Consider the following 57,671-nt stretch of genomic DNA (forward strand, 5'->3'; position numbering starts at 1 on the left):
CTTCTAAGGGAGATGGTTTTTCGTATGCACATTATTCAGGTAAGGCAGCTAGCCGGTTCCTTCTTCGGCGTCCATGTCCAAAGCAAAGGTGTCCTTGAACCCCGTCCGCCCCTTCGCCGTCAACTTGACGGCCCGGCTCAGCGGACTTCGCTCTACCCACCCCAGTTCCATCAGCCGCTCTAGCAGCGCGTTGCCAAGCGCCCCGGCCAAATGAGGTTGGCGCTCGCTCCAATCGAGGCATTTATGAGAAAAAGAACGGCGTTTGCCCTTGGCCCGGGCGATGTCGACTCCGAATCGACCCAAAAAAGCTTCGCCCTCCGCGGTCATTTCAAAGGCTCCGTCTCCTTCGACGAGAATGCCTGTGCGCACCAAGCTTTGCGTCAGGCGAACCCCGAGACTCCCCGCTAAGTGGTCATAGCAGGTTCGGGCCTGCCGCAGCGCCCGGTCCTCCGTCGCCTGCCGCAACGACCGGATCGGCGCCGACGGCGCGATCGACAGCAAGGACTCCAGCACCCGGGCGACTTCCGGGCTTGCGATCCCGTAGTAGCGGTGACGGCCTTGTTTTTCGACGGCAACCAAACCGGCCTCCGTCAGCTTGGCCAGGTGAAAGCTGGCGGTTTGTGCCTGAATCCCGGCCATCCGCGCCAGCTCACCGGCGGCATGATATCTCCCGTCCAGCATGGCCGTCAGCATCGCCGACCGGCTGGGATCGCTGACAAGCGAAGCGATGACTGCCGCTTGCGTATGCGTTGGTGCGGCTCTCATGCGAATGGTTCCCCCCTTTTGAGGATGTCATCCATATTTCGATCCCCATGGTATTGTTGCCATTATACAATGAGCGGGAAACACTGAAAACCGGGGAGGTTATTCCTATGCAAACTTCGAAAACGGCAAACCCATCAGCCGACGACACTCTGCTGATTCAGCCAAAAATCTTGTATTACGGTACGCCCGTCGTCCTGCTCACGACTCTTAATGAAGACGGAAGCACCAATATTAGCCCGATCTCGTCTTCTTGGGCGCTCGGTAACCATATTGTTCTTGGCATCGGGCTGGGCGGAAAAGCTGCCGAAAACCTGCAGCGCTGCCCGGAATGCGTCATCAACCTACCCGATCCATCCATGTGGGAACAAGTCGAGCGGTTAGCCTCCGTCACCGGAAAAAGCCCCGTGCCGCATGAAAAAGCAACACAGGGCTTCACCTATCAAAAAGACAAATTCTCGGTCGGCGGCCTTACCCCGCAGCCGTCCCAGCAAGTGCAACCCGCCCGCATCCGCGAATGCCCGCTGCAAATCGAAGCGGTCGTGGAGGACTTCCGAGCGCCAGCCTATGCCCCCTTCTTCGCGATCGTCGAGACCCGGGCCGTGGCTGTCCACGCCCGCCGCGACCTCGTCATTGGCGAACGTCACATCGACCCTCGCCAATGGAGCCCGCTGATATACAACTTCCGCCATTACTTCGGCCTCGGCGAACCGTTAGGGAGGACGTTTCGGGCGGAGGTGTGAGCGTAGGAACGAATCACTCGGCCCTTTCGCTGCAATACTCTAATTATACAGCAAAGAAGGTACTGCTCTCTCAATGATATTGAGGAACGGTACCTTCTTTAGTTAGGAGGCATTTCAGTGGTCTCCCGCGCGTAAGGACTCCTGGCATTCCTACCAAGAATTGATTTCGCAGTGACTATGCCTGCTCCCCGCCTTCGTCTTCCCAGCGGGCAATTTCCTCGCGGACTCGCGGCGCCACCTCGGTGCCCAGCAGCTCAATCGACCGCATGACATCCTCATGCGGCATCGTCCCGAGCGGGCAGTGCAGCATAAAGCGGGTGATGCCGACATTTTTGCGCAGATAGATAATTTTGTTCGCCACCGTCTCCGGATCGCCGACGTACAGCGCGCCTTCCAGGCTGCGGGCGGCATCGTAGCTGGCCCGGCCGTAGTGGCCCCAGCCGCGTTCCCGTCCGATCACGTTCATGGCCGCCTGCGTCGAAGGGAAGAACTTCTCCACCGCCACATCATTGCGGTCGCCAACGAAGCCATGCGAATGAGAAGCGACCGTCAGCTTTGAGACGTCATGCCCTGCCTGGGCAGCAGCCTGCTTGTAGATCTTCACGAGCGGCGCAAATTGAGTCGGCCGGCCGCCAATGATCGCCAGCACCAGCGGCAAACCGAGCACACCGGCACGAATGACGGATTCGGTGTTGCCGCCGCTCCCGATCCAGACCGGCAAAGGGTTCTGCACGGGACGCGGATAGACGCCCAGATTGTTGATGGCTGGACGGTGCTTGCCTTGCCAGGTTACTTTTTCCGATTCGCGCAGCTTCAGCAGCAGATCCAGCTTCTCCTCGAACAGTTCCTCATAATCGTTCAAATCGTATCCGAACAGCGGGAAGGACTCGATAAAAGATCCGCGTCCAGCCATGATCTCCGCGCGCCCGTTCGATAGGCCGTCCAGCGTCGCGAAATCCTGGAACACCCGAACCGGATCATCGGAAGACAACACGGTAACGGCGCTGGTCAGCCGGATCCGCGTCGTCTGCGGGGCTGCTGCCGCCAACACCAATGTCGGCGACGAAGCGGCATAATCCTTGCGGTGATGCTCCCCTACGCCGAACACGTCGAGCCCGACTTTATCGGCTAGGACGATCTCCTCTACCACCTCGCGCAGCCGCTGCGCATGACTGATCAATTCGCCGGTGACGACGTCCGGCGTCGTTTCCACGAACGTGCTGATTCCGATTTCCATGTTGAGTTCCTCCGCTTCATTTATTAACTATATTTTTGTATTTTACTATACTTTTCTCATATGAGCAAAAGAAATACTTGCCCTTCTGCGTGCCCTTTCGTCCATAAGCTGTGCGCATTATCGTTCACCTATACGTGAGGCCTGCGGGGCAGGCGGGTGGGCGCGGCTAGGGTTGTGCGGCCGGGCGCATGGGCAAGGCTAGGGGCGCTATTTGTGCACGCGGCGGCGGTAGGGCGGCGGCCGGGGCACACGCCATTGAGCCCGGCGTGGCACCAAGGACACCCCCAAATGTTGCATTTTGTGCAACATTTCGGGGCGGTATCCGGGCCGGGGGAGCGAAATGTTGCATAAAGTGCAACATTTATCGCCGGGGCGGCCCGCGGCGGGCTTAAATGTTGCAGTTTTTGCAACATTATGCCCCGCAGGGGCAAAAAAAAGGGAGAAATGTTGTAGAAAATACAACATTTCTCCCTTTGGCCGCGCCCGGGCGGGCGCGGGCGGCGCGCAAGCCCGGGCCGGCGGTGACGCCGCGCTAGGGCGCAAGGCGCGGGATGCACCCGCCGGCTCCGCTACGCAACGGCGCCCTCGGCGCTGCCCGGGCCATGCCGCCCGCCGCGCCGCGGCGCACGCCCGCGCGCTCAGCCCAGCCGCAGCAGGCGGCCGATGCTCTCGCAGGCGCGCTCCACGTTGCGCGGCCCGTCGGCGAGCAACTGCGGCAGGGCGGCCGGCCCGGGGGCGATGCCGAAGATCGCGTCAATCCCTTCGGCGTACAACGCGTCCGCGCCGTCGCCAAGGCCGCCGGCGATCGCGATCACGCGCTTGCCGGCGGCCTTGGCGACCTGGGCGACGCCGTGGGGCGTCTTCCCGAACTTCGTCTGGAAGTCGATGCCGCCCTCGCCGGTGAGCACCACGTCCGCCGCCGCCACCTTCTCCCGCAGGCCCGTATAGTCAATCACGATCTCGACGCCCCTGCGCAGTTCGGCCTGCGTGAAGAGCAGCAGCCCGGCGCCTAGCCCGCCGGCCGCCCCCGCGCCCGGGACGTCCCGCACGTCCCGGCCCAACTGACGCCGCGCCGTCTCGGCGTAATGCGCAAGCGCGGCGTCCAGCTGCTCCGCCATCGCGGCGGTGGCCCCCTTCTGCGGCCCGAACACGCGGGACGCGCCACGCTCGCCGCAGAGCGGGTTGTCGACGTCGCAGGCGACGACCAGGCGCGCCTGCTGCAGCCGGGGATCCAGCCCGGACACGTCGATCCGCGCCAGCTCCCCGAGCGAGCCCCCGCCGCGCGGCAACGGCTGGCCTGCCGCGTCCAGGAACCGCGCGCCCAGCGCCTCGGCCATGCCGGCACCGCCGTCGTTCGTCGCGCTGCCGCCAATGCCGACGATGATCCGGCGCACGCCTCGATCCAGGCAGGCGCGGATCAGCTCGCCGGTGCCGTACGTCGTGGCTCGCAGCGGGTTGCGCCGATCCGGCGGCACCTGCTGGAGCCCGCTGGCCGAGGCCATTTCGATCGCCGCCGTCTCCCCGTCGCCCAGCAGCCCGTACTGCGCCGTGACCGGTTCCCCCAGCGGACCCGTTACCTCCAGCGCGCACAGCCTTCCGCCCGTGGCGTCGACCAGGGCTTGAACGGTTCCTTCCCCGCCATCGGCCATCGGAACATGGACATAACGCGCATCGGGAAACGCTTTGCGCAGCCCTTTTTCCATCGCCAGGCACACTTCCTTGGCCGTCATGCTCTCCTTGAACGAATCCGGCGCCAACACGAACGTGGGATGCCGTGCCATGCGCATCAGAGCCACCCGCCTATTCCTTCATCAGCTTCGCGGCCGCTTCCATCGCCCCGACAACCCGATCGCACCAAACGTCGAATTCCGGGTCCGCCACTTGAAGCTCCGGGTGGGCCAGGATATGCTCCACCGTCCGCCGGATGCCTTGATCGACGCGAACCGTGGCCGTAAATCCAGGCACGAGCCGCTTTAGCTTGGCATTGTCGAAAACGACGGTGTTCGCCTTGTCGCCCAGCAATCCGCCGCGGAAGTCATAAGGACCGCACTCCGCCAAGAAATCGGAAGCGACGTGCACCGCACGCAGCTTCACGCCCAGGGCATCCGCGATGATTTCGTAGATTTGGTTCCAGGTTACGCTTTCGTCCGACGTGATATGGACCGACTCGCCGATGGCATGAATGTTGCCCATTAGCCCGATAAAGCCTTTGGCAAAATCGCTGTTATGCGTCAACGTCCAAAGCGACGAACCGTCGCCGTGGATCAGAACCGGCTTGTTCTCCAGCATCCGCTGGGCCACTTGCCAAGACCCGTTGTTGCCATGAACGCCCAGCGGGATCGACCGCTCGTCGTAAGTGTGGCTCGGCCGCACGATCGTGATCGGGAATCCTTGCTCGCGATACTCCTTCATCAAATATTCCTCGCAAGCGATTTTGTTGCGGGAGTAGGCCCAATAAGGGTTGGACAGAGGCGTCCCTTCGGTAATTCGATAATCCGACAAAGGGGTTTGATACGCCGAAGCCGAGCTGATGAACATAAACTGCTTCGTCTTTCCGGCAAACAGCCGAACATCCCGTTCCAACTGCGCCGGCTCAAAAGCGATGAAATCCGCCACCACGTCGAAGGTATGACCTTCAAGCTTCGCGGCCACCTCGGCTTCCTGATGAATATCGGCCTCAATGACCTTTACGCCGGGCGGCAACTCCTTGCTGCGAGTCCCCCGGTTCAGCAGATACAACTCCCAGGAGCTATCCTCCGCCAATTGTCTGGTAATCGCGGAACTGATCGTCCCCGTGCCTCCGATAAATAGCGCTTTCAACAAAATCCCCTCCCAAGTCAAATTCGCCCAATCCCCTCCATGGTAACACCTCCCACCGCATTTTCCAAATGGCCTACCCTGGTGCCGAACTTCGCCAACACGGGATGCGTTAACGCATTGACATCGTTCTTCCGAAAATGGTATCTTCAACCCTACCCGCCCCGATAGCCGGGGTTGCTCGGTTGCTTTAGCCTTGTTACGAAATGTCCGATAATAAGGATAAAGCGTTTTCTCACTATATAGAAAAGAAAGTGATGTCTATTGAAGCCGATTTTCGCGCGTCTGCAAAATAACGCCTTCCTGGAAAAGCATCTGTCCGGCGAGTCCATGGACTACCGGCAGATCTTCGCTTTGTTTCTGCCGATCCTGATCGATCAGGCCTTCATCATCGGCCTTAATCTGGTCAATACCGCCATGATCAGCTCGTCCGGCGTGGCCGCCGTCAGCGCGGTCAACATCGTCGACTCGCTGAACATCTTCCTGGTCAGCGTATTTGTCGCCGTCGCCACCGGGGGTACGGTGGTGGTCGCCCAATATAAAGGCAGCCGCAACGACCGTAACGTCTCCCGCGCTTCTGCGGCGACGGTCACGGCGGTGTCCCTGCTTGCCGTCGGGATTGCGCTGCTTCTGATCGGCTTTCACAATCCGATTCTGAAGCTGCTGTTCGGCGCCGCGTCCGACGATGTACTGGACAACGCCCGCGTCTACCTGATCGGCAGCAGCATCTCCTACACCGGACTGGCCGTGGTCCAAGCGGTTTGCGCCGCGCTGCGAGGCATCGGCAAAACCCGTGCTTCCTTGTTTCTGTCACTCATCCTGAATCTGATGTACGTGCTTCTGAACATCTTGCTGATTACCCTTCTGGATATGGGCGTCCTCGGCATGACGCTGGCGATCAATATCGCCCGGTTCTTGGGAGCCGTCTGCGCGCTCTATTATCTGTTCAAAATGGAAGCGTCCCTGCACCTGCATTTGCGCGACCTGTTCCACTTCCCGCTGGAGATGCTGCGGAAAATCATGTTCATCGGAATTCCGTTTGCGGCCGAGCAGCTGTTCTTTAACGGCGGCAAGCTGCTGACCCAGGTGTTTATCGTCAGCTTGGGCACTTACGCGATCGCCACGAATGCTATCGGCGGCTCGCTGGCCGGGGTGTTCCAAATTCCCGCCAGCGCCTTGTCGTTAACCATTGTCACCGTCGTCGGTCAATGCATCGGCAGCGGCAACGTTGGCGACGCGCGGAAGTTCATCAAGTCCTTCCTCTGGCTCGGCTCGGGCTCGCTGGCCTTGATCAGCCTGATCCTGCTGCCGTTGTTCCGGCCGCTTGTGAGTATTTTCTCGCCGCCGTCCGATATCGTCGGCGATATCTTCCTCGTGCTTCTAGTAAGCTCCATCGCCCAGATCCCGCTTTGGCCGATCAGCTTTATCCTGCCGTCCGCCTTGCGGGCGGCAGGCGACTCGCGCTTCACCTCGATCACCTCGATGCTGACGATGTGGCTCTTCCGGGTCATCCTCGGCTATATTCTCGGCATCGTGTTGGGCCTTGGCATCCTGGGCGTCTGGCTGGCGATGTGCAGCGAATGGGGCGTGCGCGGGGCCATCTTCCTCTGGCGCTTCCGCGGGAAGAAGTGGGTTGCGCATAAGCTGATTTGACGTTCCCGCCAATATGCAAAAGGCCGCCCCATTCAAGGGGCGGCCTTTTGCATGACTCGCTTTCCTACCACTGCGCTCAGCCGTTCGAATGAATCCGCCGCGCAAAGTCCACGAAGCGGAACTTGTCCGGCCGGTGCCGGGATTCCGTATACTGGAACAAGCTGGCGTCCTCCAGATAGACATAGTTGCGGATGACGACCATGTTGTGGAAGCCTTCGAGGTCGAGCAGCTGTTTGTCCTCTTCCGTAGGTTCCTCCACGACGATTTCTTTTTTGGCGAAGCTGATCTTCAGCCCCAGTTCATGCTCCAAATACTCGTAAATCGAGTTCTGGCAAATTTCTCGGGTCAAGGAAGGGACGAACCGTGCGTTCAAATAATCCTTGTCGAGCAGCACCTTTCCCCCGCCAAACTCCCGGATGCGCACGACCTTCCACACCTCATCCTTGCCGGATAGGTTTAACTGCTGCTTTACGTAGGCATCCGGCTTCGCCAGAGATAGCTCATGCACCAAGGTCCGGGGTTTCTCGCCCATCCTGCCGGCCAACTCCTTAAAGCTCACCAGCCCGGACACGGGAAAATCCACCTTGCTGCTGCGGATCACGATCGAGCCCTTCCCCTGCACCTTCTGGATATACCCGTTCTGCGCCAACAGGGTCAAGGCTTTGCGGATCGTCTCCCGCGACGTGTCGTAACGCTCCTTCAGTTCATGCTCGGAAGGCAACAGCGAATGGGGCGTGATGTCCCCCGCTTCGATCTGCCGCACAATGTCATTGTGAATCGCCAAATACTTGTTTGTCATGCTTTTGACCCCAACTTTTTTACGTTCTTTGAAGATAATATACCACAGATTCGTAGGGTCTCAGCCGAATAAGTTGCGGGGCCGCCGGGGAATCCGCATAGTTGGACAGCAATAGCCGGCTTTCGTACACACTCCAACCGTCCCCGTCGGGCAGCCGGAATTCCGCTTCCTCGGCAAAAAAGTTGTTCACGACGAGCAGCTTCTCCGCCCCGCCGTCGCGCACATAAGCAAACACCGCCAGATCGTCTTCGGCCAGCAGCTCGAACCGCCCGGTCGTAATCAGGTCGTATTCCTTCCGTAGCTGGATCAACTTCCGGTAATGGTGAAAAATCGAGTCCGGGTCCGCCGCCGCTTGCTCCGCATTGATCTCCTTGTAGTTGTCCGCCGGGCGAATCCACGGCGTGCCGGTCGTAAACCCTGCGTTCGGCCCGTCATTCCACTGCACCGGGGTTCGCCCGTTGTCGCGCGACTTCTGGGCCAGAATCTTCAGGATTTCCGCCTCGTCCATGCCACGCTCCTTCAGGATGCGGTACATGTTCAGCGATTCCACGTCGCGGTAGTCTTCGATCCGGTCGAAGCCCGGATTCGTCATCCCGAATTCTTCCCCTTGGAAAATGTACGGCGTCCCCTGCAGCATATGCATCGAGGTCGCCAGCATTTTCGCCGATTCGCGGTGATATTCCCCGTCGTCCCCAAACCGCGACACGACGCGGGGCTGATCGTGATTGCACCAGAACAGCGCGTTCCACCCGCCGCCTTCGTACATCCCGGTTTGCCACTCGGCCAAAATCCGTTTCAACCGCAGGAAGTCGAGCTCGCCGATCGCCCATTTTTCCCCGTTCGGATAATCCACCTTCAAATGATGGAAGCTGAAGGTCATGTCCAATTCCTTGCGTTCCGGATGCGTATAGCGTACACAATGCTCCAGCGAAGTCGACGACATCTCCCCGACGGTCATCATCTCGTAGCCGGCAAATACCGCGCGGTTCATCTCCTGAAGATAATCATGGATTTTCGGCCCGTCGGTGTAATATTTCCGGCCGTCCCCGGGAGCCGCCGACCCGTCGTCGTCCAGAAAACGCGGGTCCTTGGAAAGGAGATTGATGACGTCCAGCCGGAAGCCGTCCACGCCTTTATCCAGCCAAAATTTCATCATCCCGTAAATCTCTTCGCGCAGCCGGGCATTCTCCCAGTTCAAGTCGGCTTGGGTCACATCGAAGAGATGAAGGTAATATTGGTCCGTTGCTTCGTCGTACTGCCAAGCGTTCCCGCCGAATTTCGAGACCCAATTGTTCGGAGGGCCGTCTTCCTTGCCGTCCCGCCAAACGTAATAATCCCGGTAAGGGTTGTCCTTGGATGACCTGGCGGCGACGAACCACGGATGCTCGGTCGAGGTATGGTTCACGACAATGTCCATCAGGATCCGGAGTCCGCAGCGGTGGGCTTCCTCCAGCAGCTGGTCGAAGTCCTCCATTGTGCCGTAAGGCTCATAAATCCGGTAATAATCGCGGATATCATACCCGTTATCCCGTTGCGGCGAGTCATACACCGGCGTCAGCCAGATCACGTCCACGCCCAACTCCGCGAGGTAATCCAGCTTGCGGATGATCCCCTGCAGATCGCCGACTCCATTGCCTGTCGTGTCGTTGAAGCTCTTGGGATAGATTTGATAAACGACCGCCTTCTTCCACCAAGGTTCCGTCATGTCCAACACCTGTCCTTTCCTGAAAAAATCGCAAAGGAGGAACAATTCTGTTCCTCCGCGTAAGGTTTAATTTTTCTTGAACGATACTTTGCCGATATTCGCTTTCGCGAAGACCATCGTGAGGAGGAACGGGATGACGATCGCCACGGCCATTGCCAAAGCAAAGGTTACCATGTGCTGCGGCTGGATGGACAAGATGCCCGGCAAACCGCCAACGCCGATGGAATTGGCCATGACGCCCGAACCGACCGAGATGACGGCCGCCACAAGCGATCCGATCATCGCGGCGAGGAACGGGTACCCGTATTTCAGGTTGATCCCGAACATCGCCGGCTCCGTGACGCCCAGGTAACAGGAAATGGTCGCCGGAATGGAGACCTGCTTCTCCTCTTCGTTCTTCCGATTGATAAAGATCATGGCCAATACGGCCGAGCCTTGCGCAATATTCGAGAGCGCGATCATCGGCCACAGGTTCGTCCCGCCGAGCTCGCTCATTAATTGAAGGTCAATGGCATTGGTCATGTGATGCAGTCCGGTGATCACCAACGGCGCATAGGCAAATCCAAAGATCGCGGCGAACAACCAGCCAAACGAAGAGGTTAAGCCGGTATAAACGACGTCAGAGATGACCGACCCGATTTTCCAGCCAACCGGGCCAAGCACGGTGTGCGCCAGCAGGACGGTGGGTACGAGCGCGAAGAACGGGACAACGATCATGGAGATCGATTGCGGCACGATTTTGCGCAGCTTCAGCTCCAGGAAGGACAACACCAGCCCCGCCAGGATCGCCGGAATGACCTGGGCTTGATAACCGATCATTTGTACCTTGGCAAACCCGAAGTCCCAATACGGAATGTCCGTTGCACCGGCAACACCATAAGCATTAAGGAGTTGCGGCGAGACAAGCGTGATCCCCAGCACGATGCCGAGAATCGGCGTGGCGCCCATCTTGCGCGCGACGGCCCAAGTGATGCCGACCGGCAGGAAGTGGAAGATCGCTTCGCCGATCAGCCACAGGAACGCATGGGTTCCGGCCCAGAACTGCGATACCTCCACCAGCGTTTTCGTGCCGCCCTCCAGCATTTTGATGTCCCCGATAATGTTGCGGAAGCCCAGGATCAGACCCCCTACCACGATCGCCGGAATCAGCGGGGTGAAAATATCCGCCAGATGCGCGATCATCCGCTGCAGGAAATTCATGTTTTTCTTGGCCGCTTGCTTGGCTTCTTCTTTCGAGGTGTCGCTGACGCCGGCGATTTTGATGAACTCGTTATAAAATGAGGCCACTTCGTTGCCGATGATGACCTGAAACTGGCCGGCTTGCGTAAACGTGCCTTTGACCAATTTGATAGCCTGGATCTGTTCGACGTCCGCCTTCTGCGGATCGTTTAAGACGAATCTCATGCGGGTCGCGCAGTGAGTCACGACCGAAATATTGTCGCGGCCGCCGACATGCTTCAGCAAATCGTTTGCCGGTTGGGTGTAGTTGCTCATGGATGGTTCCCCCTTCGTGATGTGAGCCGAATGAACAGTTTATTTTGCAGCAAACGCTAGAAAACGATGCCAATCCAGCTTTCGTCTACTTGTATATACATGTGTTGTTTGCGTTTTCATTTTAACTTGTATATACAAATCCGTCAATCCCTATTTTTCGACAACAATAAAAGAGTGCCCCGCAACCTTTGATAAGGTCTGGGACACTCTTGCTAAGGCTTAAGAACTTGAGGTTTACAGCCCGTCTGTCGACGACGGGGCGGTTGGCGCTTGATCCGCAGGTGCTGTCGCTTGGTCCGTCGGGCGTTCGCCTTGCGGTCCCATGCCCCGCCCGCCTCTTCCGCCACCGCCAGGCCCGAATCCGGCATTGCCGGTCGTCACGCCGGATTCGTTCAGCCACGTCGTGATGCTGTCGGTGATTTCAAAACTAACCACCTTCGTGCCGCCCGTGTACTGCCCGTCCGTATACATGCCGTCCGTCGCGCTGCCCGCGGAGGATCCACCGGTGTACAGGACATAGGAGCCTTTCTTCAGGTCCGGGGAGCTGATCACGATCGATTGGTAGTTTTTCGTCGGAGCAAAGGTCAGGATTTCGTTGCCTGCGTTATCCTCTAAATGTACCAACGTGCCTGCTTGCTGCGTCTCCGGGAAGGTCATCGCAACCGAGTATTGGCTGGAGGTATCAGATGGGGCTTGCGCCATCCCCGAGCTTCCCGCCGCGACCAAGATACCGCCGGTCATCTCGTAACTTCCGTTATAATCCAGCGGACCGTTGCCGCTATTTGTCGGCCCGTTCACGAGGGCCGTGCCGCCGGTCATCACGATCGACCCGTTGGAATCCAGTCCGTCGCCGGCCGCATCAACGTAAAGATATCCGCCGCTGATCGTTAAGATGTTGCCGGCTGATGCGGCAAACTCGTCTTGGCTGCCGCTTGCATCATTGCCGCCCGAGACGTTGACGCCGTCGTCCGTTGCGATCAGGCGGGTTTCACCACCCGACACCGTAATGGCTCCGCCTTCGATGCCTTCGTAACTCTTCGTGATGTCGATCGTCCCGCCGGCGATCGCCAGCGTTGCGTCGGCATGGAACCCGTCATCGCCCGATGCGACTTTGAACTTGCCGTCTTTTACGCTGACATTGGTATTGCCGTGAACGGCATCGTCCGCGGAATCGAGCGTGAAGCTGCCGTTATTGAGGACGATCTCGCCGCTTGCTTTAAGCCCTTTTTTGCTATCCGATTCCGTATCCGTAGATTCGGCTTCCGTATTGGCTGACCCATCCGCAGCCACATTCATAGCCGCACTCGTCTGTGCCGGTTCTTCCATCATCCCTGCAACCTCCGATGCTCCGGACGTCGCATCCGCCTCGGACGATGGTTTGGATCCCGCCGGTTGTCCGGCATCCCCGGGGTTCATGCCGCCCGGTTTGCCCCACTGACCGCCGCCCCGGCCGTTATCCTGCACTTTGACTTCGCCATTTGCACTGCCGCCGCCCGTGACGATGCCAAACGTCCCTCCATCAACGACCAGTTGGGTCGCTGCCTGGATGCCATCCGTTCCTGCCGTCACGTTAAACGTGCCGCCGGCGATGGCGACGAACCCTTTGCCGTCGTCGGTGTCGTTGCTCGATTTGATGCCGTCCCCGCCGGCTTTTACGGTGATCTGCCCGTCCTTCACCGCGACCATATCCTTACCGAGAATGCCGTCATCTACGGCCTCGACCTTGATCATGCCGCCGACGATTTTCAGGTCGTCCTTGCTGTTGATGCCGTTGTTAGAATTGCCGGTTACGGTCAGCGAGCCCGCCCCGTTGATCGTCAAATCCGCTTTGCTGAAAATCGCCGCATTCGGGGCATCCGTTTCCGCCTCGGTCACAGCGTAACTTTGACCATCCGACACGGTGTTTTCTGTCCCCTCCTGAAGGGTGAGGATGACATTCCCCGCCGCTTTGACGTAAATCGGGGCGCTGTCGTTATCGTGAATCTCCGCTTCGTTCAGCACCAACTGAACGTCGCTATCCTCCGCCGCGTCCACGATAATTTGGCCGTCGCTCAGCTTGCCGCTCAGGACATAGGTCCCTGCCGCATCGATCGTCACCGTACCGCCCGAGACCTTGGCTCCGGAACCGTTAACGGTGGCTGTATTGCCGTTTAGCATGATCGCAGTCGAAGTGTCGGCGCTCCAATCCGTCTTCGTATCGCGATCCTTGAAGGTGACGAGATCAGCGACGGTGATGTCCACCAGTTCCGTGCCCGACCCGGCAGAGGTCAACTCCGCGGCAGCCCCTGTCTCCTTCGTCTGGTCTTCCGTGGCCGAAGCCGCCCCGCAGGCGGTCATCATCGCCGTGCAGAGCATGATAATCCCTAACTTGCTTCCCATCCCCCAAGTATTCCATGTACTCCATTTATTCATCGTGCTCATTCCTTCCGGTTAAGTTTAATAGCTGTCCGCCGTTGTCGTCGGACTCATCGTCAGCGAAAGATCCAGGTTGCCGTTGCGGCAGCGAATATCGTCCAAAAATTCCTTTTGGTTGATCAGGCGGTCCAGCTTAATGCTGTACACCAGCTCGTACAGGCTGCCCAGTTCGGTGGTCCGGATTTTCCGGAGCTCGTAATCCACGTTGTGTTTCTTAAACACTTCATCGAACGCTTCCTCGTAACCCAAATTTTCCGGGATCGTCACTTTCAGCGTCTTCTGCTGCGTTTGGGGTGCACCGTAACGGAACCGGTTCAGAAGGACCATCAGCACGCAAAGGATGAGGGTGAACAGCACGGCGTAGCCGAAGGAACCCACCCCGCAGGCCAAGCCCGCCGCCATCGTAAACAGGACGTAGGAAATGTCCTTCGGATCGCCCGGCGCGCTGCGAAAACGGATGATCGAGAACGCCCCGGCCAAGCTGAATGCCCGAGCCACGTTGCTGCCGATCAGGAGAATGATGATCGCCACGATGGAGGGCAGCAGGACCATGGTGAGGGTGAAATTTTGCGAATACCCTTGCGGGTTGGTTTTCATATAGGTCAAGCTGATGATGCCGCCAAGAAGAATCGCTATAAGAATGGTGACGATGGCGTTGGTGAAGGTTAATTCGGTCGTCGCCAAACTGACGTTAAAGAGGGAATCAAGCATACCGCATACGCTCCTTTTCGAGATCTCTGGATTTCAGCATTTTCTTGTACTCATTGCCGTATTTGGAGAAACTGGTGCGGAACATTTGGTGCTCCGACAGCATTTTGGCCAACCAGACCGGCACGGTTTTTTCGGCTTTCACTTCCATGAGCCACAGCCCGTTCTCAACCAGCGACTCGCCATGGTCGCCTTGCTCCAGCTTCAGGTCATAACGGCGGCTGCGGATATGCGTATCGAAGGTGATGCGTAAATCCCGGCTTGTCTTGCAAAACAACGCCTTACGCTCATAGGCCAAGTACACCTTCGGTTCCAGCTGGTACCGCTGCAGGAAGTAGGCGATTTCATGCAGGACCTGCCGATTCATGTAGTCCTTGTACTCCGGCTCGATCCCCGTCCGGACGAAATCATAAGCCTCTTGCAGCCCCAGCGACGTCCGGCGTTTGTTCACCAGGCCGAACACTTTCTTTTTGATCTCCAGGTATCCTTTCGCATTCGGGTCCGGGACGCCGTAAGCCCGGAGTCGCAGCTTCTCTTTGTATTTGGGCTTGGCCAAACTGTTCCGGATCAACGCGTCGTCCTTCGTATCAAAATACAGGTTGCTGATGGAGTAGAACTCGTGCTGCTTGTTATATTCGTCCGGTTCCATATATTCGAGCAGCTCGTCGTATAACCGGCGGTAGGCCGCATCGTCCAACAAATATTTGTTTTCGTATCGGTTGAAAACCTCGATCGCCATTCGATTCCTTCCTTTCTTGCGGTTGCTTTATCGCTTCCTGCGGGGTGTCTCCCGCTTGGCATGGTTGTATCATAGTCCCTCAACCTTTAACGAACCTTAAGCAATATGGAAGCGGTCGTTCAAAAAGTCAGCTTCGGATCACGAAGCGTATTCGGGGGCGACTATCCGGCGTCGAATCTTGCATTCAGCCGGGCCCTCCGCTGCTCACGTAGCCTCCAGCTACGCTCCGCTGCTCAGTCCCTAGCTTCATCCAACCTTCTCGGTGCTCCAAACCTGATTTTTGAACCTTTATTGCAGGCGGTCGTTCAAAAAGTCAGCTTCGGATCACGAAGCGTATTCGGGGGCGACTATCCGGCGTCGAATCTTGCATTCAGCCGGGCCTAGGCGGATGCTTCCGAAGCATGTTCCTGCGGAAACATTTCAGCTGCTCACGTAGCCACCAAGTTCAAAGTCACCTTCTCTGCTCCGCCGCTCCCCGCGCTAACGGACCTCAGAGACGCTATTGGATGGTTATGGACACTTGCTCGATTCTAACGGACCCAGGTGACCTTATATAGAGCAAAAGCAGCTGAATCGACGCTGACCGACTAATTAAGGTCTCTGGAGTCCGCTACAGCGGGAAATGATCGGGAAATACGCAAATAAGGTCTTTACGGTCCGTTACGCATCGCTCTCGACTAGGTATTTCTCCGGTACTACACACGCTCTCTCTACCATTTGCCACATCCCATCCATGCTCAGCCCCTATCGACCACAACCCATTTAGTCACTTGCAATACCTGCCACTTCGAGCTCCTTATGACCTGCCTGCTATTTACCAACGATCATTCTCTATGAGGACAACCCGAGGAGCGAGTAACAAATTTGGACTCTAACGCTTGCCACAAGGCTTATATCCGCCAAAAGGGTCGTTTTCCGATTCTAACGCGGATCACAGAGCTTATTGCCCACTTTTGAAGCTGAAATCGGGTATTTTCTGCGAAATAGCTTTGCTCAGAAGCGTTAGAATTTCCACAACGGCAAATTCGCCACAATAGCGTTTCTCACCAGCGTTAGAGAATTTGAGTTCCGGTAGAGCCACATTAGCGTTCCTAATCAGCGTTAGCTCATGGGGGCAGTAGATCAGCACGGAGACGAACTAATGAAATGAATGTTACTCGGCAATACCTGCCGCTACGAGCTCCTTTATGACCTGCCTGCACCAACTCACTTTCTTTCGATCGAGGTACAGTAACTTCCACTTAGCCTCTAACGCTTGTCACACAGCTTAGATCAGCCAAAACCACCGTTTTACGACCGCCGAATCATCCCTCCGGTTAAGGTTGATTAAAGGTAATCCTGATATAATGGCTACATTAGAGAAGCGCGTAACAAGCGAATAACTTGCGGAGGAAGGCACCCAAGATGAGAATATTAATCGCAGAAGACGAGGTTCATTTGGCGGAGGCCCTGTCTTAAATCCTAAAAAAACACCATTATTCCGTGGACGTGGTTCACGACGGCGAGGCGGGTCTGGATAACGCGATGAGCGGCATCTACGATTTGCTGCTGCTGGACGTGATGATGCCGAAGATGGACGGGTTCACCGTGCTGAAAACGCTCCGGGCCGAAGGCATCTCCACACCCGTGATCCTGCTGACCGCCAAAGGAGAAATCGAGGACAAGGTGTCCGGGCTCGATTACGGCGCCGACGATTACATCGCCAAGCCGTTTTCGACGGAGGAGTTGATGGCCCGCATCCGAGCCGCGCTCCGGCGCAAAGGCGAGGTCACTCCGGAGGACGCCCTGAAATTCGGCGACATCGAACTCAATACGACGAACCTGAAGCTCTCCTCCCAAGGGAAGGAAATCAAGCTGAACCTGAAGGAATGCGAGCTGCTGGAGCTGTTGATCACCCGCAAGCAGGCCGTAACCTCCAAGGAGCAGATCATCGAAAAGTTGTGGGGGTTTGATTCCGAGGTGGAGCATAACAACGTGGAAGTGTATATATCCTTTTTGCGCAAAAAACTGACGTTCCTCCATTCTACCGTCCGGATCGGCACGATTCGGGGCGTCGGGTATGTATTAGAGGTGACCCCCTAATGTTCACGAAGCTTAGGAACCGGTTTCTGATCGTCAACCTGCTGACCATCTCCATCATGATGCTGGTGGCGTTCGCCGGCATTTATATCATTACTTACCGAGACGTACAGACCAACATCGAAATGGATTTGCGCAAGGTCATGGAATCCTATGAAAAATCCCCCGGCCACAACGAACCGCGAATGGGCAGCGGCATGGCTGACCGGGGGATGGGGGGCGGCATGAGCGGGGGCATAGGCGACGGCGTGGAAGCGGGTTTGCCACGCGACAGCGGACCACTGGATCGCTCCGGGGAAGCCCCGATGGACCGTTCCGTGTCGTTCATGCTCCTGAGCGATAAGAACTTCGAGCTCGTCTCCTATATGTCGAAGTTCGAGATGGACGAGGGGTTCTACGAACAGGCGCTGGCGGAAGCGGCGGCCGAGCATCGCGAGACCGGACAATTCAGCCTGGACGGCAGCCGCTGGATCTTTAGCGTACGGCCCGTCGGCAACGGGTATATGCTGGTCTTCCTGGACGTGACGGCCCGGAAAGAGATCCTGACCAATCTGATCTATACGTTCTCCGCCGTGGGAGTGGGCATGCTGATCGCCTTGTATTTTGCCAGCCGATTCTTTGCCAATCGGGCCATCGCCCCGGTCAAGGAGGCCTTCGACAAGCAAAAGCAGTTTATCGCCGATGCCTCGCACGAATTGAAGACGCCGCTGGCCATCATCAACACCAACGCGGACGTGCTGCTGGCCAATCCGGAAGAGACGATCTCCCGGCAGGCCAAATGGCTGCACTATATCAAGTCGGAAACCGAGCGGATGTCCAAACTGACCCGCGACTTGCTGTATTTGACCGAAATGGACGACGCCAAAGCGACCGTCCTGTTCTCCCGCTTCGATCTGAGCGAGGCGGTGGAAAGTGTGCTGCTAACGATGGAGGCGGTCATTTTTGAAAAAGAGCTGGTCTTGAACTACGACATCGAACCCGGGCTCACCGCTTATGGCAACCCGGAGCAGATCAAGCAGGTCGTCATGATCCTGCTGGACAACGCAGCGAAATATACCAACCCTCAAGGGGAGATCGCCTTGTCGCTCAAGAAGCAGCATAACGAAGCAGTCCTGGCGCTCACCAACACCGGGGAAGGCATCCCGCCCGAGCATCTGCCGCGAATCTTCGACCGCTTCTACCGGACGGATGCGTCGCGGGCGCGCAAACAAGGCGGTTATGGCCTGGGTCTGGCGATTGCGAAGTCGATCGTCGAGCAGCATAAAGGCCGAATTTATGCCAAAAGCACCTTAGGTCAATCCACCACGTTCTACGTCCATCTCTCCTGAAAAAAAAGAAGGCGTCCCCCGTGCCGAGTTCTTGGCGGGGACGCCTTCTTGTTCCTATCACCGGATTAGCCGATATAACCCTTCTCTTTCATGGCCTCATACGCGGCTTTTTCGTTCTCATCCTTAACCTGGTATTCCAACGTTCCATCTACGATTTTGGCGCAGCGTCCGCCAAACGGTTTGAGGGATTCCTTGATCTCCTTGAGATCCGCGGTCCCCTTCAAGGGATAATTGACCTTCATGCGTCATCCACCTCCTAAGGTACAATTAGCAAAAGCGGCAGCCTCGCCGATATGACAAACCTCACAACAATTGCACCCCTCCGGCAATCATGCAAAAAACCCCTGCGCCATATGATAAAAGGCACAGGGGTTTCACTAGAAGCTCGGAATGGATCTTAACGCAGCGTCTTCAACGCGCCGCTCCAAGCAAGTACTTGGCTCAGCATGTCGTTGAGGTTCGTCAAATGCAGATCTGCCGGTTTGAAGACACTGTAGTTCTCGAAGTCGGTGAACAGCGAGAGGGCGACGTGTACGCGCACGTCGGCAACCATCAGCTCGCCCAGGATGCCGCGCAGATGTTCGGCTGCACGGGCACCGCCCACGGAACCGTAGCTGACGATCCCCGCCGCTTTGTTGTTCCATGCTTCACGCGCATAGTCGAGCGCGTTCTTCAAAGCGCCGGTGATGCTGTGGTTGTATTCCTGCACGATGAAAACGAAGCCGTCCAAGCCATTCAGCTTGTTATTCCAAGCAGCAGCTTGCTCGCTTGCATCGGCTTCGCCGAGCAGCGGCAGCTTGAAATCAGCGATGTCGATGATTTCATAGTTCGCGTCGCCGCGAGCGTCCGCATGTTTCTTCACCCATTCGCCGACCTGCGGGCTAACGCGTCCTTCGCGCGTGCTTCCCAAAATAATCCCGATATTCAATTTAGACATGGTATTTTCCTCCTCAATTGGTTTAGATGATCTACCTAACAATTTGCCCCAAAAACTCATCTGTCACACCACCAAATATCATTCCCGAACTTCTCCAATATCCTTAATTTGGATTATCCGAACTAGAGATAATGATAGCTGTCTCGATTCCTTTTGTCAAGTAGCTTACAAAAAGTTTGTATGTAATATCCCTCGTGAGCGCCCAAAGGCTGCCGGTTCCGGCAGCCCTAAGTTTGGAGCGACATCGCTCCTTGTGTTGGAATTACTCAACCCTCGCCCGTCCTTACCACAGCTTGCGGCCTTGGAGGTGCGGCGAGCAAGCGGTACAGGAAGAACCCGAGCAACGCCCCTCCCGTATTCAGGAGCAGGTCATCCACGTCAAACTGACCCATCGCCAGCAGCAGCTGGGCGCATTCCAAGCCTAGACTGACCGCAAGCGCATAAAGGATCGTCTCGATGCCGGAGATGCCTTTTTTCCGGAACATTACCCCCAGCAAGATCCCGAACGGAATAAAGATCGCCACGTTGCCGAAGACGTTAACCAAGTCATGCGGCGTCATGACCTCCAGGCTCCGGGTAATTTCCTTCAACGGAACCAGATTGCCTTCCTGCAATCTCCCGTAGACCCGACCCGGAGATTGCAAGCTATCTTGCAATTGTCTCCAGAGAACCCCCAGCCCGATATCGTGGAACTTGAACAGGATGATTTTTACCAAGAGACCTAGATACAAGGCAAACAGCACTCGAACACTTGCACATTTCAGCCAGCTTTCCGTTTCCATTTGATCCCCTCGCTTTCATGATGTCTTATCTCGACGCCTGTCTACTCGCGTACGGTCACGATAATTCCGTCCATATTATTGCCGGAAATCTCGTATTCCCCTTGCGCCGGCACCCGAATGGTCTGATCTTCGGATACCGGGTAGTAGAATACATGATAGTTCTGGCCCTGTACCGTTAGGCTCACCGATTGTTGCTCCTTCAGGTAATCCATGTATTGCTCCAGCACGAACCCGTTCTCCTGGATGATCGCGCTATGCGGCAGGCCAACGTACCGGAAGTGCCAGGGTTCGAACTGAATGCCCGTGATCGCCGTTTTGTCGTCCGGATACCGCAGGATAAACCCGTATTTCCACGCGTTCTCCTTCAACCATTGGCCTTCAGGAGCAAGGTTCATCTCCGCTTGGGATGATCCGATGTCCAGCGACAGGCCCAGGTTGTGCTCGCTGTATCCGGCGGGCAGGGCCAGCCTGGAACCCATTTGGCGGTACAACTCGTCTTGCTTCTGCTCGTCACGGTACCCGCTGCTGATCAGGAAGTGGTTGATCCCTTCCTCCCCGGCGGCCTTGACCATCGCAGCAAACCGATCCGCCATTAGCGGCGACAACAGCACTTTGTTATCCAACACTCCGAATCCGTCGATCAATTCGGCGTTCCGAATCAGACTGACGGCCTCGGTTTCGGGGTGCAGCCCTTTCGGGACGGGATGGTCCTTGTTCACAAGCAGCAAATCACCTTGATACACCATCTCCTTGGTGACGTCGATCGTTAATCCCTCGGCAGACGAATCCGAAGCGTTATATGGTTCGTGGATCTGTAATGGCTGCGCCGCGTCCTGCGGCGTCCGGGCCATGCCGGCTTTAAATTTCGCAACCCCAAAGCCCAGCAGCACCAGGACCATCAGGCAAATCATCCATTTTTTCACGTTTGTTTCCTCCTAGCTTTTGTTCCTCTTTAGCATAGGAAAAATTGCTTAAGAAGAACGGGGGCTAAAAATAAAGTTTTTCTTAAATCGGAACCGGAAATAACAAAGGCACCCTTTTTAGGGTACCTTTGTTATTAGGATTTTTTCTTTTTCCAAGGCTTCCAGACGGAGATCACGACGATAAAAACGGTAACGGCAATTTGAAACCAAACGAAAACCTGCCTGATTTCATGATTTTGCAGAAAGACCGGATCGCTTAAAGCCATCGCCCCTTGCGTCTCCAGCATCCCCATATTGGCCACCATCAGCTTATCGACCGCAAAGATGCCGATGATCGTTTGCAAGAGATACAACACGAACTTAACGCCAACCCAGCGGTGCTTAAAAAATCCCCAATTCGTGAAGAAACCGTAGACGAACCCTACGAGCAGGGTACCGATCGCGCCGTACCGGACGACATGGTCGCTGATGAGGATCAAGCTCTTGTAGGCTAAATACGATTCATTGTAATTCTGCAAATCGATTTGCAGATTCAGCGCCGTCGAACTAAGGATCCCGCCAAAAAACATGACGACCAGCAGCAGATGGATGATTTTCAGCCATTTCAAGCCTTTAGGTCCTATTTTTTTCATCTTAGAACTCCTTTTAAAATGATTGTCCCCAGCATCATAGCAGACGAATGTTGTGAACTTGTGACGAAGCTTTACGGTTTGGATGAAATGGCAACACGTTGTTTTTCGAGACTTCCGGAGAGATGCCGGGGGACACCACCTAACATTACTGAGGAAAAGGCTTTCATAAGCAGCTAGTCCGGACGGGCGCTCTCTAGGTATGATGGGGGAGAGATCTGAAGATGAGGGGATGAACACGCCCATGAAATTATCCGGTATTTATAGCGACGGCATGGTATTGCAACGAAACGCCAAAGTAGCCTTGCATGGACAATGCGAGGGCGGCGGGCAGACGGTGCGGGTCGTCTTCCGCGGGGTGACCTGTTGCGCCGACGCCGATCCCGGCGGAAACTGGGAGGTGACGCTCGAAGGATTGGAACCGGGCGGACCTGACGAGCTTGTCATCACCGCCGGCGACGAGGAGCTCGTCCTTCGCGAGGTTTGGGTCGGGGACGTATGGGTGCTCGCTGGCCAATCCAATATGGAGCTTCCCGTGCGGCGGACGCTGGATTTGCTGGCAGAAGAGATCAGAGGTCTGAACATGCCGATGATCCGCCAGTTTGCGGTGCCGCAAAGCTACGACTTCCACGGACCGCGAGAGGATCTGGACGGCGGTGCATGGGTACCGGCCACTCCGGAGGGACTGCTTGGGTTTAGCGCCGCAGGCTTCTTCTTTGCCAAAGAGATCTACGAACGCAACGGCGTGCCGATCGGCCTGATTCAAACGGCGGTGGGCGGCACGCCGATCGAAGCGTGGATGCCGGAGCCGACTTTGCTGCGGATCGGCGGTTATGAGGCAACGCTGGAGCAATGCAAAGACGACGCCTATATCCGGGACACCCGCCAGCGGGACGAGGAGCGGAACGGCCAGTGGTACGCCCGGCTGAACGAGGCGGACGCCGGTTTGCGCGAGGGATGGCATCAGGCGGAAGGGGACGCTTCCCGGTGGGACGAATTCGAGGTACCGGGGTCTTGGACCGGCAGCGAACTGGAGTCCCTGCGCGGAGCCGTCTGGTTCCGCAAGGAGATTGAGGTACCGGCCGCGATGGCGGAAGGGGACGCGCAACTTGCGCTTGGCACCATTGTGGATGCGGACGATACTTACGTGAACGGGGTGCTCGTCGGAAACACGGGGTACATGTACCCGCCGAGACGGTATACCGTGCCGCAAGGGGTGCTGAAACCGGGGAAAAACACCCTCGCCGTGAGAGTCATCACGACGCATAACACCGGCTCGTTCATCCGCGATATGCCCTACAAACTCAAGGCGGGCGGCTATGAGCTGGACCTGCGCGGCCCGTGGAAGTATCGCATAGGCGCAATAACGGAGGTACTGGAGCCGCAGACGTTCTTCCAATACATGCCGGCCGGCAATTTCAACGGCATGATCGCGCCGCTGCGGCGTTATCCGATCACCGGCGTCCTGTGGTATCAAGGCGAATCCAACACGGGCCGGCCCGCGGTTTACGCCGAGCTGTTCCGAGATATGGTCCGGGACTGGCGCGAGGCTTGGGGGATCGGCGAGTTCCCGGTGATCGCCGTCCAGCTGGCCAACTTCGGACCCGAGGGCGAGCAGTACACGGACTGGGCGGAACTTCGGGAGGAGCAGCGCAAGGGCTTGGCCGTTCCCCGCACTGCGTTGGCTACGGCGATCGACCTTGGCGAATACAATGACCTGCACCCCCAGGACAAAAAAACGCTCGGTCAGCGGTTGGCCTTATGCGCCCGCCGGCTCGCCTATGGAGAAGCGGAGCTGGTGGCGAGCGGGCCGCTGTTTGCGCGGATGGAGCGCGAGGGGGAGGCGCTGCGGCTGCATTTCACCGAGGTCGGCGGCGGATTGACCACACGGGACGGGAACGAACTGCTGGGGTTCGGCATCTGCGGACCGGACGGCGCGTTCGTACCGGCGGAGGCCGTGATCGACGGCGATACCGTGGTCGTGCGGCACGAGCAGTTGAAACGGCCGGTCCATGCGCGGTACGCCTGGAGCAACAACCCGGCCCAAGCGAACTTGGTTAACCGCGAGGGGCTGCCGGCTTTTCCGTTTACGACGGAAGCATGAAAAAAAGCGCAAGTACCCGGGAAACTTCCCTCGTACTTGCGCTTATTGCATGGACGCTGACGCTTACGCCCCGGCAGGCAGTTTCACCTGCACGCGGTAGGACTTGCCCGGCTGCACGTTCCGCAGCACGCCATCCGCCAGCAGCTCGCCTTCCGCGTACACCTCCGTCTGCGTCGCCGACGCATCCCGCCGAATCTCGACGTGCAGCGTAGCACCCCGGAATTCGCGCGTGACCGTCGCCTCACTCCAATGGTTCGGCAGTTGCGGATTCACGCGGATGCCGTCCTTCGTGCCCTGCACGCCAAACAGTCCGTCGATCAGGCAGCGGTACACCCACGGCACCGTCCCCGTGTTGAACAGGTGGCTGGAACGCCCCGCCGTACGCGGGAACTGGCGATAAGCGCCCCGGTAGTAGTTCGGGATGAACACCGGCAGTTGCCCCCGCTGCACGATATCCCGGGCATCCGGGCCGGGCAGCATCTTGCGCAGCAACCGGAACGCGTCCTCCCGCTCGCCCACGGCGTACAGGGCGTAGATGTAGAAGGCGGCGGCATGATTGTACACCGCGCCGTTCTCCGCCGAACCCGGGTGCTTCTGCGTCACCCGGCCGACGTCCTCGCGCATCGCCGTGTAGGAAGGAGCGAGCTTCTCCACGCCGTACGGCGTCTCCAACTGCTCGCGCACTGCCTGCATCAGCTTCGCGCGTTTCTCGTCATCGGCCGCGCCGCTCAGCATCGACCACCCCTGCGGGTTGATGAAGATCCGGCCTTCTTGGTCCGCGCTGACCCCAAACACGACGTTATCGTCGGTGATGCCCCGCGCATACCACTCGCCGTCCCAAAGGTAGCGGTTCACCGCATCGTTGGTCTCCCCGGCAGACGCCCGGTAATCCCGCGCGGCCTCCGGCCGCCCGCTGTTCTCACAAATGCCGGCCCACACCTGGAACGCGTAGGCCGTGGCGATCGTCAACCAGCCGGACACGCCTTTGCCTTTGTAGCCGACCATGTTCATCGGGTCGCACCAGTCGCCTTGGTTGATGTAGTTCAGCCCCCGCTCGTCGCGGTCGTTCATCAGCCAGCGCATCGCTTTGTCCACATGGACATGAACGGGCTCGGCCTCCCCGCTGTCGGCATAAGCGACCTTCTCCTCCAGAATGGAGTAATCTCCCGTTTCGTCCAAATACGTGCTTAGGCAGATCGGCAGCCAGACGCAATGGTCCGTATGCGGCACTTGATTGATGTATTTCAGCTCGGCGTCCGGATGCAGCACGATCCCGTCCGGCATGGCGCCGTTTGCCTTTTGCTGGCCTAGCGCCGTCAGGAACGAAGCCCGCGCCACCTGCGGCTTGATGTAGCTCATGCCCATATGATCCTGCAAATAATTGCGGGTCTGCGGATCGGTGGTCAAGCGGTTCGTTTGCCCGTGATAATAAATTTGCCGCGGCAGCCAGCGATTGACGAACAGATCGAGATCCTTGTCGGGGGTAGAGATCGTCAGGCAGCCTCGCCCCTCCCGGATATACCGGTCATATTCGCGTTCAGCCGACACATAGCCGTCCTCGCCCGGCCCGCCGGCCTTGCCGAAATACGTTTCCCGAATTTGCGCGATTTCCCGCTCTTCCCGGGCCGGTCCGAACAGGAAGCGGTATTCCCGCGTTTCGCCGGCCGCCAGCTCCATCCGGTATTGCATGACCGCAACCGGCGTTTCGTAACGTGCGTCCCCCTTCGCGAGTTCCGCCTGTTCCAGCGCGGACGGGCTAGTGATCCCGCCTTCCCCCTCGAACGCTTCCTGGTTCACCTCCCAGGCAACCGGCGCTTGTTCGGCAATCAGGAACGTTTTGTCGCGGAAAAATTTGATCTTGTCGTAATCCTGATATTTCTGATACGGCGTCACCGAAGAGCAGACGATCGCCTGCAGGTCCTGACGGTATTCGCCGGATTGATTCATCCAAGACATATATCCAACGGTAAAGTAAGGGTAGACGCTTAGCTTCCGCGCCCGCTTCGACACGTTCGTCACCTTGACGCGCCAGAGCTCGAGCGGATCTTCCTTTGGCAAGCTGAGGCTCATTTCGATCAACACGCCCTGATGCTCCACCTTCCAGACGATCCGGCTCTGGCCCAAGGCAAAGGAGTAGCTGTCGGTCTTCACCCGCACGGGTTCGTACGGGGCAGAAAAAACGCTTTCGCTTTCCTCGTCCTTCACAAACACGAAACGGCCCGGGTGATGCGCGTAGTACGGCTGTTCCGGCTGCATGAACGTCTTCGCTTCCAGGTTCGGCGCATGCGAATACTTCGCCGGTTCCGGCTGCATGAACTGGGCGACCGCATATCCGCGGCAGTTCATGTGAATCATCATCGTCTCGTTCCATAGGAATCCCGACGCCTTAGGCAGGAGCGTAGGGCTCAGCAACTCGTAGAATTCCTGGTCCTCCGTGGCTCTGAACATGATTTCAACCTCTTTTCCGCGTAATCTTGTCTACTTGTCTACAACTAAGTTCATTATACAACGGAACACCGTTTTTTAAAGCGTTTTCTCCCATTTCGCGCACAAAAAAAGAGCCAAATTTCGCCGGGACGAAATTGACTCGGATGGACACAGGAACGCACCAGCTTCTTTATTAGATAAACAGAAACGGGATCAGGAACAGCAAAGCAAGCGCCGCCCAATCAAACGCATACGCGCCGTAGCCATACCCCGGATATCCTCCGTAACCCGGATATCCCGGTCCGTAACCAAACGCTTTCGTTTGCGCCTGGGCGTCGGCTTTGGTCACGGCTTTATGGGCGCCTTTGGTTTTGGACTTCAGCTGCTGCAGTTGCTTCTTGGCTTTGGCGGGCTGGGTGGAGAGAACGTTGGCTTCCGAAGTGTACCCCCCGTTCAGTTGGATGCCGTTCTCGTTAACGTCGGTGATCGTGCCGATGTAATAGCGGCCGTCCCGAAGTACGGCGCATACGGTCTTGCCGATGTGCGGTTTGCAAGCGTCTACGCCAAGCGGATAGATCTGCTGCATGGACTCGTGCCTCCCCTCTCGAATGCTCATTTATCCTATTCGCGGCCCGGAGTTTTGCACAGGGCGGATGTCCCGGTCCTTGGAATAAATTCATTCGCCCGGGGCTCCTCCCGGGGTGGGAGCCTATCTTAATCGCGCCGGAGACGCGGCGGCATATTCTGCTGTTGAGAGGAGTGGCGGAGCTTCATAAAGGAGGGCAACGAAGGGATGAATTATCACGAAATCATCGCCGCCGTCGGAGAAGGCTCGGCGCATCCGGGAGGCTATCCGGGAACCGTCGACTTTATCCGGTTTGCCGGCATTACACCGGGACTTCGGGTGCTGGAGGTGGGATGCGGAACGGGCAGGACGGCCTGTCTGCTGGCCCAGCTGGGAGCACAGGTCACGGCTCTGGATCAAAGCATTGTCATGCTCGAAAAAGCCGAGCGCCGGGCGCAGCAGCAACAATTGCAAATCCAATGGATTCAAGGCGATATCACCGCCATCCCGCTGCGTTCGGACACTTATGATGCCGTGTTCGCCGAGTCGGTAACGGTGTTCGCCGCCGATCCGGTGAAGGCTTTTCGCGAATATCACCGCGTCCTGCGCAAAGGCGGGCAAGCGTGGGACCGTGAGCTGTTCCGGACGCAGCCCCATCCGGCGCTGGAGCGGGAGATGCGCGAGCTGTACGGCAATCCGCATTTGCCGGACGCCGCCGCGTGGATGCGGATGCTTCAGGACGCCGGTTTCCGCACCATTCGGCAGTGGGAGCCGGGGGCTGGGGCCGATGAGAGCGAAAAAAGCAGTAGCTCGATTCTGAGCCAAGGCCAGGGCGGGGTATCGACCTTCGATTGGCAGAACGCCTGGGACCCGCATCGCATTCTCGACCTGGAAGCGCTGCAGGATCCCGACGTCCGGACGTTCTTCAAAGAAAACGAAGCCTTTCTGCAGCGCTACCGGGCGCATCTGTCCTACGGCGTGTTTATTGCGGAGAAATAACGCCCTCCTGCGAGGCACGGCTTCGTGCATTAAGAAAGACGTTTAACCGCTCGGAGAACAGCCACATTGCCGCAGCCGACAGTACGATGTACACCGGGAACACGCCGATCGTCGAGTGCGAAGCCAGGAACCCGAGCAGCGGCGGCATAAACGTGCTGCCGGTATAGGCTACGGCCATCTGGTAACCCATGATGGTCTGGGATTGCCGTTTGCCGAAGCGGACCGGGGTTTCATGCAGCATGCACGGATAGATCGGAGCAAGGCCCAGCCCGATGATCAGGAAGCCGGCCAGCGACAGGATCGCAGGCAACGGCAGGACCAGAAGCGCCGCCCCGATCAGGGCGATGATCTGACCGGTGCGGATCATGACGCGATTGCTTACTTTAAACGTGACGAATCCGGCAATGAAACGGCCGACGGTGATGCCGGCGAAATACAGCGAGACCCAGCTGGCGGCCGTTGCGGCATCGATGCCTTTGATGCCGACGAGATAGCTGCTGCCCCACAGGCCCACCGTCGCTTCCACCCCGCAATAGAACAGAAACGAAACGAGTGCCAGCTTGACGCCGGGAATCCGCAGCGGTTTCACCGGACCGGCGTCCGGCTGCTCCGCTTCCATTTCGCTTAGTTCTTCCTTCCGGGAATCGCCGGCGGCCTGGGCAACTCGGTCCCACAGCGGCAGCGTGAAGAATAAAACCACGACCAGCGCGAATTGAATAATCGACACGGTTAAGTACCCGTTACGCCAATGGCCGCCGCCGGAGATGAACCCGGCCATTATGACCGGTCCCAGCGTCGCGCCGACGCCCCAGAAGCAGTGCAGCCAGCTCATGTGATGTGCTTTGTAGTGCGCGGCCACGTAGTTGTTGAGGCCGGCGTCAACCGACCCGGCGCCCAATCCAAGCGGGATCGCGCAGACGCCCAGCCAGAACACCGAGGGCGCCGCCGAATAGCCAAGCAAAGCCGCGGCCGTCATGAGACAGCTCACCAGCGTGACTTTGCCCGTGCCAAACCGGCGAAGCACCGCGCCGCTGGCCAAGCTTGACACGATCGTACCGGCCGCGACGATCATGAATAATACGCCGGCGGTGCCGAGCGGCGCGTTCAGGTCGCCCCGGATGATCGGCCAGGCCGAGCCCAGCAGCGAGTCGGGCAGACCCAGACTGATAAATGCCAAATAGATGATCAACAAAAAGAATGTAGCCATAGGGTTCTCCTTCTCCTATCCGGTGTTGAAATGAATGCTTAAATCATCAGGGTCAGCCCCAAATGCGTAAGGCCGGTCAAATAATCCCGCCGCCAATCGCTCATCATCAGGCGCGGCAGATGCTCGGACGGAACGTATAGCGCGCTCTTTGCCTTGATGTCGTTCAGCAAGGACACGCTGACTTCATCATGGCAGAACACCACCGTATGCGGGTTGATCAGCGCGGTGCACGCCGCGATCAGGCGGCTGACGGCATCCGCTCCCGCGGCATCCACTCTCGCAATCCCTGCCCCCGTCTGGGGTCGGGGCGCCAACGCCTGCCCGAAATTCCGTTCCTCGTATTGGGGGACGTAATAAACCTCACCCGAGAAGAACGTACTGCCCCGAACAACGTCGCCGTTGATCAGGATCCCTGCCCCCGGCCCGTTCTGCCCGAAATAGAGGTAGACCAGCGACGGGTTGTCGCGCGTATCGTGGGTGTGGTAATACCCCAGCACTGCGGCATTCATATCGTTCTCCACGACGGTAGGCAACCCAAACCGTTTCTCGAGGGCGTTCTTCAGATCGAAGTTTTGAAGCGCATCGTAGGCGGGGATATGAATGATCCGCCCCTGATTAACCGCCCCCGGTACGCCGATCGCCAGCGACCGGATCTTTGGAAACCGCCCCATGAGCCCCTCGATCAACTCGGCCAAGCTATCGCCTGCATCGGCCAACACGCCGGGCGCTCGGCCCTCCTCCTTCACTTCCCCGTTGCAATCGTAAATGACGTAATTTGATTCCGTCCGCTCCAGAAACACGGCAAGCCCCAGCATAAATTCCGGATTGTACGCGTATCGCTCCGCCCGCCTGCCGCCGCTGGAGTCATCCATCCCGGCGACTGTAACCTCCCCGGCCTCCTTCATTTCGGCCAGAAACTTGCTAACGGTCGGAAAGCTAACGCCCAGCTTCCCGCTCAGCTCCGCTTTCGTTGCGCTGCCCATGGCCAACAGGGCGGAACGGATCCCGCTGCGGATCATCTGCTTCATCTCTTTGGGCGTAGCCGGCATCTCGCTCATCAGGCTCCTCCTACTTTTTAAACATCTTTAATAAGTTACCATCAGAGTACCACAACCAAATGGGGAGAGGAAGGGGGGCGGAAGAAATTTTCTATATTCTAGGGCTCGTATTCGCTTAGCTTCCCCTCATAGACGAGATGCAGCCGGTCGCACTGCCGGAAATCGTCCGGCGTGACCAGCGCGGGCAGCTTGTTCCACAGCTTGATCCCCGACCGCTCCAGGATTTCCGCCACGAATTGCGAGCAGAAATAGGAGTTGCTGAACTCAATCGGCTCCTTCAAAGCGATGCCGATCACGCCGAGGATGTTGTACAGGAACTTTTGCCGCTTGCGGATAAACAGCTGGAGCACGCGCTCCATTTTCTCCACCTCGCGCGGGGTGACCTTCAGCTCGTAAATGACGCAGGTCGTGTTCGGATATTTGCTGAACGTGCCGGTCTTGATGTCCTCTTTCACGAAACCGCCGTTCAGCGGGTTGTTCGGATGCTTCCGCCCGAAGCTGTACAGCTCCGACAGCTCGCGATTAAACGAGATCGAGGCATGGTTGTAAGGGGCCCTCGTGTATCCCTTGATCATTTTGGTAAAGAGCGTACCCGTATTCGTTAGCAAAATAAACACCGAGCGATCCGCAACCATCGACTTCAATTCCCCTTATCACGGTAGACTATTTGTAGACTATTGCTCCATAATAACATATGATTCCTTTGGTGGAATCTACCTCCTGAGGAAGTTGGGATTTGGATGATGAACAACCTGCAATGGACGATGATCGTCATCTTCGTGGCCCTGGCGGCCATTCATACCGTATGTTTCGTCCTGGACCGGAAGCATCCCGGCAAGGCGTATTCGGCTTTTCGGCAACGCCTGCGCACCTGGTGGGGCATGTGGCTGATCCTCTGCCTGGCGACCTTGTTTAATCCGGTCGTTTCGCTGCTGGGGGTGATGCTGCTGTCTTTTTTCGCGTTAAAAGAATACTTCTCCATGATCCGGTCACGCAAATCCGAGCGCCGATTGTACCTATGGGCGTATCTGGCGATTCCGGCCCAGTTCTACTGGGTTTTGATCGAGTGGTACGGCATGTTTATCGTTTTTATCCCGGTGTACGTGTTCCTGTTCCTGCCGCTTCCCCGCATGATCAACAAGGGAACGGCCGGGTTCTTGCGCAGCGTGAGCCGGGTTCAATGGGGACTGATGCTGATGGTGTTCGGTCTCAGCCACCTCGCATATTTCCCGTTCGCCACGCCGCAGTATGGGGCGGGTCTTGTCCTGTATCTCGTCGTCCTGACCCAACTGAACGATATCGTCCATTATGCGGCTTCGTCGTATATCGGCAAACGCAAGGTCGTGCCGACGGCCAATCCGTTCGTGACGTGGGAGGGCTTTGCCTGCTCATTCGCGGTGACTTCCATCGCGGCTTACTTCCTAGCTCCGATCCTGACGCCGCTCGACGCCCCGTTTGGCCTGTTCGCAGGGATGCTGATCGGGCTGGGCGGCTTTATCGGCAGCACCACCGTCTCCGTCCTAAAGCGGGATTTGCTGATCGGCGACGACGACAAGGCGCAGGCATTGAAGAAGAGCTACCTGAGCCTGGTCGACAGCTTGACGTATACGTCGCCGGTCTTTTTTCACGTGACGCGGTATTTCTTTGATTTCATGTAAAGGAGGAACGACCCCATGGTGACCGTTATGCGGGGCTGCCGCCCCTTATTCAAACTGAAATTGCGCTTCAAGCGCGGCGCTCGCCGGGGGCAGCTCGATTCCTTGTTCCCAGAGCAGGATCGGCTCTTCCGGAGGCCCGTAATAGATCGCCCGGACGTCTGCGGACTTGCCCGCCGCCTTCCGGTTCGCGCGAATCTGGTCCAGATTGAGGGTGTCGTACGTATTGGCCAGGGAAATGTCGGCGAATTTCCGCGTTTTGATCAGCGGACGCATCGGAACCAAGTATAAACGGTCGTCGTCCCATACCCCTTTGACCTGGTTAACCGCGTAACCGTCCGTCATTTTGACGTGATAGGCGATTCTTCCGTTCTGCAGTCGGCTCACCTCCGTAATCTGAATGACTTTCGAAGGAACCCGCGTGACATTCCATTCGGTTAAGCCGAGATAAACCAAGCATAGCAAGGCGCAGGCCGCCGCAGCCAGCAGAAATCCCCTTACGAAGGCAAACGTCTTGGACCTTTTCCAGGAGACCTGGATCCGTCTTAACCCATTCTCCTCCAGTTCCCGTGCGTTCCTGTCTGTGCCCGCCTTGGCTTCGGGCAAAGGCAACGCGATGTCCCGGCTCATTTGCTCCAACAGTCCTCGGCATTCGGCACACCCGGAAAGATGCTCCTCCACCAAGGCACGGGAAGCCGGGCTGCACACCTTGTCGCAATAGAGCGGCAACAAATCCCCCATGACCTCGCAAGAGATCCGGCTCATCCTTCTTCCTCCTTCCATAAAGCTCTGATTTGGAGCTTGGCGCGGTGAAAGGTCACCCGGGCCCAGCTCTCCGTTCTTCCGAAAATTTGGGCGATATGATCGAACGATAATTCCCCGAAAACCCTTAACGTAAACACTTCCTTATAGGGTTCGTCCAGGCCGTGCAGCAGCTTATGCAGGTACAGGGCTTCCGTCTTGTCGACGAACCGCTGCTCGAAGTTCATCCCTCCGTCTGCCTGTTCCAAGTTTCCCTCCGGGTCTAGCCTTCGCTGCTTGTCCAAATAAGTGAAATAGGTGTTCTTGGCAATTTGGCACAGCCATACGCTGATTTTGCTGGAACCCTGGAAACGGTCTAGCTGCTGGAGCGCCTTAAAAAACGTCTCCTGCGTAATCTCCTCCGCCACCAGCTCATTTCGGCTTAACGACAAGACAAACCGGTACACGTCCCGAAAATAGGCCTCATAAATTTGCTCAAGTTCGTCCAAGGATTCACCACCTTACCCAACATAAGACTCGCGAATCGCGATTTCGTTACAAGCAAAATGTATAAAAAAACGGCTCCCCCCTCAGACGCAAACCGTCCTCGGGCCAAGCCGCTTTCTGTTTGCTTAGCGCTTACCGCTTGTCGACTTGCCGCCTAACGCTGAGCACCTAACACTTACCGGCCGTTCGCTTGCCTGCCGGCGACCGCGTTTGCGCCGTTTAGGCCCACCAGGCCTCCTTAGGGTAGGCCGGGTCCCCGATATAGACCGGCTCGCCGATTTTCGGCGTGGCGATGGGCACGCCTTGGCGTTTGGCTTCCGCGGTCGCGCGGCGGACCGGATCGTTCCAATCGTGCAGCGACAAAGTGAATGCCCCCCAATGAATCGGAACGAGCACGCCCCCCTGTACGTCCGTGTGAGCCTGAACCGTCTGTTCCGGCAGCATGTGGATGTCGCTCCAGCGCGGATCATATTGACCGCACTCCATCAAAGCCAGATCAAAGGGGCCGTACTTCTCGCCGATCTGCTTGAAATGCGGACCATACCCGCTGTCTCCGCTAAAGAAGACCTTCCGCTTCGGGGACGCGATCACCCAGGAGCACCACAAGGTGCCGTCCCGGTTCGCCAGCCCCCGGCCCGAGAAATGACGGGCCGGCGTGCAGGCCAGCCGCAAGCCGTTCCAGTCGAGCTCCTCCCCCCAGTCATGCTCGCTGATCCGCTCCGGCTCCACGCCCCACCGTTGCAAGTGGCTGCCGACGCCCAGCGGGACGAAAAACCGCTCTACCTTATCCTTCAATTTCCGGATCGTGCCGTAATCCAAATGATCATAATGGTCATGGGATAGAATCACGGCATCGATCTCCGGCAAGTCCTCCGGCTCCACCGGCAGCTGCCGGTTATACCGTTTGCCGCCGAAGGGAGGGACCGGCGTGGGCGACGGGCCCAGCATCGGATCGAGCAGGAGCCGCTTGCCTCCGAGGTGCAGCAGCAGCGCCGAATGGCCAAGCCAAGCAACCCAATCACGGTCCCGGTCCTCCAGTAACTCGCGCCCCAGCCTTACGACCGGCAGCGTCCGGTCCGGTCGGACCCGCGGATTGCCGCGCAGGTAATCCCGCAGCAACGAAACCATGTTGCCCGACGAGGGCTGGAACGAGGAGGTCGGCTCCGTGTAGGCGAACTTCTTGCCTTGCCATTGAGGGGACTGCGCGTACCGCGCCCGCTCGGAAGCCGAAGCCTTTCCGCCAAAGGCCGGATACAGCCGGATAAACAACGTAATGCCAATGAGGAGAACCAATACGATTCCGAATGCTATAAACATGTACAATACCGCCTTTTCCTACATGAAGAGTGGATGATGGGTCGATTCAATCAGAGTATACTGCATAGCGGGGGGCGTTGCCAAATGAGGGACTGGCTCTCCTATGACCTGGGCAATCGCCCGTTCCGGATAGGTTCCTTCGTCGCCTAGAGGTACTGCCCCATTTTGCGGGTAAGCCGTTACCGTTGAGGTCGGGGGACATATTGTGGAAGGGAGAAACGTATGTTGGCAAGACCACGAGCCAGAGGAGCGATGATATGGAGGCCGGCCGGAGAATTCCCAAAGCGAAACCACAACCTGGAGTTTCCGTTATCACCTGCACGAACCGCCATAGCTATCTCAAGAACTTGTTCCATAATTTCACCCTACAGCTTTACCCCATGAAAGAGCTGATCATCGTCGTCAACAATGACGGCATCCCGCTCGAACCCTATTTGCGCATGGCGAAAAAATGGAAGACCGTCCGCGTGTTCCGCGCCCCTGGTGCCTGGTCCCTTGGCGCTTGCATCAACTTCGCCGCAAAGAAAGCGAAATATGACTACATCGCCAAGTTCGATGACGACGACTACTATGCCCCTTATTACTTGACGGCCAGCCTGCAGGTGATGCACAGAAGCCGGGCTGACGTCATCGGCAAGCGGGCGCATTACATGTATTTGAACGGCTCGAAGACGCTAATCCTGCGTTTTCCCCGCGACGAGAACCGCATAGCCTCACGGCTGCCGGGCGCAACGCTCGTATTTCGCAAGGCCGTGATCGAGCGGGTTCCGTTTCCCGAACGGAACGTGGGGGAAGACGATGTGTTCTGCCTCCGCTGCAGGAAGAAGGGCTTCAAAGTGTACTCCGGCGAGAAAAGCAACTTCGTGGCGATCCGCCGCAAAAACTCCCAAGGCCACACCTGGATCATCAGCGAGCAAGAGTTGATCGCCCACCACCGAACGATTCCGAACGTCCGGAATTTCAAAAAATTCGTACAGCGCAAACCAAAGGGTGTTCTGTAATGAAAAACGGAGTTTCGATCCTTACCTGTACCAAACGGAGGGACTGCATGGACGCGTTGTTCCGAAACTATGTCCGGCAGGAGCACCCGCACAAAGAGCTGATCGTGATCTTGAATCACCCCAGCCTGCGGATCAGCGAGTACAAACAGGCGGCCCGGCGGTTCCCGAACGTCAGAATCGTCAGCGTGCCGGGTTCCGTCTCCCTAGGAGCTTGCCTGAACTTGGGCGTCAAGCTTGCCAAGCACCCGCTGATTGCCAAGTTCGATGACGACGACTATTACGCGCCCCGTTATTTGACGGACAGCGTACGCACCCTTTGCCAGACCAAAGCCGACATTGTCGGAAAAAGAGCCCATTACATGCAACTGAACGGCGAACCGCGCCTTCTGTACCGCTACCCCGCGATGGCCGGTCGATTCGTCCCTTTAGTGCAGGGTGCAACTTTGCTGGTTCGGCGTCAGGTGTTTAAGCAGGTTCGCTTTCCCGACCAAAGCCCCGGGGAATGCGTCCGATTCTGCGCGTCTTGCCGGGCGAAAGGCTTCAAAATCTATGCCGGCAGCCCGCGGCATTTCCTTGCCATCCGCCAGCGCAACTCCAAGGAGCACACCTGGATCGTCAGCGATACCGCGTTATTGAAGCGGAATGTGCAGTTGCTGGAGGTCGGCGATGCGAGGCGGTTCGTGGGTGGAACGTAAAAGAGCCGTCTCCGCAGGTCCTGCCACGACCTGAGGGACAGCTCTTTTTGCGTTGCGGAAATACCGAGATGATGGATTCTTCTACTCCAGCGGCCAGGCCCGGAAGGTTAGGTGCCGCAAAACGTGCGGTACGGCCGGTCGCAAGCCGCCGGCAGCTCCGCGTATTCCGCCTGCTGCGGTGTATGGGCGAAGGGCTGGCTTAGCGCCTCCAACAAGCGTTCCATCACGCTGTAATCGTCCCGCTCCACGGCGGCCTCCAAAGCTTCCTCCACCCGGTGGTTTCGTGGGATCACCGCCGGGTTGCTGCGGTGCATCAACTCGCGGGCCGCTTCTTGAGTTTCGGTCTGCGCGGCGATCCGTGCCTGCCAGCGCGTAAGCCATCCCGACCACTCGGGGGTGCCAGCCATCGGCGGTTCTTCCAGCCGGTCAAAGGTCAAGGCGAGGAACGTGTTGGTGAAATCGGCCTGGTGTTGCTGCATCAGGTCGAGCAGGTCTTTGACGAGGGCGGCATCCTCCTCCTGTTCGCCGAACAAGCCCAGCTTCGAACGCATTCCTTGCAGCCAGGCCGCTTCAAATTGCCAGGCGAAGCCATGAAGCGCCTCTTCGGCGAGCCGGACGGCCTGATCCTCCTCCTCGTGAAGCAGCGGCAGCAGGCTCTCGGCGAACCGGGACAGGTTCCATACCGCGATGTTGGGCTGATTGCCGTAGGCATATCGGCCATGACGGTCGATGGAACTGAATACGGTCGCGGGGTCGTACGCGTCCATAAAAGCACAGGGCCCATAGTCGATCGTCTCGCCGCTGAGGGCCATGTTGTCGGTGTTCATCACCCCGTGGATGAACCCGACGAGCTGCCACTTGGCGATCAGCGCAGCCTGGCGCTGGACCGCCTCCCGCAACAGCGCCAAATAGCGCCCGGCCTCGCCGCTGTCGGCGAGCTCGGCCAGTTCCGGGTAATGGCGCTGGATCACGTAGTCGGCGAGCGTGCGGACGTCCGCCGGCTCGCCGAATTGCGCGGCATACTGGAACGTGCCGACGCGCACGTGGCTGGCGGCGACGCGGGTGAGAATCGCCCCGCGCAAGCCCTCTTCCCGGACCACCGTCTCCCCGGTGGTCACCACCGCCAGGCTGCGGGTCGTCGGAATGCCCAGCGCGTGCATCGCCTCGCTGATGATGTACTCCCGCAGCATCGGGCCCAGCGCGGCGCGCCCGTCGCCGCCGCGCGAGTACGGCGTCCGGCCGGAGCCCTTGAGCTGGATGTCGAAGCGATCGCCGCCAGGCGCGATCTGCTCGCCGAGCAGCAGGGCCCGGCCGTCCCCCAACATCGTGAAATGCCCGAACTGGTGGCCCGCATAGGCCTGGGCCAGCGGCTCCGCCCCCGGCGGCAGCCCGTTGCCGGCGAAGACGGCAAGGTTCTCTTCGCTTCGCAGCGCCTCAGGGTCCAAGCCGAGCTCCACCGCGAGCGAGTCGTTCAGCACGGTTAGCTTCGGCGACCGCACCGGCTTGGCCTCCTGCTTCGTGAAGAAGAACTCCGGCAAGCGGGCGTAGGTATTATCGAAATTCCATCCGGTTTGCGGATTATCGTTTGATGGGCTCATCGGCTTCTCCTTCGTTCATCGTTTATCGGTTATCGTCCCAGCTGGATCTTCCAGAGGACGCGATTACTTCATTGTGCTGGATGGGCGTGCGCCTCGCAACCCAGGTGCGTTCCGTGTCGAGCTTGCCGATTTCCACCAAGCTTCCGTCGGATAATCGGACGCCCCGATCCGAACGGGTTCTCCGATCTTTGGCGTCGCCAGCGGAATGCCTCGCTGTTTGGCCTCTTCGCTCAGCCGGCGAATCGGATCGTACCAGCTGTGCATCGCCAGCGAAAACGCGCCCCAATGGATCGGCAGCAGCACGTTCCCCCTGACGTCGAGGTGAGCCCGTGCCGTTTGCTCCGGCAGCATATGGATATCCCACCACCGGTCGTCATACTGTCCGCACTCCATCAAAGTGAGGTCGAACGGCCCGTATTTTTCGCCGATTTCCTTGAAATGGGGGCCATATCCGCTATCCCCGCTAAAATAGACCCTCGTCTTCGGCGTGGTCAACACCCAGGAGCACCATAAACCGCCGCCGCCCTGTTTGAACAGCGCCCGCCCCGAAAAATGCCGGGCCGGCGTGCAGGCCAACCGAACGCCCTGAAACTCCAGCTCTTCCCACCAATCGTATTCCTCGATCTGCCCGGGGGCCACGCCCCACCGTTCCAGATGGCAGCGGATGCCCAGCGGCCCGATGAAGCGCCCCACCCGGTCCTTCAATTGCCGGATCGTGCCGTAATCCAGATGATCGTAATGATCGTGGGACAGCACGACGGCATCGATCGGCGGAAGCTCGTTCAGGCTCCCGAAGGGCAGTTCGCGATTGAATCTTTTGTCGCCCCCAATCGGGGAACAGGATGCGCCTAACATCGGGTCCAGCAACCATCGAATTCCTCCCAATTGCAGCAAAAGAGCGGAATGACCAAACCAGACGACCGTATCCTCCTGGAGTTCCTCGATCATCTGCCGAGTCAATGGGACCTGAGGCAGCGGCCGATCCGGCTTCAATTGGGGTTTCCGCTGCACATATTCCCGGAAGGCCGTAATCCAGCTGCCCGGCGAGGGTTTGAACATTTTCGTCTCCAGGGGATATTGAAATTTCGTCCCTTTATAATTCGGCGACTGCCGGTAGCGCTTCATGTCTTCGGGTGACGGCTTCCCGCCAAACGGCGGGTACAGCTTCTGGAATAAATCCAATGCAACGACAAGGAGCACGACGAGACAGATCAGGACAAATAACCATATCATTGGGCGAACCCCCTCCTCTGAACGAATGACTTTCATCCAGGAAGGTTGTGCCAAAGCCAGACGATTTATGCAAAGGGGGATCTGCTGCGAGCTCATGCGGGATACTGCGGACTTCGGTTACTGTAATTTCCGCTCCTTACGGAAAGCCTCGATCCGCTCCCGGTTGTTGGCGTCGATTCGCAGCGAGATACCCTGGCAATTGAGAACGATGCCATCCATGTTTCCCGACACCGCCAGCAGGTCGTCGTACGCCGCGATGTTGCTGCTCCAGGTCGTTTTGTCGTAAACCTTCTCGAACTCCGGCCAATCGGTAAACGCCGGGAGCCAAGCCGAACCGTCCTCCGCGCTTAGCACACCGAATTGAATGACGGTCCCTTGCTTCAACGTCTTCATTCCTTGCTCATCCGCAGGCGAAGGATCGGACTCCTTCAACTGCATGGGCAGCAAATATTTCGCCTGCAAAATTTCATCAAGCATTTCCGCCTCCAGTGCGTTCAGCTCCCGTCCGCGAGCTTCCTGATCGCCTGTCGGCGCATGCAGCGTCTGGAAGAAGCGGATCATCGCCCGCTGCAGCCCCGGATTCGTCACGGGGATGCTGATCTCCGGCGTCCCGGTCCAATCCGGCGGCGGCACGATCTCGTCCCGGTTCAATTCGATATGATACTGCCCGTTGTCCACAAGAACTTTCGGTAATCCCAGAATATGAAGCTGCCCGAACGTCCTGAGCACGTCCTCCCCGCCGATCGGTTTCATCTCCAGCATCAAGAACTGCTGACGAAAATAATCCTCCGCGTTCGCGGCATACGCCTCCTGCGAGAACATCCACACCCGGTCTTCCCCATCCACGTAAGGATACCCGGTCGCCTGGTCGCACGCGAGATACAGCGTATCGGCATTCTTTATTTTTTCGTACAGCACGCCAGTAAGGACCTTGATCCGTTCGTCCAGATACACGTCCGGATAAGCCTCCTCCGCCTTAAACCGCTTGGCGGCATGCACCAAAAAAATCAACTCCTGAATCTCCAGCCCGCCAAGCTCTTCCTGCGAAATTTCCGGCGTCAGCAGAAACCTCCGCCCGACCTCGTCTTTCCGTTCCTCGTTCATCCGGCACCTCATTTCCCATCGTTTGAGTACAGTATAGCTTAAAATCATTGTCTCGGAGCCCTAAGGAAAGATAAAATATGCCTATAACGTTATATATTTCTAGAAGGTATACCGTCGAACGGGCAAGAGAGGATGGCATGGGGATGCATAAATACAGCAATATCATTTGCAGTTTGATTCTATCTCTTTCTTTTTTAGGAGGATGTTATCTACTGGCCGAGCGGGGAGAGGAGAAACCCGATCCGGCTATACCGGAGCAGAAGGTTAGCGAAGATAAGTCGATATTGACGGAAAGCGAATTAGCCGATTACCTAGGCATCACCAGGAGTGAGTTGCAGGATATTCTGGAATTGGACCGGAAGAAGAGGGAAAATTTCAATGGGAGCGTTTATGATACCTACTCGTTTTTGCCCCGGATGGAGCTTCCCAACCGAAGTTATATCTTTTTAAAGAGCGAAATTGAGAAATGGGTCGAGTATCATTCTTCCAAATTGGACTGAACGCGAGAGTGAAGGGGGAAGTGATTCATGGATTTGCGCCTGAAGTTTAATGAGGACGTTGTGAACTATGAGAAGATGCGTCCCACGTATGTGCAGGAACTTTTTCAGGATGTGATTCGGTATTCTGACCTCAACCCGCGGATGAAGGCCCTTGAGGTGGGCATCGGGACGGGCCAAGCCACCCTTCCTTTCTTGAACACCGGCTGCGAGATGACCGCCATCGAACTGGGGGAAGATTTGGCCAAATTTTCTGCGGAGAAGTTTTCAAGGTTTCCTCATTTCAGCGTGATTCAGAGTGATTTCGAAAGCGTCAGGTTGGAGCCTGAGCAATACGATTTAATCTACTCCGCCACGGCGTTCCACTGGATCCCGCAAGAGATCGGATATCCCAAGGTGTATCAGCTCTTGCGAAGCGGAGGCGTACTCGCGTTATTCTGGAATCGTCCGTTCCCGGCCCGGAAAGACGAGTTGCATGAAGCCATGCAGAGGATATACGCGAAATACGCGCCCTCCTCGAAAGAACCTGCCCCACATACCGAACAGAAAAGCTTGGAAATGGTTCATACCCTCGAACAATATGGTTTTGTCGGCGCGAATTTCAAATTATATCATCACACCCGAACTTTTGATGCACCAAGCTATGTAGCCCTCCTAAATACGTATTCGGACCATCGGGCTTTCCCGGAGGAGCAACGCGTGCGTTTAGAGCAAGAGATCATCGAAGCCATCAACCATTTCGGCGGAAAGGTTGAATTACACGATACCATCGATTTGTACTTAGCCAGGAAGCCGTAACGGATTAGGGAAAGGGGGACGACCGTTGAACCGGAGAATAATCCTCCCCGTCACGTTGGTTTTAGGCGTGGGCGTCTGCGCCGTTATTCTATTTCTAAACCTGTACCCTATTCACGCCACAAACACGAAATATGATCTTCAACTTGGACACGTTCCAAATCAGGAGTTCGCCAGGATGAATGATCATTCGGATCATTTTAAAAACAATGCCGTTCTCATCGCCATGGCCATCTACCCGGACAAGAAAGAAAGTCTGCGTCAGGCTCAGTTATATGTAACCAAACGCGGATTGGAAATTCAGATGAAGCTTGATTTTAAGTTGGAGTAAATGATCCACGGCATATTCGTGTCGGCTTTGCCCACTTATCTGCAAGAACGAAAATAACCCGCCCATGTTAGCGCCAAGGGTGCGGGTTATTGATCCAAGCAATTTGGAAGTTTCCCACCCAAAATGTTGTGCGGGATGTCGGGTGGCTGTTCCGGCTCCTTATTTCTGTCCTAAGCCCTATAGCGGCCGTTTCAATCCTGCAATTTGCGCACGTACAACTAATCTCCTGCACATTCGCCGCAATACATAGCAACATACTCCAAATCCCGTTCGTACTCTTGCCTTGCACCGTACACATTCGCCTTCAACAAATACGCATACAGCAGATAAAGGTGGTATTGAATCGCCGCTAACGGTTAGATGTTTGTGGAAGGGATTGCGAAGCGGCAGAGAACCTATGTTGCGAACAATGAGAGCGAAAACACAAAACATCATTGACTTATTTTGTATCTGGTTGAGTCTGGCAATGCAAAACATACTGTATAATTTTCAATGGAATTATCAAAGTGCTCAATAATAGTAATAATAGCATTGAGAATGTTATAGTTAATCGGAATATTGACTACATGCAACTTTTCGGAAATTGGAAGCGTCTGTTAATAATAATGTCTAATGAGGAGGGACTTTGGATGAAGAAAGTACTATTATTACTTGCTATGCAGTTTTTTCTAGTGTCCTGTTCAAACTCAAATCAACCCAACATACAAAGTTGGGCATTTAATGTTGTGACATGGAATCACGGAGTTTATAAAATTACAAATCAAACCACTACGGAAATTGATAAAGAAATTGGTGCCATAAAAAAATATTCCACAAATGAATCCAGTAATCTACCGAATCTATTCTCTAATAAGTACAAAAAAGGAACAAAACTGTTCAAAATTAAAAACGTCGAAACGAATGAATATATTGCAGTTCAAGATGATGAAGATGGTGTTTACTATAAAGCGGAAAAAATGGAAGGGGTGAAATAAACTTCTAACACCATTAAGAGTGTGGCATCTTTTCTTATTGTGGTACCAATACAACAGCGAGGAACCTGAAATAAGCAGCCATAATCGGCTGCTTATTTCAGGTTCCTCTTAAAATTCAGAAAATTTTACTATTTCCGGTTCTGTAAAGGACTGCTTGCTCTGTAGATTTACAAATCCCTGATTAGTATCCCATTTAAAGATGCTAACATCTTCATTGATCGGAATATATTCACCCTCACCTACTTTCTTTAAATAGAGAATGACATTATCATTTTTGTTTAGAGGCGTTGTTCCATGATATTTTACCGCAACATTTTCATCTTCTCCCCCCATTTGATAAAGCGAGACTGATTGATTAGATAGTGCGGGATCCCCTTTAAAAACCTCTTGAATATTTACTTTAGTCTTGTTCTTATAATCAAAATAGTTTTCCCCAATGACAGTACCCTCATTAGCAACTACATCTGCCTTGATAACTAAGTCAGCATCCTTAGCAAGATCTTCTAAATTTAGGTACCACTTACTCCAAGAAAAATCAAGAGTAACTAGTTCTTTACCTTCAACAAAATCGTTTTCATCTATGTTGGGCTGTAATGAAGTAAAATTACTACTATAAATATTGTTTACCGAGTTTATATCTCCATTTCCCGGAAAGTATTGAACACGAGCAAACGTTCCATCCGAGAAGAAGGTAGCCGGTACCATTACCGAAAGTGTTCTTACTGGTGCATGGTCTAATCCTAAAGCATGACCTAATTCATGTGTTGCAATGCTTTGAATTGCATTTTCTGTAGTGATGTATTGACTCTGTGAAGTATAGTAATCGTTCACCCACACTTTAACCGATTTGAAAGTTTTATTGGAGTTATAGACAGGTTCCATAACTCCATCCCATGTAGCCAAAGAATTTGTTGTATTACCTGCTGTAAAGTTGGTGTTAGTTCCAGAAGATAGTGTTACTACAGTCGCATCATTCCACTCTTTTGCTCCAGTTGTCCAAATGCCCTTATAAGCACTATTTGAACCATTATTTTGATAAGTAGTATTTTTGCTACTCCACTTATAGCCTAGTGTAGGTGTATCAGCAGCAAATACAGACGTTGAAAGCAAACTTGTAAGACTTACGGCAAGGAGTATTGAGAGTGTTTTCTTTTTCATAAAATTCCCTCCATAAAAATAGAATTCTCGTCAATATTTTTACTAACCCTTATTTGAAGCTGAAGCTGTTACACTATTGCATATAAAAATGGCCACCCCCTCTTTTTCAAATGAGCTACTCTTTCCCCTTGTTATGTAAAGCGTATATGGATGCATTATAAAAGACTTTATGCCACTTGCTTACATAGCAAAGTAAAGAGCGCATGAGTCAGTTCCTAATTGTGCCCTTTAATGATTACCTTGGTGGGAACTGACTTTTTTTATTTATTGTAACTAGACACTAAGCAGATCTTAGTAGTCCCGGTACAATCAGAAAAATGCCATTTTTCAGTTAATTTGTTGGGTTTTCATCTGACTAACTTTGTTAAATACGAAGGATTATAAGAACGCTATAAGTTGGCCAGAACTACAATATTAACCATAAGTAATTAGTTTCGTATACCCAAATATCGTCCTAAGAAGTAAATTAATTTTAATTCTATTATTATATGGAAAATAGTATCATATTTCCCTTCTTTTTAAAAGATTCTTACGAGATAATTTATATTTTATTCTAATTATGGAAATATTTTTATGTCGCGTGATCTACGCTAAGCAAAAAGAAAACCATCCGCCTTTTGTAATAAGGTTGATGGTTTGGGTATTCGATCATAAAACACAAGATTGCCGTGCCTTTGGATTTTACGAGGTTTAGTTTTTCATTACTCTATTCAACTGTTCCTCCAAATACCCCCTCAACTCCGGGTCCCGACAATACAAATAACACCCCTTCATCCCGCGGGAAATCAGCACCTTGTAGATGTTTTTGATCAGCTTGGTGAGCTGGTCGTGGTTGTTTTTCAGGCCTCTTTTGCCCATGGTGTCTTTGTATTCGTTGTAATCGGCATAGAGTTCCATGGTGGTCAGATCGTATTTCAGGTCGTTACCGATGATCACGCCGACGTAGTCGAACTCCAGGCCTTGAGAAGTGTGGACGCAGCCGATTTGATCTACGCCGTCCTCGTGGATAGCCCAGGTACTGGAGATGGAGCGGCCGTTCCACGGCATTTGGAAGCCATGTTCCGGGATGGTGACGTCCGCGACTTCGCCGTTGCGGTTGCCTTCGGTGTCTTTGGTCCAGTCCCAGGCAAATCCAGCGAGCATCCGCGCTTTGTGCCCCGTCGCTACCTTCGCTTTGATCTCCTCATAGACCGCATTCGGCGTGTCAAACAGCTTGAATTCAAACGTGTCCTGGTCCCAGCCGCTAAAGTTAGCTGTTGGACGGATTTGCAGCACATGATCGATCCAGTTGATAAAGCCTTCGGCTCCCGAGCAGCGGAACTGGGCCGACAAGGTGTACTCGTAAACCTCGGAGCCATAGTCAGCCGCGATACGCTCAATTTCGGCCACGGTGCCGATGTCGTCCGGACGGATTCGCTGGAACTCGTCGATGAAAAAGACGTTGACCTTCGAGGCTTTGATAATATCCTCGATTTGGTTCACGCCACGGTATTGGTAGGCCCCTTTTCCTTTCAGGCGGTGAGCTTCATCAACGATCAGCACGTCAAAAAAATTCTCCGGGCTATCGACAAATTGCCCCGATCCCGCAAACAATCCGCGAACCCGGGCTTTGTTCTTCGGTTGCTGCTTCGCCAACGTCTCCACCATCACCGTTCTAAAGGATGCGTTAGGCGCAATAAACTTGGCGTTCAGCTTGTGCTTCAGCAAGCCGCCTAGCGCATTCATAGAAATGACGGATTTGCCGGTGCCCGGTCCGCCTTTGATGATGATTGTCTTTTTTCGGCTTGGGTCTTTGGCCAGGCTGATGATCGTCTCGTAAGCGACCTTCTGCTCGTCCAGCAAAATGAACTCGGCATTCCCCTTGAACAGCCCATCCACATGGTCGATCAGCTTTTTGGAGGGGCGGATTTTGCCGTTTTCGATTAAGTACAGCAGATTAATGCCGTTCCCTTTACCGACGTGTTGATGCAGAAACTCTTGGAGCTTCGCCGTATCGTCCGCCATAAATAAGGGGGCTTCCCGGATGATGTTCTGATAGCGTTCGCTCTTGAGCGGATCAGGCTCCGGCACGCGGTAGTTATGTAAATAAGCACAGGAATAGCTCTTGAGGTCGCTGCTGTGAATCGCTTCGTTCATATCCTCCAGAAACTGGCGGTAGGACCACGCCTGGTAGGACGGATGCGGGATCTCACGCTGCCGACCGTTGATGTAGGCCATGACCACGTCCTCCCGATCCGTCGCCCGGGCTGCATCCCACTGCTTCAGCTCTACGATCACAAAATTATCCCGGCCCTCCGTGTCCTGCCCCGCCACGATGAAATCGATACGCTTGCTGGTCGCCGGGATGTTATATTCAATCATGACGCCGCAATCGTCGGCAATGTTGGAGTTTCGGATGACGCGTTCCATGAACTGCATGGAGTTGTTCCAAGCTCTTTTTTCGCCCGGGCTGGGTCTCATCCCTATCTTGTTCATAAAAGCTTGCTCAATCTCCACCGTAATCTGGTTGCGGTCCACCGACTCGCGGAACTGCAATGCATTGCTGCTATATATAATCATGCTGCCGCACTCCTATAGCTCGTTATATTTAGTCATCTTGCCAAAAGACTTGTCCACCGGATACTTGGCGCCGTTCCGCCGCATTTTGTCCCGAATGATGTCTTCGATGTTGAAGTCCAGCGCATCGGCCAGATAAATCGAGTAAATCAGCACGTCGGCCAGTTCGTCGGCGATGTCTTGTCTCTTCTGCGATACCGCGTCTTCGGATGATTTCCATTGGAAATTCTCCAAAAGCTCGGATGCTTCCAAACTTAGCGAAATCGCCAAATCCTTCGGATTATGGAATTGCCCCCAGTTCCGCTCCTCCCGAAAAGCGAGCAGCATCTGGATCAGCTCTTCATTCATGTTCGTACTCCTATCCTTATGTAATAGAGATTGAGTCGCGCGAAATGGCGCAAAAAAGAGGCGGTCCTCCCCCTTGATTCGGGGCCCGCCTCTTGTCGTCTCTTGGTGTGGCCATGCTTTGGCCCTTGGTGCATTCTTCCTACTCCCAAGTTATTACGAAATGGAAGATTCGTCAAATCCCGCCTAAATCCGTCTTACGAGTTCGGGGTTCGATGCCGCAAGTAATAAACCATAATGGCCAGGGTCGCCGACAGAAAGACGATTTGCATCAACGTACGGGGAAGCACCGCATCGTGCGCGGCTGTCGCCATGCCGGAAAGGGCGTAATTTACATTTGCCGGAAACATGCAGATGAGGAGAAGCGAGAGCCCTCCCGCCGCCCAGATGACCGTCGGGCGCCACAGTAAGCCAATAGCTCCGGCCAACTCCAACACACCGGTGAGCGTGACAATAAATCCAGGGTAAGGCAAAATGGGCGGCACCATGCTTATAAGCTCCTCCCGCATCCAAACGAAATGCACCGTACCGGTCAACACAAACATCGCTGCAACCCCGCCCCGGAGGGCAATCGGCCAAGTTCGCAGCCGTTTGACTCCCGCAGCTCCCAGGGCAAGGATCGCCAGCGTAACAACGATAAGGGTAATCAGGGGTTCCATGAGCAGACCTCCGTTGTTTTCAGATTAAGCGAATCCCGTGGCATTAGAAACCTTTGGTGATCATCAGAAAAAGAATCCCGAGCGGCAGCAAGGTAGCCATCGTGCCATACACCGCCCAATTCCGAGAAGCCTTATGATAGTCCGCTGTGACGGTGCCACTCTCGATGCCTTCGGCGCTCAGGCGGATCATTTTGCGCTGCATGGGAATGAGGATGAGCAGCCAGATCAGTCCGGTCACAGTAAACAAGCCTAAGGAGAAGGTCAGCCAATTCAGACCCGCCAAAGAGTAGCCCAAGCTCCCCGTCATCATACCGCCGGAAAGGACGATCAGGGCGAGTCCGGGAATCGTAAAAATATAGTCCGCAATCATCACATTCTTAGCTGCATAGTGCATAATTAGTGAATTCCCGGTTCGATCGGCCCGTATTTTCCAAAATGCCGCCGTTACGATATTTCCAACCATCAGGAAGACACCGATGAAATGCAAGGTTAACCATAATCCCACGTCCGCTTATCCTTTCTCTTCCCGTTTCTTGCCGGGGTTCAAAATGTCCGTCATCAGCGCGGTTAAGTCCTGCGCTTTAACCATCGCCTGCACGTTCGGAATCCTTGCGCGGATTCGGAATCCCAGTGTCATCAAGGTGAACCACTCCGCCGTTTTGTCCGCTTCAACCGTTTCGGGAATGACGCCGTGCTGCTGACCGGTTTCAATCCAAAGCTGAGATAGAAATACGGTTCGGTCATAATACTGCTTCAAGGCATCCGCAACCGCCGGATCTTCCTCTTTGCCGAACAAGTACACGAGCACTTTGTTGGTCACGTTCTGCGGATTTTCGTATTCGACAATACTGTCCTTGATTTTCTGCATCGGATCCTCAAAGTTCCGTCGCCCTTCCTCGATCTCATTCATGAAGCGTCTGTTGGTTTCTTCAAGCCCTTCTTGCAGAAGCAACACAAAGAGTTCATCCTTACTGTTGACGTAGTGGAAAATCGCGCCTTTAGACAGGCCCGATCTGCCCATGATGTCCTGCATCGTAATCGAATGGCATCCCTTCTCCTGGATCAACGTTTTCGTTGCATCGATCAGTTGTCTTAACGTTCGTTGTCTGCGCTCCTCCTGTTTCAATCCCAACCCTCCAGATATTGCTTCAAATTTTATGTACTTTCATTATAAATACCGACTGTTGGTTTGTAAATAGATTGATTCCAGTACTTGTACCTACAATTCCGTTTTTGATTTCGAGCCAAAATCCATGAAGCAAAAAGAGGCAGTCCCCTTTGATTGGAAACCGCCTCATATCATTCATTGGATTTGTACCATGCTTCAGCCAATAATTAATAGCTTAACTTATTGACTCAGGTAATCTCAGTTCAAGCTTGTCCAAATCAACGATAAACCCGTTTGCTTGTAGAATATCCAAGCTAAGCAAACCATGATACGATTTAGGCAGCATGCCAACATCCACTTCGATGCGCTTCAAACTAAGAGAATCTATGATAATTTCATCGAGAATTTTCGTGTAAAACGGAACAGTTCCGCCAACTCCATACGCCTCATATACGGGATCACCATTTTCATAAGTAACCCCGAATGCCTAGTGCCTCATTCTGACCAGAGGGTTATTCCTCAAATGAATGATGCATTCCTCGTTTGAGGTATGATAGACAATCTGCCCCGGCTCCACATTAAAGAACGCCTTGTTGGCCTCATTGTCCGGAACGGTCCTTACAGGGGCTACTTCCGTAACCATTTTCTTCCCCGCTTCTTCGTGGTAATCAAGAACGGAAAGAAGAACGAATTGATCGGGAAACAGCTTCCTCACTTCCTGCCATTGCATCGCAAACCCTCCTCATTCTTTGGCTCAGCCGATCTTGAAGTTGATTCTAGTTTACCATAAACACACAGGCCAACGAAGGAAGCAGAATGTTATAATATGTACAAAATTGAACATGAAGGAATGAAACTCCATGCAAGGATATACCAACAAACAAGCTTTAATCTCTGAAATCCAGAAAACCGCTCAACTCTTTATCGCAGAATTTGAGGGAATTCCCGAAATGGATAAAGCCTTGCGGTTGAAGGAAGTGGACCGCACGCCGCAGGAGATGATTGCCTATCAGCTGGGCTGGATCAACCTCATCCGCGGGTGGGATCGCGATGAACTGGAAGGCAAAGAGGTCGTTACGCCTGCGCCCGGATATAAGTGGAACCAATTGGGTGGTTTATACCAAAGCTTCTACAACCAATATCATGACCAATCCTTGTCCCAACTCAGGGTATTGTTTATTGAGGCTGTCGATAATCTGACGCCCTGGCTTGAGAGTTTCAGTGATGAAGAACTATTTACGCAGGGAGGCAGAAGGTGGGCCGCTTCAACCCCCTCCAACTGGCCGATTTGGAAATGGGTCCACATCAACACCGTAGCACCCTTTAAATCCTTCCGCAGCAAAATCCGCAAGTGGAAGAAAATGCGCTCGTCGATATAGTTTAAAGGGGCCCTCTTGCTTTAAGACTAGCACAAAATGTTAATAACGCGATGTAAAGCGGGTATAGACAGCTTGCAACAATAATTACTAAACCAATTCCCGGAAGAGGCATTTCTTGGGGATTGGTGATTGGATAGTAGTAGGCGAAAAGTTTTATGAAAATCAGGAAATAAGGGATCCACAAAACCGTAGTCATATATTTTATTTTTTTATGGTTAAGCTGAAATTTTGTTAGAAAATAAGCGAGGATAGATGTCAGAATAAAAATTATGAGAATAGGAATAGGTACGTAACGATTCATATTGGTGATTCCAATGACTCTTTCAAGACGGTATACATTAATCAGAAGTTCCACTTGAATAAATAGGGAAAATGCATAAAGTACGCTCACTCCATTAATTTTCCACATACTATTCATAATTGCACCTCCATCTGTCTACTCCCAAAAGACATAATAAGTTATTATTGCATTTTTCCAATTTACTAATCAATATGCAATTATACCCATTAATATGTTACTATTCAACCATTTATTTCCTTTTCAGGAATATATATAATTGATCTTGTAAGAAATATTTTCCATATAAGGAGGAATATTATTTTGAAAAAGGTCTACGTTCTAATTTTAGCCATTTCATTATTCTTCTGCTCATTTGCTGGACTTACGTCCGCAAACTCTCAAACAGATTTAGAACTTACAGCCGAGCAATACCAAGAAATTCACACTAAAGTAGTGGAAAATAATTATGTTTCACTTACTAATGATGGCCAAATTGTCATTAGCGCAACTGCTGAAAGTATTGATATTGATCCGTATCTTTTCAATGAATATCTAGCAAATATTAATACTATAAACCATGCAATTCGTTCAGGTGGTGTTAAATTTGATTCTAATTACAATCTCCAAATTGCACCTGTGGATGAAATAGCCCAAATTGTCTATGAAAGAGACCAACAAAAGAAAAAAGAACTAAATAACTCAATTGTACCATTTAGTGATCCCGGCGCTCCACCAGTTTTACAAGCATACACAATTGCAAGGAACAACTATCTGGAAATGGAACAAATCTGGAATTCACTTGCTTTAGGGATTGGTGGAAATGCTTCCGCGGCTACAACTTATGTCCTTGGCTTTTGGGTTGGAAAAGTAAAGCCAGGGGGCGCTTGGGATTATAAAGCCGTTTCAGGTTATACACCTTACAACAAAGAATGGCAAGCTCGAGTGAGGAATGGCACTGAAATACGCACATCAGAATGGTTTGGCAATTACAATTATGGTTTCACTGGAAAGTTCTTGTTTTCTTTAAGTATTCTATATACTGGTGGGGATGTTGTCAGCCAAATCACAGGTGGTGCACCAGATGATTTTTCAGATAAAGCAGCAATTGCACAGGGATATAATGAAAATTATTAATAAAAGATCATAACTCGTTTGTCATCAGAGCCACAGATAAAGGTGTATGTTCTCAATTTCCCCTTCAGACATACACCTTTTTTGTGTCTATCTTCTAAGGTGATTTCATCTTACCGACGAAGCTCACCGATATATCTCGTACTTTGGTAAAGCTTTACACCCCCATCTCCCCCTCGATCCGTTTCATAAACTCATCTACCGCGCTGTAACCTAGTTGCTTCAAGTACCAGTTGTTCGCGGCGGCCTCGATCAGGCCGGCAACGTCCCGGCCAGGCTGAAGCTGGATTTCGATATGCGGGATTTGGACGCCTAAGTATTCCGTAAACTGCGGCACCGTCTCCAGTTCATTGTTCAAGGCATTTTCCTTCCATGGCACCAGCTCAATGTCCAATACGATCCGCGTCTCATCTTGAAAAGCCCGCCGCCCATACTGGCGCACCACGTTAATCAGTCCGATGCTGCGCAAGGCCAGGAATTCGCGGGTCGTCTCGTTATGGGTTCCGAGCAGCGTGGTGGGGCTTAATTTCTTCAACACCACGATATCGTCCGCGACAAACCGGTGCCCCCTGCGGATCAGCGTATGCGCCGTTTCGCTTTTGCCGATCCCGGATTTGCCGCGGAGCAGGATGCCGATGCCCGATACGTTCACGCACACCCCGTGGATCGAAATCTCCGGAGCCAACGCCTTGACCAGGTAACCGTCCAGCTTGACGATAAATTCCGTCGCGGTCTCTTCCGTACGCAGCAGCGGAATGCCTTCCTGTTCGCAGTACAACTCCAGATAAGGAATCTCCTGCTGCCCGGACGTCACGATAAAGCACGGCGGGTGATATTTGACGATATTCCCGATATGCAGCTTGCGTTCCTCCACGCTTAATGTCAGCAAATAGTTGATCTCCTTACGGCCCAACACCTGTACCCGATTCATCGGAAAAAAATCAAAATACCCCACAAACTCCAGCCCCGGACGATGCGCCCGGGGACGATCGATCTCGCGACCCAGGTGTTCTTCCCCCGCGAGGACTTCCAACCGGAACGCGTCCACCAGCTCCTGTACGGTGATCGTCTTCATCTGATTCTCCTCCTGCTATTCAATATGCGATGTCGTCCCCATCCAGCGCTCCGGGTTCCTCAGCGGCTCATTATCGGAGAACAAATCCGGCTCCTCCCTTAACATTTCCACGATGACTTCCGCCACCGCGGCCGCATCGCAGACTCGAACTACCGCATCCCCCAGTTTTCCCTTACGCATCGCGCCCCGATACTCAATAACTTCTTCGACTTTCCAAAAATGCTCCGACCAAGGCAACCCGCAATGCCTGCGGGAAGGGACCGGAATTTCCGTGCCGTCCGGCGTGATCGTGTACAACATCTCGTGATCGTCGGTCAGCCTCCCCGGGATATCCATCCATTCTTCGACTCCATGAATGAAGGTATTCCGTTTCAAATCGACCCCCACCAGCAGAATCGTTGCTTTGCGGTCCAGCAGCTTCCCCCACGAGGAGCCTCGGGCACAAGGCGTATCGAACAGATGATCATCCGCCGTAAACGCCCTAGCCTCCCGCCCCAATGCGGCGACCGAATGAGTAGGATGCCACGAGCGCACGACCCCCGGCCTTTGGCGGAAGAGCTCCGGCAGAATGCCTACGCAAACCGGCGAATGTTCCACCTCGAACCGAGGTTGATCCTTCTGAATGTACGACCAGGTATGCGTAGGCAACACCAGCAACCCCTGCTCCATATACGCTGCTAAAGCATCCAATACGGTATCCGCGCCGCCTTCTACTTCACCTAAGCTTTTCATGGAGGAATGGACCAGCACCGTTCCCGTACCGTCCAGTCCTAACGCCTCCAGTTGCTTCAATAAACTCTCTTTCGTATGTCTCATCCTTGTGCTCTCCCCTCGCATACGAATCTAGCTGCCTCCGTGCACTGCGCCTCCGTCACCTTCGTCCTGGCGGGCAATGTTATCGGCATTCATTAATTGCAAGGGTCCGAAATCGCCTTGGACAACGCCAGCTGCACGTATGAAAAATCAAAGGCAGCCACCTTCGCCGCCAGCTCCCGAAAGGGCTGCTTCCCGAGCAAATGCGCTAGAATGCCTACCGACATCAACCTTCATTCCATAGATAGATACTCCTTCGCTAAAGGATACATTCGACTTCTATCGGTAAACTCCTGTGTCAAACCGTCGACAGCCCTCAAGCAAAAAGACCCCGCCGCGCTTCGCAGCGATCAGGCAAGGTCTTCTTCGTAAGTTATACCGCGGCCGATCACTTTCTTCGATACATCTGGTTGATTTGGTCGGCCAGGTAACTGGGACTATAAGGGGTGCCTTCTTCGATCCACCACGAGACGATGCCGAGCGACGAGGCGGCAATGATTGGGATGGGAACCTGCTTCGCGGGATCCGCCGCCTTCCTCCGCTCCCTTCGGATCGATACGATATCGGTGAGCATCGCGAACAACCGGTGGCGAAACTCCTTATTTTCCAGGAGTACCTGAAATAACGCCGCGTTCTCGTAAATCTGCTCCAAAAAAGAAACCAGCGGCGATTGCTCCTTCGCCGGGCCGCTCTCGGTGAACGGGCGCATTCTTCGGGCCAGCTCGTCCAGGACTTCCTTGGTCAACTGCTCCAACAAATCCTCCACGTCACGGTAATGCAAATAAAACGTAGCCCGGTTCAACCCCGCACGACTTGCCAAACCCTGAACGGTGACTTTATGCGGATCGGCGTTCTCCTGCAGCAGCGCGATCAGCGCCTCCCTGAACATGCGTTTCGTTCGCGTGACCCGGGGATCTACTTTTTCCTCCTGATTGGTCGACATCTCGGCTCTCCTTTGATGATCATCTGCGACTTGTTCGACACCATCCTGCGGATCTGTCGTTTAGTCTACACATCTCCGTAAACTGTAAATGGTCTTTTGCCGGTTGGCATGATACTATTTTTTATCGACAGAATATCAATTAGTCGACGTTCCGTCAATTAACCAACCTTTGAAAGGAGCACGACTTTGAATACCTCAACCCCGCAGGTGAATAAAAAAATCCTGATGCCCGTCCTGCTTTTGGGCTCTTTCTTATCGATCTTGAACCAGACGATTCTCAATGTCGCCTTGCCCGACTTGATGAAGGAATTTGCAATAACCGCCACGACCGTTCAATGGCTGATCACCGGTTTCATGTTGGTGAACGGTATTCTGGTTCCGGTCACGGCGTTTCTGATGCAGCGGTTTACGACCCGGCAGTTATTCGTCAGTTCCATGCTCCTGCTGCTCGTCGGAACGTTCATTAACGCCATCGCGCCTAGCTTTCCGCTCCTCTTGACGGGGCGGCTGATCCAAGCCGCGGGCGCCGGCATTATCATGCCGTTATTGATGATGGTCGTGCTGGTGGTGTTCCCCAAGGAAGGACGCGGAGCGGCCATGGGCCTCATCGGCCTTGCCATGATCGTCGCCCCCGCGATCGGCCCGACCTTGGCCGGCTTCGTCATCGAACATCTCTCCTGGCGTTGGATTTTCATCGGGATGCTGCCGCTGGTCGTGATCGTGATCCCGTTAGCCCTCAAATATCTGGTGAATGTCTCGGAGACCTCGAAGCCGAAGCTGGATCTCGTCAGCATCGTCTACTCGACCGCAGGCTTCGGCGGTATCCTGTTCGGCTTCAGCAACGCGGGTAATCAAGGCTGGGGCAGTGCGGAGGTATTGTCCTGCTTAATCGTCGGCGGACTGTTTCTGATCCTGTTCTGCCGGCGGCAATTGACTTCTTCCGCCCCGCTCATGAATTTAAGGGTATTCCAAGACAAGATGTATACGATCACGACGGTCATCAGCGTTTTGATCATGATGGTCATGTACGCGGATATGATCCTGTTGCCGATCTACCTGCAGGCCAGCCGGGGTTTTTCGGTGCTGGAAACCGGTTTGCTTCTGTTGCCGGGGGCCTTGATCAATGCGTTATTGTCGCCGGTTTCCGGACGTTTACTGGATAAGTTCGGGGTCAAGCCCATCGCCATCATCGGTTTGCTCTTTACGATTCCTGCCATCTGGGGAGTGACGCACTTGACCGAAACGACGACCTATACCTATTTGGTCGTGCGGACGATCATCTTGCGCATCGGGTTGAGCTTCCTCACGATGCCGCTTAATACCGCAGGACTAAACGCCCTACCGAAGCACCTGAACGCGCACGGTTCCGCCGTGACGAACACGGTCCGGCAAGTGGCGGGGGCGATCGGGACGGCGCTGGTCGTCACCATATTTACGGCGAGAACCAAATTCCACGCTGCCGCTTTGATGGAATCCGGCCAGACGCTCTCCCAAGCTCAACTGAAGGAGATGTCGTCGATCCTTGGCACGAACGACGCCTATCTGTGCATGGCGGTGCTAAGCGTCTTGATTCTGGCCGTCACGATCTTCATGCCCAATCGAAAGGGAGCAGCCGGCCCGAAAAATAGTACAAAGGCGGTAACACAACCCGCCGAAGAATCCTAAAATAAAGGCGACCGGACCCAACCTCCGGTCGTCTTTTTTCGCCGGGTTGGTCCCATCCCCCGAAACCTTGTCCCGCGATTTCTATTGCGAAGATTCTCCCCGGCGATTCCTGCAAAAGTGCAGTTATTTTCCCGCAATCCGGCCGAGTTCTCGTGAATTCCTGCAAGAATGCAGTTATTTTAGGGATAAACCGCTAAATTACGAAATGCCGGGATAAATTCCTGCACTTTTGCATCTATTTTGCCATGATCTCAAATGTTGACCGAAATTCCTGTATTTTTGCAGTTATTTCGTTTGCGCTGCACTCAGGTACGTCTGGTGAAATGCCGGTGCTGGGAATGTCAAGCTAGCTGCAGGCAAACTTTTGAACCACCATTCCCCGTTCGGCTCCTATCCGTCCCATGGTCAGTCCACTCCCGACCCTGCAGCAACGCGTTACCTTCGGATTTGTATCTCCTGCACAATCTGTTCATCTCTCGCATGAAATAGAAATTTCCCCCATGACATTCTCTACCATTTCATTTAAAATATTAAAGTCAATTTAAAATAATATTTCGGCACGAAGCTTCGCATGACGCATGTCATGTCAGGGAGTACCCAAAATTCGAAGGAGGAATGAACTTGAACAAACCTCGCAGTCCGAAATTCATCCTGATCGCATCCCTGTTGGCAGCCAGCCTGGCGGCCCTGCCGTTCTCCGCGTCCGCGGCGGACGGAACCGGAGCGGCGACCGTCGATCTCCGTATCCTGGAGACGACCGACCTGCACGTGAACATCGTCAACTACGACTACTTCGCGGACAAACCGACGGACGAGTACGGCTTGGCCAAGACGGCAACCTTGATCAAGCAAGCCCGCGCGGAAGCAAAAAACAGCTTGCTCATCGACAACGGCGACCTGATTCAAGGCAACCCGCTGGGCGATTACGTCGCCACGGTGGACAAGCTGCAGGAGGGCGAAACCCATCCGGTCTACAAAGCGATGAATTTGCTCGGGTATGACGCCGGCAACTTCGGCAACCACGAGTTCAACTACGGCCTCGACTTCCTGAAGACCGCCGTCAAAGGCTCGGACTTCCCTTACGTCAACGCCAATATCTACCTGGACGACAAGGATCAAGACCCTTCCAACGACAAGAACGCCTTCACCCCGTATCTCATCCTCGACAAAGAGGTGACCGACAGCACGGGAGCGAAGCACAAGCTGAAAGTCGGAATCATCGGTTTCGTACCGCCGCAGATCATGTCCTGGGACAAGGCGCATCTGGAAGGCAAGCTGATCACGAAGGATATCGTGGAAACGGCGAAGAAATTCGTGCCTCAGATGAAAAAAGAAGGCGCCGACCTCATCATCGCGGTGCCGCATTCCGGCTTCGAGGACATCCCGCAAACGCCGCTGATGGAGAACTCGGTCCTATACCTGAGCAAGGTGGAGGGCATCGACGCGATCCTGTTCGGCCACGCGCATAAGGTGTTCCCGGATGCCTCCTTCGAAGGCAAGACGGGCGTCGACCTCTCCAAAGGCACGATCAACGGCGTACCGGCCGTCGAACCGGGATATTGGGGCAACAACCTCGGGATCATCGACCTGACGCTGGAGAAATCCGGCGATGCCTGGACGGTGAAGAACTCCAAAGTGGCCGTGAAGCCCATTTATGACACCGCGAACAAGAAGCCGCTGGTGGATGCCGACCCGGCGATTTGGGATGCGATCCAAGAGGATCACGAGCATACGCTCGAGTATGTCCGCGGTCCGGTGGGCAAGACCAGCGCGCCGATCAACAGCTGGTTCGCCCTGATTCAGGACGATCCCTCGATCCAAATCGTGACCAACGCGCAAAAATGGTACGTAGAGAAGCATCTGCAAGGCACGGAATATGAAGGCGTGCCGGTGCTGTCGGCCGGAGCTCCGTTCAAAGCCGGCGGACGCCAAGGCGCGAACTATTATACCAACATTCCGGCAGGCGACATCGCCATCAAGAACGTGGCCGACCTGTACCTG

General features: G+C 54.9%; 54 protein-coding genes and 1 pseudogene (1 of these 55 running past the window's edge). 17 read left to right on the forward strand and 38 right to left on the reverse strand.

Annotated elements, in window-relative coordinates; genetic code table 11:
- Positions 1–48 precede the first annotated feature (48 nt).
- Positions 49–765: an ArsR/SmtB family transcription factor gene (locus MJ257_RS14650; RefSeq protein WP_240269931.1), complete on the reverse strand. Its 717-nt coding sequence runs from the start codon at positions 763–765 to the stop codon at positions 49–51.
- A gap of 107 nt (positions 766–872) precedes the next feature.
- On the opposite strand from MJ257_RS14650, the gene MJ257_RS14655 reads away from it, so the two are divergent.
- Entirely contained in the window at positions 873–1,505 is a 633-nt protein-coding gene (locus tag MJ257_RS14655) for a flavin reductase family protein (RefSeq protein ID WP_240269932.1), read from the forward strand.
- Positions 1,506–1,680: 175 nt separating this feature from the next.
- Here MJ257_RS14655 and MJ257_RS14660 read toward each other — a convergent pair whose 3' ends face one another.
- The 3 genes from MJ257_RS14660 to MJ257_RS14670 all read right to left on the reverse strand — a co-directional run bounded on the left by MJ257_RS14660 (position 1,681) and on the right by MJ257_RS14670 (position 5,562).
- Positions 1,681–2,742: an LLM class flavin-dependent oxidoreductase gene (locus MJ257_RS14660; protein WP_240269933.1), complete on the reverse strand. Its 1,062-nt coding sequence runs from the start codon at positions 2,740–2,742 to the stop codon at positions 1,681–1,683.
- A 638-nt stretch (positions 2,743–3,380) separates the two neighbouring features.
- Complete coding sequence (locus MJ257_RS14665; protein WP_240269981.1) at positions 3,381–4,529, reverse strand: glycerate kinase; 1,149 nt, start codon at positions 4,527–4,529, stop codon at positions 3,381–3,383.
- 13 nt (positions 4,530–4,542) lie between these two features.
- A complete protein-coding gene (locus MJ257_RS14670) occupies positions 4,543–5,562 on the reverse strand; it encodes an SDR family oxidoreductase (RefSeq protein ID WP_240269934.1) in 1,020 nt (339 codons plus the stop codon).
- Between the two features lie 327 nt (positions 5,563–5,889).
- Between MJ257_RS14670 and MJ257_RS14675 the strand changes: the two genes are divergently transcribed.
- Entirely contained in the window at positions 5,890–7,212 is a 1,323-nt protein-coding gene (locus MJ257_RS14675; protein WP_240269982.1) for an MATE family efflux transporter, read from the forward strand.
- A 76-nt stretch (positions 7,213–7,288) separates the two neighbouring features.
- On the opposite strand, the gene treR is transcribed toward MJ257_RS14675, so the two are convergent.
- From treR to MJ257_RS14705, 6 genes are all read right to left on the reverse strand, one after another.
- A complete protein-coding gene (treR, locus tag MJ257_RS14680) occupies positions 7,289–8,011 on the reverse strand; it encodes a trehalose operon repressor (protein ID WP_240269935.1) in 723 nt (240 codons plus the stop codon).
- Positions 8,012–8,030: 19 nt separating this feature from the next.
- Complete coding sequence (gene treC, locus MJ257_RS14685) at positions 8,031–9,716, reverse strand: alpha,alpha-phosphotrehalase (protein WP_240269936.1); 1,686 nt, start codon at positions 9,714–9,716, stop codon at positions 8,031–8,033.
- Positions 9,717–9,782: 66 nt separating this feature from the next.
- Positions 9,783–11,210: a PTS system trehalose-specific EIIBC component gene (gene treP / locus MJ257_RS14690; protein ID WP_240269937.1), complete on the reverse strand. Its 1,428-nt coding sequence runs from the start codon at positions 11,208–11,210 to the stop codon at positions 9,783–9,785.
- A gap of 234 nt (positions 11,211–11,444) precedes the next feature.
- Positions 11,445–13,589, reverse strand: a complete 2,145-nt coding sequence (locus MJ257_RS14695) for a carbohydrate-binding domain-containing protein (protein ID WP_240269938.1) — start codon at positions 13,587–13,589, stop codon at positions 11,445–11,447.
- A gap of 57 nt (positions 13,590–13,646) precedes the next feature.
- Positions 13,647–14,336: a DUF4956 domain-containing protein gene (locus MJ257_RS14700; protein ID WP_240269939.1), complete on the reverse strand. Its 690-nt coding sequence runs from the start codon at positions 14,334–14,336 to the stop codon at positions 13,647–13,649.
- Positions 14,329–15,072, reverse strand: coding sequence for a polyphosphate polymerase domain-containing protein (locus MJ257_RS14705; protein WP_240269940.1), 744 nt, complete (start codon positions 15,070–15,072; stop codon positions 14,329–14,331). The genes MJ257_RS14700 and MJ257_RS14705 overlap by 8 nt, the downstream gene beginning before the upstream one ends.
- Before the next feature lie 1,458 nt (positions 15,073–16,530).
- Here MJ257_RS14705 and MJ257_RS14710 point away from each other — a divergent pair.
- The gene (locus MJ257_RS14710) at positions 16,531–17,154 is read left to right on the forward strand and encodes a response regulator transcription factor (protein ID WP_240269983.1); all 624 of its coding nucleotides are present in this window, start codon (positions 16,531–16,533) and stop codon (positions 17,152–17,154) included.
- Complete coding sequence (locus MJ257_RS14715; RefSeq protein WP_240269941.1) at positions 17,154–18,479, forward strand: sensor histidine kinase; 1,326 nt, start codon at positions 17,154–17,156, stop codon at positions 18,477–18,479. Before MJ257_RS14710 ends, MJ257_RS14715 begins: the two co-directional genes overlap by 1 nt.
- Before the next feature lie 65 nt (positions 18,480–18,544).
- On the opposite strand, the gene MJ257_RS14720 is transcribed toward MJ257_RS14715, so the two are convergent.
- The 5 genes from MJ257_RS14720 to MJ257_RS14740 all read right to left on the reverse strand — a co-directional run bounded on the left by MJ257_RS14720 (position 18,545) and on the right by MJ257_RS14740 (position 21,753).
- Complete coding sequence (locus MJ257_RS14720; protein WP_178022269.1) at positions 18,545–18,721, reverse strand: hypothetical protein; 177 nt, start codon at positions 18,719–18,721, stop codon at positions 18,545–18,547.
- Between the two features lie 155 nt (positions 18,722–18,876).
- Positions 18,877–19,416: an NADPH-dependent FMN reductase gene (locus tag MJ257_RS14725; RefSeq protein ID WP_240269942.1), complete on the reverse strand. Its 540-nt coding sequence runs from the start codon at positions 19,414–19,416 to the stop codon at positions 18,877–18,879.
- Positions 19,417–19,682: 266 nt separating this feature from the next.
- Positions 19,683–20,198 (reverse strand): VanZ family protein, encoded by a 516-nt coding sequence (locus MJ257_RS14730; RefSeq protein ID WP_240269943.1) that lies wholly within the window; start codon positions 20,196–20,198, stop codon positions 19,683–19,685.
- A gap of 41 nt (positions 20,199–20,239) precedes the next feature.
- Positions 20,240–21,121 (reverse strand): M15 family metallopeptidase, encoded by an 882-nt coding sequence (locus MJ257_RS14735; RefSeq protein ID WP_240269944.1) that lies wholly within the window; start codon positions 21,119–21,121, stop codon positions 20,240–20,242.
- 134 nt (positions 21,122–21,255) lie between these two features.
- The gene (locus MJ257_RS14740; RefSeq protein WP_240269945.1) at positions 21,256–21,753 is read right to left on the reverse strand and encodes a DUF2269 family protein; all 498 of its coding nucleotides are present in this window, start codon (positions 21,751–21,753) and stop codon (positions 21,256–21,258) included.
- 241 nt (positions 21,754–21,994) lie between these two features.
- Here MJ257_RS14740 and MJ257_RS14745 point away from each other — a divergent pair, with 241 nt between their 5' ends.
- Positions 21,995–23,854, forward strand: coding sequence for a sialate O-acetylesterase (locus MJ257_RS14745; protein WP_240269946.1), 1,860 nt, complete (start codon positions 21,995–21,997; stop codon positions 23,852–23,854).
- A 63-nt stretch (positions 23,855–23,917) separates the two neighbouring features.
- On the opposite strand, the gene MJ257_RS14750 is transcribed toward MJ257_RS14745, so the two are convergent.
- Together MJ257_RS14750 and MJ257_RS14755 are read right to left on the reverse strand one after the other, a co-directional pair.
- Entirely contained in the window at positions 23,918–26,302 is a 2,385-nt protein-coding gene (locus MJ257_RS14750) for a GH36-type glycosyl hydrolase domain-containing protein (protein ID WP_240269947.1), read from the reverse strand.
- A gap of 172 nt (positions 26,303–26,474) precedes the next feature.
- Positions 26,475–26,867 (reverse strand): hypothetical protein, encoded by a 393-nt coding sequence (locus tag MJ257_RS14755; protein WP_240269948.1) that lies wholly within the window; start codon positions 26,865–26,867, stop codon positions 26,475–26,477.
- Positions 26,868–27,074: 207 nt separating this feature from the next.
- On the opposite strand from MJ257_RS14755, the gene MJ257_RS14760 reads away from it, so the two are divergent.
- Entirely contained in the window at positions 27,075–27,845 is a 771-nt protein-coding gene (locus MJ257_RS14760) for a class I SAM-dependent methyltransferase (protein ID WP_240269949.1), read from the forward strand.
- Here MJ257_RS14760 and MJ257_RS14765 read toward each other — a convergent pair.
- The 3 genes from MJ257_RS14765 to MJ257_RS14775 all read right to left on the reverse strand — a co-directional run bounded on the left by MJ257_RS14765 (position 27,829) and on the right by MJ257_RS14775 (position 30,745).
- Complete coding sequence (locus MJ257_RS14765) at positions 27,829–29,052, reverse strand: MFS transporter (RefSeq protein ID WP_240269950.1); 1,224 nt, start codon at positions 29,050–29,052, stop codon at positions 27,829–27,831. The genes MJ257_RS14760 and MJ257_RS14765 overlap by 17 nt on opposite strands.
- 38 nt (positions 29,053–29,090) lie before the next feature.
- On the reverse strand, positions 29,091–30,110 hold the full coding sequence (locus MJ257_RS14770; RefSeq protein WP_240269951.1) for an ROK family transcriptional regulator: 1,020 nt from the start codon (positions 30,108–30,110) through the stop codon (positions 29,091–29,093).
- A 98-nt stretch (positions 30,111–30,208) separates the two neighbouring features.
- Positions 30,209–30,745 carry a hypothetical protein gene (locus MJ257_RS14775; protein WP_240269952.1) on the reverse strand — a complete coding sequence of 179 codons (537 nt, stop codon included), beginning with the start codon at positions 30,743–30,745 and terminating at the stop codon, positions 30,209–30,211.
- 108 nt (positions 30,746–30,853) lie between these two features.
- On the opposite strand from MJ257_RS14775, the gene MJ257_RS14780 reads away from it, so the two are divergent.
- A complete protein-coding gene (locus MJ257_RS14780) occupies positions 30,854–31,768 on the forward strand; it encodes a phosphatidate cytidylyltransferase (RefSeq protein ID WP_240269984.1) in 915 nt (304 codons plus the stop codon).
- Between the two features lie 45 nt (positions 31,769–31,813).
- Here the strand turns inward: MJ257_RS14780 and MJ257_RS14785 are convergent, their stop codons facing one another.
- From MJ257_RS14785 to MJ257_RS14795, 3 genes are all read right to left on the reverse strand, one after another.
- Positions 31,814–32,530, reverse strand: coding sequence for a zf-HC2 domain-containing protein (locus MJ257_RS14785; protein ID WP_240269953.1), 717 nt, complete (start codon positions 32,528–32,530; stop codon positions 31,814–31,816).
- The gene (locus tag MJ257_RS14790; RefSeq protein WP_240269954.1) at positions 32,527–33,015 is read right to left on the reverse strand and encodes an RNA polymerase sigma factor; all 489 of its coding nucleotides are present in this window, start codon (positions 33,013–33,015) and stop codon (positions 32,527–32,529) included. Before MJ257_RS14790 ends, MJ257_RS14785 begins: the two co-directional genes overlap by 4 nt.
- A gap of 217 nt (positions 33,016–33,232) precedes the next feature.
- Positions 33,233–34,330: an MBL fold metallo-hydrolase gene (locus MJ257_RS14795; protein WP_240269955.1), complete on the reverse strand. Its 1,098-nt coding sequence runs from the start codon at positions 34,328–34,330 to the stop codon at positions 33,233–33,235.
- 257 nt (positions 34,331–34,587) lie between these two features.
- On the opposite strand from MJ257_RS14795, the gene MJ257_RS14800 reads away from it, so the two are divergent.
- On the forward strand, positions 34,588–35,331 hold the full coding sequence (locus MJ257_RS14800) for a glycosyltransferase family 2 protein (protein WP_240269985.1): 744 nt from the start codon (positions 34,588–34,590) through the stop codon (positions 35,329–35,331).
- Positions 35,331–36,026, forward strand: a complete 696-nt coding sequence (locus MJ257_RS14805; RefSeq protein WP_270406323.1) for a glycosyltransferase family 2 protein — start codon at positions 35,331–35,333, stop codon at positions 36,024–36,026. Before MJ257_RS14800 ends, MJ257_RS14805 begins: the two co-directional genes overlap by 1 nt.
- 107 nt (positions 36,027–36,133) lie before the next feature.
- Here the strand turns inward: MJ257_RS14805 and MJ257_RS14810 are convergent, their stop codons facing one another.
- From MJ257_RS14810 to MJ257_RS14820, 3 genes are all read right to left on the reverse strand, one after another.
- Positions 36,134–37,624 (reverse strand): protein adenylyltransferase SelO, encoded by a 1,491-nt coding sequence (locus MJ257_RS14810; protein ID WP_240269957.1) that lies wholly within the window; start codon positions 37,622–37,624, stop codon positions 36,134–36,136.
- A gap of 63 nt (positions 37,625–37,687) precedes the next feature.
- Entirely contained in the window at positions 37,688–38,857 is a 1,170-nt protein-coding gene (locus MJ257_RS14815; protein ID WP_240269958.1) for an MBL fold metallo-hydrolase, read from the reverse strand.
- 117 nt (positions 38,858–38,974) lie between these two features.
- Positions 38,975–39,961 (reverse strand): SseB family protein, encoded by a 987-nt coding sequence (locus tag MJ257_RS14820; RefSeq protein WP_240269959.1) that lies wholly within the window; start codon positions 39,959–39,961, stop codon positions 38,975–38,977.
- Between the two features lie 137 nt (positions 39,962–40,098).
- Between MJ257_RS14820 and MJ257_RS14825 the strand changes: the two genes are divergently transcribed.
- From MJ257_RS14825 to MJ257_RS14840, 4 genes are all read left to right on the forward strand, one after another.
- Positions 40,099–40,461: a hypothetical protein gene (locus tag MJ257_RS14825; protein WP_240269960.1), complete on the forward strand. Its 363-nt coding sequence runs from the start codon at positions 40,099–40,101 to the stop codon at positions 40,459–40,461.
- 27 nt (positions 40,462–40,488) lie between these two features.
- Positions 40,489–41,256, forward strand: a complete 768-nt coding sequence (locus tag MJ257_RS14830; RefSeq protein ID WP_240269961.1) for a class I SAM-dependent methyltransferase — start codon at positions 40,489–40,491, stop codon at positions 41,254–41,256.
- A 175-nt stretch (positions 41,257–41,431) separates the two neighbouring features.
- Positions 41,432–41,584 (forward strand): hypothetical protein, encoded by a 153-nt coding sequence (locus MJ257_RS14835; RefSeq protein ID WP_240269962.1) that lies wholly within the window; start codon positions 41,432–41,434, stop codon positions 41,582–41,584.
- 629 nt (positions 41,585–42,213) lie between these two features.
- The gene (locus MJ257_RS14840; protein WP_240269963.1) at positions 42,214–42,558 is read left to right on the forward strand and encodes a hypothetical protein; all 345 of its coding nucleotides are present in this window, start codon (positions 42,214–42,216) and stop codon (positions 42,556–42,558) included.
- 108 nt (positions 42,559–42,666) lie between these two features.
- Here MJ257_RS14840 and MJ257_RS14845 read toward each other — a convergent pair whose 3' ends face one another.
- The 7 genes from MJ257_RS14845 to MJ257_RS14875 all read right to left on the reverse strand — a co-directional run bounded on the left by MJ257_RS14845 (position 42,667) and on the right by MJ257_RS14875 (position 49,114).
- Positions 42,667–43,716, reverse strand: coding sequence for a matrixin family metalloprotease (locus tag MJ257_RS14845; RefSeq protein WP_240269964.1), 1,050 nt, complete (start codon positions 43,714–43,716; stop codon positions 42,667–42,669).
- Positions 43,717–44,406: 690 nt separating this feature from the next.
- Positions 44,407–46,275 (reverse strand): DUF2075 domain-containing protein, encoded by a 1,869-nt coding sequence (locus tag MJ257_RS14850; RefSeq protein ID WP_240269965.1) that lies wholly within the window; start codon positions 46,273–46,275, stop codon positions 44,407–44,409.
- Between the two features lie 12 nt (positions 46,276–46,287).
- A complete protein-coding gene (locus MJ257_RS14855; protein ID WP_240269966.1) occupies positions 46,288–46,620 on the reverse strand; it encodes a nucleotide pyrophosphohydrolase in 333 nt (110 codons plus the stop codon).
- A gap of 194 nt (positions 46,621–46,814) precedes the next feature.
- Positions 46,815–47,276, reverse strand: coding sequence for a DoxX family protein (locus MJ257_RS14860; RefSeq protein WP_240269967.1), 462 nt, complete (start codon positions 47,274–47,276; stop codon positions 46,815–46,817).
- Positions 47,277–47,319: 43 nt separating this feature from the next.
- Positions 47,320–47,781: a DUF2269 family protein gene (locus MJ257_RS14865; protein WP_240269968.1), complete on the reverse strand. Its 462-nt coding sequence runs from the start codon at positions 47,779–47,781 to the stop codon at positions 47,320–47,322.
- Between the two features lie 6 nt (positions 47,782–47,787).
- Complete coding sequence (locus MJ257_RS14870; protein ID WP_240269969.1) at positions 47,788–48,402, reverse strand: TetR/AcrR family transcriptional regulator; 615 nt, start codon at positions 48,400–48,402, stop codon at positions 47,788–47,790.
- Positions 48,403–48,871: 469 nt separating this feature from the next.
- Entirely contained in the window at positions 48,872–49,114 is a 243-nt protein-coding gene (locus tag MJ257_RS14875) for a hypothetical protein (RefSeq protein ID WP_240269970.1), read from the reverse strand.
- 130 nt (positions 49,115–49,244) lie between these two features.
- Here MJ257_RS14875 and MJ257_RS14880 point away from each other — a divergent pair, with 130 nt between their 5' ends.
- Positions 49,245–49,763: a ClbS/DfsB family four-helix bundle protein gene (locus MJ257_RS14880; RefSeq protein ID WP_240269971.1), complete on the forward strand. Its 519-nt coding sequence runs from the start codon at positions 49,245–49,247 to the stop codon at positions 49,761–49,763.
- A 1-nt stretch (position 49,764) separates the two neighbouring features.
- Here the strand turns inward: MJ257_RS14880 and MJ257_RS14885 are convergent, their stop codons facing one another.
- Positions 49,765–50,181 (reverse strand): hypothetical protein, encoded by a 417-nt coding sequence (locus MJ257_RS14885; protein WP_240269972.1) that lies wholly within the window; start codon positions 50,179–50,181, stop codon positions 49,765–49,767.
- Positions 50,182–50,364: 183 nt separating this feature from the next.
- Between MJ257_RS14885 and MJ257_RS14890 the strand changes: the two genes are divergently transcribed.
- Positions 50,365–51,177 carry a polymorphic toxin type 44 domain-containing protein gene (locus MJ257_RS14890; protein ID WP_240269973.1) on the forward strand — a complete coding sequence of 271 codons (813 nt, stop codon included), beginning with the start codon at positions 50,365–50,367 and terminating at the stop codon, positions 51,175–51,177.
- Positions 51,178–51,331: 154 nt separating this feature from the next.
- On the opposite strand, the gene hprK is transcribed toward MJ257_RS14890, so the two are convergent.
- The 4 genes and pseudogenes from hprK to MJ257_RS14910 all read right to left on the reverse strand — a co-directional run bounded on the left by hprK (position 51,332) and on the right by MJ257_RS14910 (position 54,005).
- On the reverse strand, positions 51,332–52,249 hold the full coding sequence (gene hprK / locus MJ257_RS14895; protein WP_240269974.1) for an HPr(Ser) kinase/phosphatase: 918 nt from the start codon (positions 52,247–52,249) through the stop codon (positions 51,332–51,334).
- Between the two features lie 15 nt (positions 52,250–52,264).
- Positions 52,265–53,065 carry an AAC(3) family N-acetyltransferase gene (locus MJ257_RS14900; protein WP_240269975.1) on the reverse strand — a complete coding sequence of 267 codons (801 nt, stop codon included), beginning with the start codon at positions 53,063–53,065 and terminating at the stop codon, positions 52,265–52,267.
- 104 nt (positions 53,066–53,169) lie between these two features.
- Positions 53,170–53,289: pseudogene (locus MJ257_RS14905) on the reverse strand (sugar phosphate isomerase/epimerase family protein); the annotation flags it as partial.
- A gap of 161 nt (positions 53,290–53,450) precedes the next feature.
- The gene (locus MJ257_RS14910) at positions 53,451–54,005 is read right to left on the reverse strand and encodes a TetR/AcrR family transcriptional regulator (RefSeq protein ID WP_240269976.1); all 555 of its coding nucleotides are present in this window, start codon (positions 54,003–54,005) and stop codon (positions 53,451–53,453) included.
- 186 nt (positions 54,006–54,191) lie between these two features.
- Here MJ257_RS14910 and MJ257_RS14915 point away from each other — a divergent pair, with 186 nt between their 5' ends.
- Positions 54,192–55,670 (forward strand): DHA2 family efflux MFS transporter permease subunit, encoded by a 1,479-nt coding sequence (locus MJ257_RS14915; protein WP_372489810.1) that lies wholly within the window; start codon positions 54,192–54,194, stop codon positions 55,668–55,670.
- Positions 55,671–56,285: 615 nt separating this feature from the next.
- On the forward strand, positions 56,286–57,671 hold the 5' portion of the coding sequence (locus MJ257_RS14920) for a bifunctional 2',3'-cyclic-nucleotide 2'-phosphodiesterase/3'-nucleotidase (protein WP_372489811.1). The gene runs 873 nt beyond the window's last position; only the first 1,386 of its 2,259 coding nucleotides appear in the window; it begins with the start codon at positions 56,286–56,288; its stop codon lies beyond the right edge, outside the window.

This window comes from Paenibacillus timonensis, assembly GCF_022427145.1.
Classification (GTDB): domain Bacteria; phylum Bacillota; class Bacilli; order Paenibacillales; family Paenibacillaceae; genus Fontibacillus; species Fontibacillus timonensis.

Coding starts and splice junctions, on each gene's coding strand:
- MJ257_RS14650 (WP_240269931.1), bottom strand. CDS start 765: ATGAGAGCCGCACCAACGCATACGCAAGCGGCAGTCATCGCTTCGCTT.
- MJ257_RS14655 (WP_240269932.1), top strand. CDS start 873: ATGCAAACTTCGAAAACGGCAAACCCATCAGCCGACGACACTCTGCTG.
- MJ257_RS14660 (WP_240269933.1), bottom strand. CDS start 2,742: ATGGAAATCGGAATCAGCACGTTCGTGGAAACGACGCCGGACGTCGTC.
- MJ257_RS14665 (WP_240269981.1), bottom strand. CDS start 4,529: ATGCGCATGGCACGGCATCCCACGTTCGTGTTGGCGCCGGATTCGTTC.
- MJ257_RS14675 (WP_240269982.1), top strand. CDS start 5,890: ATGGACTACCGGCAGATCTTCGCTTTGTTTCTGCCGATCCTGATCGAT.
- treR (WP_240269935.1), bottom strand. CDS start 8,011: ATGACAAACAAGTATTTGGCGATTCACAATGACATTGTGCGGCAGATC.
- treC (WP_240269936.1), bottom strand. CDS start 9,716: ATGACGGAACCTTGGTGGAAGAAGGCGGTCGTTTATCAAATCTATCCC.
- treP (WP_240269937.1), bottom strand. CDS start 11,210: ATGAGCAACTACACCCAACCGGCAAACGATTTGCTGAAGCATGTCGGC.
- MJ257_RS14695 (WP_240269938.1), bottom strand. CDS start 13,589: ATGGGAAGCAAGTTAGGGATTATCATGCTCTGCACGGCGATGATGACC.
- MJ257_RS14700 (WP_240269939.1), bottom strand. CDS start 14,336: ATGCTTGATTCCCTCTTTAACGTCAGTTTGGCGACGACCGAATTAACC.
- MJ257_RS14705 (WP_240269940.1), bottom strand. CDS start 15,072: ATGGCGATCGAGGTTTTCAACCGATACGAAAACAAATATTTGTTGGAC.
- MJ257_RS14715 (WP_240269941.1), top strand. CDS start 17,154: ATGTTCACGAAGCTTAGGAACCGGTTTCTGATCGTCAACCTGCTGACC.
- MJ257_RS14720 (WP_178022269.1), bottom strand. CDS start 18,721: ATGAAGGTCAATTATCCCTTGAAGGGGACCGCGGATCTCAAGGAGATC.
- MJ257_RS14725 (WP_240269942.1), bottom strand. CDS start 19,416: ATGTCTAAATTGAATATCGGGATTATTTTGGGAAGCACGCGCGAAGGA.
- MJ257_RS14730 (WP_240269943.1), bottom strand. CDS start 20,198: ATGGAAACGGAAAGCTGGCTGAAATGTGCAAGTGTTCGAGTGCTGTTT.
- MJ257_RS14740 (WP_240269945.1), bottom strand. CDS start 21,753: ATGAAAAAAATAGGACCTAAAGGCTTGAAATGGCTGAAAATCATCCAT.
- MJ257_RS14745 (WP_240269946.1), top strand. CDS start 21,995: ATGAAATTATCCGGTATTTATAGCGACGGCATGGTATTGCAACGAAAC.
- MJ257_RS14750 (WP_240269947.1), bottom strand. CDS start 26,302: ATGTTCAGAGCCACGGAGGACCAGGAATTCTACGAGTTGCTGAGCCCT.
- MJ257_RS14755 (WP_240269948.1), bottom strand. CDS start 26,867: ATGCAGCAGATCTATCCGCTTGGCGTAGACGCTTGCAAACCGCACATC.
- MJ257_RS14760 (WP_240269949.1), top strand. CDS start 27,075: ATGAATTATCACGAAATCATCGCCGCCGTCGGAGAAGGCTCGGCGCAT.
- MJ257_RS14765 (WP_240269950.1), bottom strand. CDS start 29,052: ATGGCTACATTCTTTTTGTTGATCATCTATTTGGCATTTATCAGTCTG.
- MJ257_RS14770 (WP_240269951.1), bottom strand. CDS start 30,110: ATGAGCGAGATGCCGGCTACGCCCAAAGAGATGAAGCAGATGATCCGC.
- MJ257_RS14775 (WP_240269952.1), bottom strand. CDS start 30,745: ATGGTTGCGGATCGCTCGGTGTTTATTTTGCTAACGAATACGGGTACG.
- MJ257_RS14780 (WP_240269984.1), top strand. CDS start 30,854: ATGAACAACCTGCAATGGACGATGATCGTCATCTTCGTGGCCCTGGCG.
- MJ257_RS14785 (WP_240269953.1), bottom strand. CDS start 32,530: ATGAGCCGGATCTCTTGCGAGGTCATGGGGGATTTGTTGCCGCTCTAT.
- MJ257_RS14795 (WP_240269955.1), bottom strand. CDS start 34,330: ATGTTTATAGCATTCGGAATCGTATTGGTTCTCCTCATTGGCATTACG.
- MJ257_RS14800 (WP_240269985.1), top strand. CDS start 34,588: ATGGAGGCCGGCCGGAGAATTCCCAAAGCGAAACCACAACCTGGAGTT.
- MJ257_RS14805 (WP_270406323.1), top strand. CDS start 35,331: ATGAAAAACGGAGTTTCGATCCTTACCTGTACCAAACGGAGGGACTGC.
- MJ257_RS14810 (WP_240269957.1), bottom strand. CDS start 37,624: ATGAGCCCATCAAACGATAATCCGCAAACCGGATGGAATTTCGATAAT.
- MJ257_RS14815 (WP_240269958.1), bottom strand. CDS start 38,857: ATGATATGGTTATTTGTCCTGATCTGTCTCGTCGTGCTCCTTGTCGTT.
- MJ257_RS14820 (WP_240269959.1), bottom strand. CDS start 39,961: ATGAACGAGGAACGGAAAGACGAGGTCGGGCGGAGGTTTCTGCTGACG.
- MJ257_RS14825 (WP_240269960.1), top strand. CDS start 40,099: ATGGGGATGCATAAATACAGCAATATCATTTGCAGTTTGATTCTATCT.
- MJ257_RS14830 (WP_240269961.1), top strand. CDS start 40,489: ATGGATTTGCGCCTGAAGTTTAATGAGGACGTTGTGAACTATGAGAAG.
- MJ257_RS14835 (WP_240269962.1), top strand. CDS start 41,432: ATGAATGATCATTCGGATCATTTTAAAAACAATGCCGTTCTCATCGCC.
- MJ257_RS14840 (WP_240269963.1), top strand. CDS start 42,214: ATGAAGAAAGTACTATTATTACTTGCTATGCAGTTTTTTCTAGTGTCC.
- MJ257_RS14845 (WP_240269964.1), bottom strand. CDS start 43,716: ATGAAAAAGAAAACACTCTCAATACTCCTTGCCGTAAGTCTTACAAGT.
- MJ257_RS14850 (WP_240269965.1), bottom strand. CDS start 46,275: ATGATTATATATAGCAGCAATGCATTGCAGTTCCGCGAGTCGGTGGAC.
- MJ257_RS14855 (WP_240269966.1), bottom strand. CDS start 46,620: ATGAATGAAGAGCTGATCCAGATGCTGCTCGCTTTTCGGGAGGAGCGG.
- MJ257_RS14860 (WP_240269967.1), bottom strand. CDS start 47,276: ATGGAACCCCTGATTACCCTTATCGTTGTTACGCTGGCGATCCTTGCC.
- MJ257_RS14875 (WP_240269970.1), bottom strand. CDS start 49,114: ATGCAATGGCAGGAAGTGAGGAAGCTGTTTCCCGATCAATTCGTTCTT.
- MJ257_RS14880 (WP_240269971.1), top strand. CDS start 49,245: ATGCAAGGATATACCAACAAACAAGCTTTAATCTCTGAAATCCAGAAA.
- MJ257_RS14885 (WP_240269972.1), bottom strand. CDS start 50,181: ATGAATAGTATGTGGAAAATTAATGGAGTGAGCGTACTTTATGCATTT.
- hprK (WP_240269974.1), bottom strand. CDS start 52,249: ATGAAGACGATCACCGTACAGGAGCTGGTGGACGCGTTCCGGTTGGAA.
- MJ257_RS14900 (WP_240269975.1), bottom strand. CDS start 53,065: ATGAGACATACGAAAGAGAGTTTATTGAAGCAACTGGAGGCGTTAGGA.
- MJ257_RS14910 (WP_240269976.1), bottom strand. CDS start 54,005: ATGTCGACCAATCAGGAGGAAAAAGTAGATCCCCGGGTCACGCGAACG.